General features: G+C 63.0%; 65 protein-coding genes. 32 read left to right on the top strand and 33 right to left on the bottom strand.

Annotated elements, in window-relative coordinates:
• Nucleotides 1–54 precede the first annotated feature (54 nt).
• The 6 genes from AArcSt11_RS17015 to bioD all read left to right on the top strand — a co-directional run bounded on the left by AArcSt11_RS17015 (nucleotide 55) and on the right by bioD (nucleotide 7,615).
• Complete coding sequence (locus AArcSt11_RS17015) at nucleotides 55–957, top strand: archaellin/type IV pilin N-terminal domain-containing protein (RefSeq protein ID WP_289622701.1); 903 nt, start codon at nucleotides 55–57, stop codon at nucleotides 955–957.
• A 176-nt stretch (nucleotides 958–1,133) separates the two neighbouring features.
• A complete protein-coding gene (locus AArcSt11_RS13330; protein WP_250597774.1) occupies nucleotides 1,134–3,242 on the top strand; it encodes a bacterio-opsin activator domain-containing protein in 2,109 nt (702 codons plus the stop codon).
• Nucleotides 3,243–3,318: 76 nt separating this feature from the next.
• Complete coding sequence (bioB, locus tag AArcSt11_RS13325; RefSeq protein ID WP_250597772.1) at nucleotides 3,319–4,431, top strand: biotin synthase BioB; 1,113 nt, start codon at nucleotides 3,319–3,321, stop codon at nucleotides 4,429–4,431.
• Nucleotides 4,432–4,443: 12 nt separating this feature from the next.
• A complete protein-coding gene (bioU, locus tag AArcSt11_RS13320) occupies nucleotides 4,444–5,523 on the top strand; it encodes a (S)-8-amino-7-oxononanoate synthase BioU (RefSeq protein ID WP_250597771.1) in 1,080 nt (359 codons plus the stop codon).
• 147 nt (nucleotides 5,524–5,670) lie between these two features.
• A complete protein-coding gene (locus AArcSt11_RS13315; protein ID WP_250597770.1) occupies nucleotides 5,671–6,933 on the top strand; it encodes an aminotransferase class I/II-fold pyridoxal phosphate-dependent enzyme in 1,263 nt (420 codons plus the stop codon).
• Between the two features lie 10 nt (nucleotides 6,934–6,943).
• Nucleotides 6,944–7,615 carry a dethiobiotin synthase gene (gene bioD, locus AArcSt11_RS13310; protein WP_250597769.1) on the top strand — a complete coding sequence of 224 codons (672 nt, stop codon included), beginning with the start codon at nucleotides 6,944–6,946 and terminating at the stop codon, nucleotides 7,613–7,615.
• Here the strand turns inward: bioD and AArcSt11_RS13305 are convergent, their stop codons facing one another.
• The 3 genes from AArcSt11_RS13305 to AArcSt11_RS13295 are packed head-to-tail and all read right to left on the bottom strand — an operon-like array spanning nucleotide 7,616 to nucleotide 10,797.
• On the bottom strand, nucleotides 7,616–9,088 hold the full coding sequence (locus AArcSt11_RS13305) for a replication factor C large subunit (RefSeq protein WP_250597768.1): 1,473 nt from the start codon (nucleotides 9,086–9,088) through the stop codon (nucleotides 7,616–7,618).
• A 42-nt stretch (nucleotides 9,089–9,130) separates the two neighbouring features.
• Entirely contained in the window at nucleotides 9,131–9,565 is a 435-nt protein-coding gene (locus tag AArcSt11_RS13300; protein WP_250597767.1) for a universal stress protein, read from the bottom strand.
• A 53-nt stretch (nucleotides 9,566–9,618) separates the two neighbouring features.
• Nucleotides 9,619–10,797, bottom strand: a complete 1,179-nt coding sequence (locus AArcSt11_RS13295; RefSeq protein WP_250597765.1) for a metal-dependent hydrolase family protein — start codon at nucleotides 10,795–10,797, stop codon at nucleotides 9,619–9,621.
• Between the two features lie 528 nt (nucleotides 10,798–11,325).
• On the opposite strand from AArcSt11_RS13295, the gene AArcSt11_RS13290 reads away from it, so the two are divergent.
• The 3 genes from AArcSt11_RS13290 (at nucleotide 11,326) to AArcSt11_RS13280 (ending at nucleotide 16,203) form a co-directional block, all read left to right on the top strand.
• Nucleotides 11,326–13,851 carry a methyl-accepting chemotaxis protein gene (locus AArcSt11_RS13290; RefSeq protein WP_250597763.1) on the top strand — a complete coding sequence of 842 codons (2,526 nt, stop codon included), beginning with the start codon at nucleotides 11,326–11,328 and terminating at the stop codon, nucleotides 13,849–13,851.
• Nucleotides 13,852–13,857: 6 nt separating this feature from the next.
• Nucleotides 13,858–15,471: an ABC transporter substrate-binding protein gene (locus AArcSt11_RS13285; RefSeq protein ID WP_250597761.1), complete on the top strand. Its 1,614-nt coding sequence runs from the start codon at nucleotides 13,858–13,860 to the stop codon at nucleotides 15,469–15,471.
• A 72-nt stretch (nucleotides 15,472–15,543) separates the two neighbouring features.
• Nucleotides 15,544–16,203, top strand: a complete 660-nt coding sequence (locus AArcSt11_RS13280) for a DUF7095 family protein (protein WP_250597759.1) — start codon at nucleotides 15,544–15,546, stop codon at nucleotides 16,201–16,203.
• On the opposite strand, the gene AArcSt11_RS13275 is transcribed toward AArcSt11_RS13280, so the two are convergent.
• The 14 genes from AArcSt11_RS13275 to AArcSt11_RS13215 all read right to left on the bottom strand — a co-directional run bounded on the left by AArcSt11_RS13275 (nucleotide 16,204) and on the right by AArcSt11_RS13215 (nucleotide 27,441).
• Nucleotides 16,204–18,324 (bottom strand): hypothetical protein, encoded by a 2,121-nt coding sequence (locus AArcSt11_RS13275; protein WP_250597757.1) that lies wholly within the window; start codon nucleotides 18,322–18,324, stop codon nucleotides 16,204–16,206.
• A 120-nt stretch (nucleotides 18,325–18,444) separates the two neighbouring features.
• A complete protein-coding gene (locus AArcSt11_RS13270; RefSeq protein WP_250597755.1) occupies nucleotides 18,445–19,245 on the bottom strand; it encodes a class I SAM-dependent methyltransferase in 801 nt (266 codons plus the stop codon).
• Nucleotides 19,246–19,312: 67 nt separating this feature from the next.
• Nucleotides 19,313–20,143: a hypothetical protein gene (locus AArcSt11_RS13265; RefSeq protein WP_250597753.1), complete on the bottom strand. Its 831-nt coding sequence runs from the start codon at nucleotides 20,141–20,143 to the stop codon at nucleotides 19,313–19,315.
• Nucleotides 20,144–20,404: 261 nt separating this feature from the next.
• Nucleotides 20,405–20,569, bottom strand: a complete 165-nt coding sequence (locus AArcSt11_RS13260) for a hypothetical protein (RefSeq protein ID WP_250597751.1) — start codon at nucleotides 20,567–20,569, stop codon at nucleotides 20,405–20,407.
• A complete protein-coding gene (locus AArcSt11_RS17110; protein WP_353617785.1) occupies nucleotides 20,512–20,685 on the bottom strand; it encodes a hypothetical protein in 174 nt (57 codons plus the stop codon). The genes AArcSt11_RS13260 and AArcSt11_RS17110 overlap by 58 nt, the downstream gene beginning before the upstream one ends.
• A 13-nt stretch (nucleotides 20,686–20,698) precedes the next feature.
• On the bottom strand, nucleotides 20,699–21,043 hold the full coding sequence (locus AArcSt11_RS13255; RefSeq protein ID WP_250597749.1) for a type II toxin-antitoxin system PemK/MazF family toxin: 345 nt from the start codon (nucleotides 21,041–21,043) through the stop codon (nucleotides 20,699–20,701).
• On the bottom strand, nucleotides 21,040–21,399 hold the full coding sequence (locus AArcSt11_RS13250; RefSeq protein WP_250597748.1) for a MarR family transcriptional regulator: 360 nt from the start codon (nucleotides 21,397–21,399) through the stop codon (nucleotides 21,040–21,042). Before AArcSt11_RS13250 ends, AArcSt11_RS13255 begins: the two co-directional genes overlap by 4 nt.
• Before the next feature lie 124 nt (nucleotides 21,400–21,523).
• Complete coding sequence (locus AArcSt11_RS13245; protein ID WP_250597746.1) at nucleotides 21,524–21,961, bottom strand: PIN domain-containing protein; 438 nt, start codon at nucleotides 21,959–21,961, stop codon at nucleotides 21,524–21,526.
• A complete protein-coding gene (locus AArcSt11_RS13240) occupies nucleotides 21,958–22,263 on the bottom strand; it encodes an AbrB/MazE/SpoVT family DNA-binding domain-containing protein (protein ID WP_250597744.1) in 306 nt (101 codons plus the stop codon). Before AArcSt11_RS13240 ends, AArcSt11_RS13245 begins: the two co-directional genes overlap by 4 nt.
• Before the next feature lie 127 nt (nucleotides 22,264–22,390).
• Nucleotides 22,391–22,819 carry a DUF8055 family protein gene (locus AArcSt11_RS13235; RefSeq protein WP_250597743.1) on the bottom strand — a complete coding sequence of 143 codons (429 nt, stop codon included), beginning with the start codon at nucleotides 22,817–22,819 and terminating at the stop codon, nucleotides 22,391–22,393.
• Nucleotides 22,819–24,480 carry an FAD-dependent monooxygenase gene (locus AArcSt11_RS13230; protein ID WP_250597742.1) on the bottom strand — a complete coding sequence of 554 codons (1,662 nt, stop codon included), beginning with the start codon at nucleotides 24,478–24,480 and terminating at the stop codon, nucleotides 22,819–22,821. Before AArcSt11_RS13230 ends, AArcSt11_RS13235 begins: the two co-directional genes overlap by 1 nt.
• Nucleotides 24,473–26,149, bottom strand: a complete 1,677-nt coding sequence (locus AArcSt11_RS13225; protein WP_250597741.1) for an electron transfer flavoprotein subunit alpha/FixB family protein — start codon at nucleotides 26,147–26,149, stop codon at nucleotides 24,473–24,475. Before AArcSt11_RS13225 ends, AArcSt11_RS13230 begins: the two co-directional genes overlap by 8 nt.
• Before the next feature lie 2 nt (nucleotides 26,150–26,151).
• On the bottom strand, nucleotides 26,152–27,024 hold the full coding sequence (locus tag AArcSt11_RS13220; protein WP_250597740.1) for an electron transfer flavoprotein subunit beta/FixA family protein: 873 nt from the start codon (nucleotides 27,022–27,024) through the stop codon (nucleotides 26,152–26,154).
• 81 nt (nucleotides 27,025–27,105) lie between these two features.
• The gene (locus AArcSt11_RS13215; RefSeq protein ID WP_250597739.1) at nucleotides 27,106–27,441 is read right to left on the bottom strand and encodes a 4Fe-4S dicluster domain-containing protein; all 336 of its coding nucleotides are present in this window, start codon (nucleotides 27,439–27,441) and stop codon (nucleotides 27,106–27,108) included.
• Between the two features lie 149 nt (nucleotides 27,442–27,590).
• Here AArcSt11_RS13215 and AArcSt11_RS13210 point away from each other — a divergent pair, with 149 nt between their 5' ends.
• Entirely contained in the window at nucleotides 27,591–27,764 is a 174-nt protein-coding gene (locus AArcSt11_RS13210) for a DUF8014 family protein (protein ID WP_250597737.1), read from the top strand.
• Here AArcSt11_RS13210 and AArcSt11_RS13205 read toward each other — a convergent pair whose 3' ends face one another.
• The gene (locus AArcSt11_RS13205) at nucleotides 27,765–28,619 is read right to left on the bottom strand and encodes a polymer-forming cytoskeletal protein (RefSeq protein WP_353617784.1); all 855 of its coding nucleotides are present in this window, start codon (nucleotides 28,617–28,619) and stop codon (nucleotides 27,765–27,767) included. It lies immediately after the preceding gene.
• A 54-nt stretch (nucleotides 28,620–28,673) separates the two neighbouring features.
• On the bottom strand, nucleotides 28,674–29,126 hold the full coding sequence (locus AArcSt11_RS13200) for an Ig-like domain-containing protein (protein ID WP_250597735.1): 453 nt from the start codon (nucleotides 29,124–29,126) through the stop codon (nucleotides 28,674–28,676).
• A gap of 114 nt (nucleotides 29,127–29,240) precedes the next feature.
• Here AArcSt11_RS13200 and AArcSt11_RS13195 point away from each other — a divergent pair, with 114 nt between their 5' ends.
• The 4 genes from AArcSt11_RS13195 (at nucleotide 29,241) to AArcSt11_RS13180 (ending at nucleotide 30,629) form a co-directional block, all read left to right on the top strand.
• Nucleotides 29,241–29,444, top strand: a complete 204-nt coding sequence (locus AArcSt11_RS13195; protein ID WP_250597732.1) for a DUF5800 family protein — start codon at nucleotides 29,241–29,243, stop codon at nucleotides 29,442–29,444.
• A 146-nt stretch (nucleotides 29,445–29,590) separates the two neighbouring features.
• Nucleotides 29,591–29,890, top strand: coding sequence for a HalOD1 output domain-containing protein (locus tag AArcSt11_RS13190; RefSeq protein WP_250597730.1), 300 nt, complete (start codon nucleotides 29,591–29,593; stop codon nucleotides 29,888–29,890).
• Between the two features lie 10 nt (nucleotides 29,891–29,900).
• Entirely contained in the window at nucleotides 29,901–30,083 is a 183-nt protein-coding gene (locus AArcSt11_RS13185) for a DUF7576 family protein (protein WP_250597728.1), read from the top strand.
• A 69-nt stretch (nucleotides 30,084–30,152) separates the two neighbouring features.
• Nucleotides 30,153–30,629, top strand: coding sequence for a HalOD1 output domain-containing protein (locus AArcSt11_RS13180; protein ID WP_250597726.1), 477 nt, complete (start codon nucleotides 30,153–30,155; stop codon nucleotides 30,627–30,629).
• On the opposite strand, the gene AArcSt11_RS13175 is transcribed toward AArcSt11_RS13180, so the two are convergent.
• The 3 genes from AArcSt11_RS13175 to AArcSt11_RS13165 form a co-directional block, all read right to left on the bottom strand.
• Nucleotides 30,614–31,135: a DUF7097 family protein gene (locus tag AArcSt11_RS13175; protein ID WP_250597724.1), complete on the bottom strand. Its 522-nt coding sequence runs from the start codon at nucleotides 31,133–31,135 to the stop codon at nucleotides 30,614–30,616. The genes AArcSt11_RS13180 and AArcSt11_RS13175 overlap by 16 nt on opposite strands.
• Nucleotides 31,136–31,169: 34 nt before the next feature.
• Nucleotides 31,170–31,823, bottom strand: a complete 654-nt coding sequence (locus AArcSt11_RS13170; RefSeq protein WP_250597722.1) for a DUF6517 family protein — start codon at nucleotides 31,821–31,823, stop codon at nucleotides 31,170–31,172.
• 69 nt (nucleotides 31,824–31,892) lie between these two features.
• Nucleotides 31,893–33,410: a glutamate-cysteine ligase family protein gene (locus AArcSt11_RS13165; protein WP_250597720.1), complete on the bottom strand. Its 1,518-nt coding sequence runs from the start codon at nucleotides 33,408–33,410 to the stop codon at nucleotides 31,893–31,895.
• A 180-nt stretch (nucleotides 33,411–33,590) separates the two neighbouring features.
• On the opposite strand from AArcSt11_RS13165, the gene AArcSt11_RS13160 reads away from it, so the two are divergent.
• The 5 genes from AArcSt11_RS13160 (at nucleotide 33,591) to AArcSt11_RS13140 (ending at nucleotide 36,660) form a co-directional block, all read left to right on the top strand.
• Nucleotides 33,591–34,418, top strand: a complete 828-nt coding sequence (locus AArcSt11_RS13160; RefSeq protein ID WP_353617783.1) for an aldo/keto reductase — start codon at nucleotides 33,591–33,593, stop codon at nucleotides 34,416–34,418.
• Nucleotides 34,419–34,494: 76 nt separating this feature from the next.
• Complete coding sequence (locus AArcSt11_RS13155) at nucleotides 34,495–35,235, top strand: hypothetical protein (RefSeq protein ID WP_250597718.1); 741 nt, start codon at nucleotides 34,495–34,497, stop codon at nucleotides 35,233–35,235.
• 45 nt (nucleotides 35,236–35,280) lie between these two features.
• Entirely contained in the window at nucleotides 35,281–35,478 is a 198-nt protein-coding gene (locus tag AArcSt11_RS13150; protein ID WP_250597716.1) for a DUF7333 family protein, read from the top strand.
• A 73-nt stretch (nucleotides 35,479–35,551) separates the two neighbouring features.
• A complete protein-coding gene (locus tag AArcSt11_RS13145) occupies nucleotides 35,552–35,938 on the top strand; it encodes a nascent polypeptide-associated complex protein (protein WP_250597714.1) in 387 nt (128 codons plus the stop codon).
• The gene (locus AArcSt11_RS13140) at nucleotides 35,935–36,660 is read left to right on the top strand and encodes a methyltransferase domain-containing protein (protein WP_250597712.1); all 726 of its coding nucleotides are present in this window, start codon (nucleotides 35,935–35,937) and stop codon (nucleotides 36,658–36,660) included. Before AArcSt11_RS13145 ends, AArcSt11_RS13140 begins: the two co-directional genes overlap by 4 nt.
• Here the strand turns inward: AArcSt11_RS13140 and AArcSt11_RS13135 are convergent.
• From AArcSt11_RS13135 to AArcSt11_RS13120, 4 genes are all read right to left on the bottom strand, one after another.
• Nucleotides 36,657–37,055 (bottom strand): PIN domain-containing protein, encoded by a 399-nt coding sequence (locus AArcSt11_RS13135; protein ID WP_250597710.1) that lies wholly within the window; start codon nucleotides 37,053–37,055, stop codon nucleotides 36,657–36,659. The two genes, AArcSt11_RS13140 and AArcSt11_RS13135, sit on opposite strands and share 4 nt — an antisense overlap.
• Complete coding sequence (locus tag AArcSt11_RS13130; RefSeq protein WP_250597708.1) at nucleotides 37,052–37,249, bottom strand: antitoxin VapB family protein; 198 nt, start codon at nucleotides 37,247–37,249, stop codon at nucleotides 37,052–37,054. The genes AArcSt11_RS13135 and AArcSt11_RS13130 overlap by 4 nt, the downstream gene beginning before the upstream one ends.
• Before the next feature lie 73 nt (nucleotides 37,250–37,322).
• Nucleotides 37,323–37,886 carry a DUF6517 family protein gene (locus AArcSt11_RS13125; RefSeq protein WP_250597706.1) on the bottom strand — a complete coding sequence of 188 codons (564 nt, stop codon included), beginning with the start codon at nucleotides 37,884–37,886 and terminating at the stop codon, nucleotides 37,323–37,325.
• A 249-nt stretch (nucleotides 37,887–38,135) separates the two neighbouring features.
• Entirely contained in the window at nucleotides 38,136–38,447 is a 312-nt protein-coding gene (locus AArcSt11_RS13120) for a transcription factor S (RefSeq protein WP_250597704.1), read from the bottom strand.
• Between the two features lie 112 nt (nucleotides 38,448–38,559).
• Between AArcSt11_RS13120 and AArcSt11_RS13115 the strand changes: the two genes are divergently transcribed.
• Genes AArcSt11_RS13115 through AArcSt11_RS17105 form a run of 3 tightly spaced genes read left to right on the top strand, consistent with a single transcriptional unit; the run spans nucleotide 38,560 to nucleotide 41,744 of the window.
• Complete coding sequence (locus AArcSt11_RS13115) at nucleotides 38,560–39,888, top strand: COG1361 family protein (RefSeq protein ID WP_250597703.1); 1,329 nt, start codon at nucleotides 38,560–38,562, stop codon at nucleotides 39,886–39,888.
• Nucleotides 39,875–40,582, top strand: a complete 708-nt coding sequence (locus AArcSt11_RS13110) for an ABC transporter ATP-binding protein (RefSeq protein WP_250597702.1) — start codon at nucleotides 39,875–39,877, stop codon at nucleotides 40,580–40,582. The genes AArcSt11_RS13115 and AArcSt11_RS13110 overlap by 14 nt, the downstream gene beginning before the upstream one ends.
• 37 nt (nucleotides 40,583–40,619) lie before the next feature.
• Nucleotides 40,620–41,744 carry an ABC transporter permease gene (locus tag AArcSt11_RS17105; protein ID WP_250597701.1) on the top strand — a complete coding sequence of 375 codons (1,125 nt, stop codon included), beginning with the start codon at nucleotides 40,620–40,622 and terminating at the stop codon, nucleotides 41,742–41,744.
• Here the strand turns inward: AArcSt11_RS17105 and AArcSt11_RS13100 are convergent.
• Complete coding sequence (locus tag AArcSt11_RS13100; RefSeq protein ID WP_250597700.1) at nucleotides 41,741–41,998, bottom strand: DUF5789 family protein; 258 nt, start codon at nucleotides 41,996–41,998, stop codon at nucleotides 41,741–41,743. The genes AArcSt11_RS17105 and AArcSt11_RS13100 overlap by 4 nt on opposite strands.
• Nucleotides 41,999–42,103: 105 nt before the next feature.
• Here AArcSt11_RS13100 and AArcSt11_RS13095 point away from each other — a divergent pair, with 105 nt between their 5' ends.
• Nucleotides 42,104–42,601, top strand: a complete 498-nt coding sequence (locus AArcSt11_RS13095; protein ID WP_250597699.1) for a DUF5797 family protein — start codon at nucleotides 42,104–42,106, stop codon at nucleotides 42,599–42,601.
• A 1-nt stretch (nucleotide 42,602) separates the two neighbouring features.
• Here the strand turns inward: AArcSt11_RS13095 and AArcSt11_RS13090 are convergent, their stop codons facing one another.
• A complete protein-coding gene (locus tag AArcSt11_RS13090) occupies nucleotides 42,603–42,902 on the bottom strand; it encodes an ArsR/SmtB family transcription factor (RefSeq protein ID WP_250597697.1) in 300 nt (99 codons plus the stop codon).
• Nucleotides 42,903–43,143: 241 nt separating this feature from the next.
• Between AArcSt11_RS13090 and AArcSt11_RS13085 the strand changes: the two genes are divergently transcribed.
• Entirely contained in the window at nucleotides 43,144–44,010 is an 867-nt protein-coding gene (locus AArcSt11_RS13085) for a DUF4397 domain-containing protein (RefSeq protein WP_250597695.1), read from the top strand.
• A gap of 76 nt (nucleotides 44,011–44,086) precedes the next feature.
• Here AArcSt11_RS13085 and AArcSt11_RS13080 read toward each other — a convergent pair whose 3' ends face one another.
• A complete protein-coding gene (locus AArcSt11_RS13080) occupies nucleotides 44,087–45,151 on the bottom strand; it encodes a DUF5787 family protein (RefSeq protein WP_353617781.1) in 1,065 nt (354 codons plus the stop codon).
• Between the two features lie 46 nt (nucleotides 45,152–45,197).
• Entirely contained in the window at nucleotides 45,198–45,689 is a 492-nt protein-coding gene (locus tag AArcSt11_RS13075) for a PUA domain-containing protein (RefSeq protein ID WP_250597693.1), read from the bottom strand.
• Between the two features lie 155 nt (nucleotides 45,690–45,844).
• Between AArcSt11_RS13075 and AArcSt11_RS13070 the strand changes: the two genes are divergently transcribed.
• The gene (locus AArcSt11_RS13070) at nucleotides 45,845–46,021 is read left to right on the top strand and encodes a hypothetical protein (protein ID WP_254714845.1); all 177 of its coding nucleotides are present in this window, start codon (nucleotides 45,845–45,847) and stop codon (nucleotides 46,019–46,021) included.
• Between the two features lie 29 nt (nucleotides 46,022–46,050).
• Here the strand turns inward: AArcSt11_RS13070 and AArcSt11_RS13065 are convergent, their stop codons facing one another.
• Together AArcSt11_RS13065 and AArcSt11_RS13060 are read right to left on the bottom strand one after the other, a co-directional pair.
• Nucleotides 46,051–46,548: a LabA-like NYN domain-containing protein gene (locus AArcSt11_RS13065; protein WP_250597691.1), complete on the bottom strand. Its 498-nt coding sequence runs from the start codon at nucleotides 46,546–46,548 to the stop codon at nucleotides 46,051–46,053.
• 49 nt (nucleotides 46,549–46,597) lie between these two features.
• On the bottom strand, nucleotides 46,598–47,419 hold the full coding sequence (locus tag AArcSt11_RS13060; protein WP_250597689.1) for a M48 family metalloprotease: 822 nt from the start codon (nucleotides 47,417–47,419) through the stop codon (nucleotides 46,598–46,600).
• A gap of 299 nt (nucleotides 47,420–47,718) precedes the next feature.
• On the opposite strand from AArcSt11_RS13060, the gene dapA reads away from it, so the two are divergent.
• From dapA to AArcSt11_RS13035, 5 genes are all read left to right on the top strand, one after another.
• On the top strand, nucleotides 47,719–48,636 hold the full coding sequence (gene dapA, locus AArcSt11_RS13055) for a 4-hydroxy-tetrahydrodipicolinate synthase (protein ID WP_250597686.1): 918 nt from the start codon (nucleotides 47,719–47,721) through the stop codon (nucleotides 48,634–48,636).
• Nucleotides 48,633–49,415 (top strand): 4-hydroxy-tetrahydrodipicolinate reductase, encoded by a 783-nt coding sequence (gene dapB, locus AArcSt11_RS13050; RefSeq protein WP_250597684.1) that lies wholly within the window; start codon nucleotides 48,633–48,635, stop codon nucleotides 49,413–49,415. The genes dapA and dapB overlap by 4 nt, the downstream gene beginning before the upstream one ends.
• Nucleotides 49,412–50,242: a 2,3,4,5-tetrahydropyridine-2,6-dicarboxylate N-succinyltransferase gene (locus AArcSt11_RS13045; protein ID WP_250597680.1), complete on the top strand. Its 831-nt coding sequence runs from the start codon at nucleotides 49,412–49,414 to the stop codon at nucleotides 50,240–50,242. Before dapB ends, AArcSt11_RS13045 begins: the two co-directional genes overlap by 4 nt.
• A 143-nt stretch (nucleotides 50,243–50,385) precedes the next feature.
• Nucleotides 50,386–50,751 (top strand): hypothetical protein, encoded by a 366-nt coding sequence (locus tag AArcSt11_RS13040; RefSeq protein WP_250597678.1) that lies wholly within the window; start codon nucleotides 50,386–50,388, stop codon nucleotides 50,749–50,751.
• Nucleotides 50,738–51,133, top strand: coding sequence for a PIN domain-containing protein (locus AArcSt11_RS13035; RefSeq protein ID WP_250597676.1), 396 nt, complete (start codon nucleotides 50,738–50,740; stop codon nucleotides 51,131–51,133). The genes AArcSt11_RS13040 and AArcSt11_RS13035 overlap by 14 nt, the downstream gene beginning before the upstream one ends.
• Before the next feature lie 23 nt (nucleotides 51,134–51,156).
• On the opposite strand, the gene AArcSt11_RS13030 is transcribed toward AArcSt11_RS13035, so the two are convergent.
• Nucleotides 51,157–51,636, bottom strand: a complete 480-nt coding sequence (locus AArcSt11_RS13030) for an RNA-binding protein (RefSeq protein WP_250597674.1) — start codon at nucleotides 51,634–51,636, stop codon at nucleotides 51,157–51,159.
• A gap of 89 nt (nucleotides 51,637–51,725) precedes the next feature.
• On the opposite strand from AArcSt11_RS13030, the gene AArcSt11_RS13025 reads away from it, so the two are divergent.
• Together AArcSt11_RS13025 and AArcSt11_RS13020 are read left to right on the top strand one after the other, a co-directional pair.
• Nucleotides 51,726–52,016, top strand: coding sequence for a DUF7562 family protein (locus AArcSt11_RS13025; protein WP_250597672.1), 291 nt, complete (start codon nucleotides 51,726–51,728; stop codon nucleotides 52,014–52,016).
• Between the two features lie 490 nt (nucleotides 52,017–52,506).
• Nucleotides 52,507–52,854 (top strand): hypothetical protein, encoded by a 348-nt coding sequence (locus AArcSt11_RS13020; RefSeq protein ID WP_250597670.1) that lies wholly within the window; start codon nucleotides 52,507–52,509, stop codon nucleotides 52,852–52,854.
• Nucleotides 52,855–53,066: the final 212 nt, after the last annotated feature.

Below are 53,066 nucleotides of genomic sequence, written 5' to 3'. Positions count from 1 at the left end.
AGGCCGCCCAACAGGTGGCCCCCGAAGGCGAACCCAACGCGAGGATACACACAAATGGAAATCAGTATACCCGAATTCACACGCGACAACGACCGGGGTCAGGTCGGTATCGAGACCCTGATCGTCTTCATCGCGATGATTCTTGTGGCAGCGATCGCAGCGAGCGTACTAATCAACACGGCAGGATTCCTGCAGAACCAGGCTAGCGAGACAAGTCAGGACTCCGAGGATCAGGTCTCCAACCAGGTGCTGATTATCAGCTCGATTGGGGAGATTGAGGCGGAGGGAGAAGCTGTGTTTGAGCTTGATCTCGATAACGACGAGTTTACTCTGACTGAACTCAATGCTGACGAGAGCGAGATTGATTTCGTTGTTGACCAACAAGATAATGAAGATCCTGTAAATTCGGTCAGTGAAAATGAGGATTTCAGTGGTCAATTAACAGACTTTAGTGCTCTGGATGGTGATGATGTCGTTATCACCTTCACTGATGAAAACGACGGAGAAACTACACTGACTCTGAACGCAGAAGATGGTGAAACCGACACCGGCTCGGTCGCCCTCGACGTCCGTGGCAACACGGTCAACGAAGTGAGCATGACGGTCATGCAGTCGCCGGGCGCGAACGAGATCGACCTCGCAGGAGCCTCGATCGAGTACATCGGCCCTGACGGTCAGCGACTCCTCAGCTACTCCGACGACCCTGAAGTCGGTGAATTCGGCGTCGAAGGCACGCAGGACCCCGAGAACACGGTTCCGGTGCTGACCGAGCGTGAGGATCGCTACACCGTGACGATCGAACTCGAAACGGACGACACCTCCGACCTGCGCTACCTCGAAGAGGGTGAGGACGCCACCGTGCGCATCAACACCCAGGCAGGCAGCGAGGCAGTCACGATCCTGAACGTCCCGCAGTCGATTAGCAGCTACGACCAGGGCGACGCGGTCGAACTGTAAGCGACACCACCCGGTTTCGGTGTCCATACACGCACGGCGCGTGGATCCGGCCGTCCGCTTTGGACGTGCCGTTTTCTGACGATCAGTCCGGTAGTGGCGACGCGGGAAGGTGTCGCCTCGATATCAAATAGTTATTTACGTAGCCTGTGGCAACTACGATTACTAAACTGGCATGTATGACTGATAGGATCCACGTGCTACATCTCGACGACAACGAGCAGTTCCTCGATGTCGTCTCTACCTTTCTGGAAGAGGACAACGACGATATCGACGTGACGACGGAGACGGCAGCCGACGCCGCAATCGAGACGCTGCAAAACGGCGCGGGCGTCGACTGCGTGCTCAGCGACTACCGGATGGGACCGACCGACGGTGTCGACTTTTTGCGGGAAGTCCGGGCGGTCGACGAGCGCCTGCCCTTCATTCTGTACACCGGGAAGGGTAGCGAGGAGGTCGCCAGCGAGGCGATCACGCAGGGCGTGACCGACTATCTGCAGAAGGAACACTCGGCGGACCAGTACGACCTGCTGGCCAACCGGATCCGGAACGCGGTGGGCCGCGCGCGAGCGCAGGAGGGCCTCGAAGAGCGAGAAAGCATGCTGACGGCGCTGCACGACGGGATGCGCTCGCTGATGCTGGCCGAGACGCGGGAGGATATCGCCGGACAGACCGTCGAGGTCGCGGTCGACGTGCTGGAGTTGCCCTGGATCGCGGTCTACCTGCTCGACGAGTCCGCGGGCGTGTTGCGCCCGGAGGCGTATATCTCGGATCTGGACGGCGTGACGGAAGAGCCGCCGACGTTTTCCGGCGGCGAGAGTCTGGCGTGGGATGCCTTCGTCGACGGCGAGACCAGACACCACGAGGACGTCAGCGAGATGGAGGGCCACGACGCCGAATCCCAGTTGACCAGCGAGCTGATCGTCCCGCTGGGCGACCACGGCGTGTTGCTGGCGGGGACCACCGGCGACGACCCACTGGAGGCGGTGACCGGCGAGTTCGTCGAGACGCTCGGAGCGAACGCGGAGGCGGCGCTGGATCGAGCCGAACGCGAGGCCGTGTTACGCGAACGCGACCGCAAACTCGAAGAGCAAAACAGCCAGCTCAAGCGGCTCAACCGGATCAACACGGTGATTCGGAACATCGATCAGGCGCTGGTGCAGGCCTCGACGCGCGAGGAGATCGAACAGGAGGTCTGTGACCGGCTGGTCAACGTCGACCTCTACGAGTTCGCGTGGATCGGCGGCTACAACGACATCAACGAGACGATCAGCCCGCGGGCGAAAGGCGGCAACGAGGGGAACTATCTGGCGAGCATCGATCTCGACAGCGAGTCCAACCCCGTCCAGAACGCGCTCCACGAGGGCGAGGTCGGCATTGTCCAGAACATCTTCGAAGACGAGAGCATGGGCAGCTGGCGCAAGCAGGCATTAAAAAGCGGCTTCCGATCGGTGGCGACGGTCCCGCTGACCTACGAGGGTGCGGTCTATGGACTCTTGCAGATCTACGCCAGCCAGCTGGACACCTTCGATGGGGATACCCGTAGCGTTCTCGCGGAGCTTGGCGAGACGATCGGCTACGCGATCAACGCCATCGACCGCAAGGAGGCGCTGCTGACCGACAGCGTCGTGCAGGTCGAGTTCCGGATTCCGAACTCCGAGGACTTCCTGTACACCCTCTCGAAACGGACTGGCAGCAACGTGGATCTGCGAACGATCCTGCCCCAGTCCGACGGCTCGTATCTGATCTTCTTCTCGATCACCGATGCCGAAGTCGAGGACGTCCTCGAGTCCGCCGAGGAGTCGATGTCGGTCACCGAGGCGAAACTCATCAGCGAACGCAACGACGCGGCGCTGTTCGAGTGCCGGACCACGGATACGAATATCGCGACGACGGTCGCGGACCACGGCGGTGTCCCGCGATCGGTCACTGCCGATCCGAACGGCGGCCGAGTCGTCGTCGACCTGCCACAGACTGCGGACGTGCGATCCTTCGCCGAACGGCTCACAGGAGAGTATCCCTCCGTCGAGTTCGTCGCTCGCAGGGAGCGGACCAGCGATACCGGCACCAGACGCTCGTTCCGCGAGCGCCTCGACGACCACCTGACCGACCGCCAGCGAGAAGTGCTCGAGGCGGCCTACTTCAGCGGGTACTTCGAGTGGCCTCGCGAAAAGAACGGCGAACAGATTGCCGAGGCGCTCGGCGTCGCCCCGCCGACGTTCAACCAGCACCTTCGCGCCGGAGAGCGAAAGCTGTTCGAGACACTCTTCGAACCGGACTCCGTCTAGTATATCTCCCCGTCCAGCCGCTGCCAACCTGCTACGCACCGAACCGTTTAACATGTTGTAAACTGAGTTCGAAGACATGGTTTACGAGACGGGCAATCAGACGGTCGACGAGGCGGTCCGGCGCGTCCTCCGAGGGGAGCGCCTCGACCGGACGGACGGGCTGGCGCTGATCGCCCAGCCGGTCGCGGATCTCGCCCCTGCTGCGGACTACATCAGGTCCCAGCTGGGTGACGATACCGTCGACGCGTGTAGCATCGTCAATGCGAAAGCGGGCGACTGTGCCGAGGACTGTGGCTTTTGTGCCCAGTCAGTTCACTTCGATACTGGGATCGACACCTACGGGTTTCTCGGCCCCGAGAAGGTTCTCGAAGCGGCAAAGCGCGCCGAGCGGGACGGCGCGCAGCGCTTCGGTATCGTCGTCGCCGAAAAAGGTGTCAGCAAAGAGCACCGCCCGGAAGAGTGGGAGGAGGTACTCGAAGCGATCCGACTCGTCCGCGACGAGACCGATGTCGAGGTCGACGCGAGCCTCGGGATCCTCACCGACGAAGAGGCCGAGATTCTCGCCGACGAGGGGCTGAACCACTACAACCACAACATCGAGACGTCGCCGAACTACTTCCCCGAAATTGTCGACACTCACAGCTTCGAGGACCGGGTCGAGACGCTCGAAGTCGCCAAAGACGCCGGGATGGATCTCTGTGCTGGCGTCATCCTTGGGATGGGGGAGACGCCGACCGACCGCGTCGACGCAGCGATCGCCCTGCAGGAGATCGGCATCTCCTCGCTTCCGGTGAACGTGTTAAATCCCGTCGCGGGGACGCCGATGGCCGAGCGACTCGGCGATTCCGCCGACATCTCCACCGCGGAGATCGTGAAGACCGTCGCCATGTACCGACTGTTACATCCCGAGGCTCGCGTTCGACTCACCGGCGGACGAGAGGTCAACCTTGACGAGGACGAACAGCATCTTCCCTTCGAGGCCGGAGCCGACGGCATACTGACCGGAGATTATCTGACGACCGGCGGCCAGTCGCCCGGCGAGGATATCGAAGTGATGGAGCGGGCGGGACTACGCCCAAATATGGACACAAACGAGTTCAATCCCGCGGCGGTCAAATCCCGGGCCGACGACAGCACCGAGACGGAGACCGCAGCAGGCACCGCGACCAGCAACGCAACCGACGACTGAGACTTCAGAACCATGAACGAGATCAGCTTTGCAGTTCTTGGCACTGGCGGTATCGGCCGACGGACGCTTGAGGTCAGTCAGTACAGGGACGGATTGATACCCGTTGCGGTGTGCGACCGCGGGGGAATCGCGGTCGATCACGACGGACTCGACGTCGGGGAACTGCTCGACGCGACGGAGGGGAACGTGGCGAGCGGCCCCGATGAGGTGGATGATGACCAGGATACCGTGACGGACGGCGGGGTGTCAACAGATGCGGGCGGCGTCAAACAGACTGGCGAGGGCGCGGGCGTCGTCGCGTCCGAGCAGGGCAGACCGACCGAGACACCGATCGACGACATCATCGCGAAGAGCGATCGGATCGACGCGGTGCTGATCGCCCTGCCGAACCTCGAACACGACTTCATCCCCCGCGTCGCGGATCGGTTCGCCGAGGCGGGATATGAGGGAGTCCTGATCGACGTGCTAAAACGCTCGCGGGTGATCGGACTCCTTGACGAGCGCGCAGAGACGCTGGAGGACGCCGGAATCACCTTCGTCTGTGGGGCGGGTGCAACGCCCGGCTTCCTGACTGGCGCGGCCGCCCTCGCAGCTCAGTCGTTCGTCGAAGTCGACGAGGTCGAGATCTGGTGGGGCGTCGGACTGCGCTCGGGCTATGAGGACAATCGCGGGACGGTCCGCGAGGACATCGCCCACCTCGACGGCTACGACATCGAGACGGCACGTGCCCTCTCGGACGAGGAAATCGAAGCCATCGTCGCCGAGCACGGTGGTGTCATCGAGTTCAACGACATGGAACACGCCGACGATGTCCTGCTTGAACGGGCCGGGGTCTGCGATGTCGAGGACGTCACTGTCGGCGGCGTGCTGGATGTCCGCACCGACGAGAAGCCGACGACGACTACCGTCAGCGTGACCGGGACTACGTTCGACGGCGAGAGGGGGACGAACACGTTTCGTCTCGACGACGACACGTCGATGGCCGCGAACGTCAACGGTCCGGCCCTTGGCTACCTGAAGACGGGAGTCCGCCGAAATCGAGCCGGTGAGTACGGCGTGTTCGGTCCGGCCGAGTTGATGCCGAGATTCTGAGGATCCCGGTCGAAGTAAGAAAAGCTATACTCTCCCAGCAGTAGGACCAAACCAGTTGCAGTTATTCGAGTGTAGTAGTCGGTACCCTCGAACGGACACGGGAAGCCGATATCGCCGCAGACAGACGACAAAGACGGCGACGAGACAATGAGTGAGGACTTCAGAGCGGGAGACGACAGCACGGGATCGTCACGGGGTGACGGCTCGACGGCGAGCCACGGGTTCGACCTGTCGGCCGATCTGGCCGCACGCGAACGGGAGAACCTGCGACGACGGCTCTCGCCGGCGAACCGGGTTGCAGAGTACGCACAGTTCGCACCCCCGTCGGGTAGTGCCTTGCCCGTCGTCGATGGAGAGGAGCGACTCGTTCTCGCCGCCAACAACTACCTTGGCCTGACCCAGGATGAGCGCGTCCAGGACGCTGCCGTCGCCGCCACTGAGGTCGTCGGCACGGGTGCAGGCGCGAGCCGACTCGTCACTGGTGATACGCTGGTCCACCGGGACCTCGAGGAGCGGATCGCCGAGACGAAAGCCACCGATCGCGCGCTGGCGTTCTCGTCGGGCTACGCCGCGAACATCGGGACGATCACCGCGCTCGCCCCGGACGTCGTCTTTTCGGACGCGTACAACCACGCAAGCATCGTTGACGCGTGTCGGCTTTCGGGGGCCGACACGGTCGTCTACGACCACTGCGACGTCGCCGACCTCGCGGCCAGAATGGAGAGTCGCTCGGGGACTGTCGACGACGAGTCGTGGCTTGTCGTCACTGACTCCGTGTTCAGTATGGACGGCGACGTCGCGCCGCTGGCTGACATCTGTGACGTCGCCGAACAGTACGGGGCGTGGATGATGGTTGACGAGGCTCATGCCACTGGACTCTACGAAGACGGTGGCGGTATCGTCCAGCGCGAAGGCCTCTCCGATCGGGTGGGAATTCAGATGGGGACGCTCTCGAAGGCGCTGGCCAGTCAGGGAGGCTACGTTGCGGGCAGCGACGATCTGATCGAGTATCTGATCAACCACGCCCGCTCGTTCGTGTTCTCGACGGGGCTGGCCCCGCCGTCGGCCGCGGCGGCCGCCGAAGCGCTCCACGTTGCCCGGACTGGCGACTGTCGCGGTCGGCTCTGGCGAAACGTCGAGTACCTCCGAGAGGAGCTGGCGGACATGGGCTATCACGTCCCCGGCGAGACCCAGATCATCCCGGTTCGCGTCGATGACCGCGAGGCCGCGCTCGCGCTCAGCGATGAGCTCTACGAGCGCGGCGTCGTCGCCCCGGCGATCAGACCGCCAACCGTCCCCGATGGGACGAGCCGGATCCGCGTCGCACCGATGGCGACCCACTCGGCATCCGATCTGGCCGCCTGTCTGGACGCGTTTCGCGACGCAGGCCGGGAGGTTGATCTGCTGTGACCGTCCAGCAATGAGCCGGGCGCTGTTCGTCGTCGGTACCGACACCGGCGTCGGCAAGACCGTCGTCACCGCCGGGATCACCGGCTGGCTCCGTGAGCGCGGCGTCGCGGCAAGGGCTATCAAACCCGCCCAGACCGGCTATCCGCCGGACGACGACGCGGCGTTCGTGGCCGAAGTCTGTGGCACGGACGACGCGTCGACCTGTCTTCGACGGCTCGAACCGCCGCTTGCGCCGCGGGTCGCCGCCGAGCGCGAGGGCGTCGATCTGTCCTACGAGGAGCTACTCGATGGCTGTCAGGAACTCCTGAACGACGACGACGTCGAGACCGGAATCGTCGAGGGGATCGGCGGCCTTCGTGTTCCGCTGGCGGGCGACCGTGAGGTGATCGATCTCGTCGCCGATCTGGGGCTGCCGGCGCTCGTTGTCTCGCGGTCCGGGCTGGGCACGCTGAACCACACTGCCCTGACCGTCGCGGCGCTGGAGCGGCGTGACGTCGAGGTGCGTGGGGTCGTCCTCAACGAGTACACCGCCGAGGACGTCGCCGAGCGGACGAATCCGGACGAAGTCGAGCGCATGACCGGACACCCGGTCGGGACGCTCCCGCCGCTGGAAACGATCGACTCTGACAGTGTAATCGATGGTGTCGGAGCGGCAATAGACGTCGAGTCGCTGGTCGCGTAGTTACATGAAATCCGTCAGTCCGGCCTGCCCGTCGTCGGACTCCTCCTCGGGCGCGTCGTCCGTCTCGGTCGCATCCTCCGTTTCGGCACCTGCGTTTTCTTCAGTGTCGACATCGGTTTCGCTCTCCGTCCCCTCGCTGGTCTCGTCCTCGATGTCCCGCGTCGCCCCCTCGAACGCGCCGCCGGAGTGCTCGACCGCCTCCTGCTCGCGCAGTTCCTGGGCGTCCTCGACGATCGATTGAACCTTGTTGGTCGTCTTGCCGCTCCCGGTCACGAACGAGACCTGCTTCTCGTCGAGATCGTAGACGGCGGCCATCCGAACAGTCAACTCGCGGTTCTTGCAGTGATGAGTGAGCTCGGCGAGGAAGGGGAGAACGTGTCGCCGGGCCGTCCCGATGCTCGTCCCGCTTTCTTCTGCGATCTTGACGGCGATGCTGTCTCTCGTCTCTCTCGACCCGCGAGAGCGACCGAGCTTCGACCAGTAGCTTGGAGGCCCATAGCGCGTCCAGCCGCCTTTCTGCTCGTTTCGGGCTGCTGCGACGCCCGCAGTCATATTGTCTCCCGCGTAGCGCCAGTAGGAGTAGTCCTGGGTCGCGCGCACGCGCCCGAGCCAGCGATCCGCGTTGGCGAGGTAGCCGTACGCATCGGCGAGCTCGCGGCCCGCGTAGTCTTTGGGCATGTTGTCCTCGATCCAGTTTATCATGTCGTCGGGCGTCTCGTCGACGTCGTAGGACGCTTCGAGCGCGGCCTGCGGGTCGAGCTTCTTGATCACGTCGTCGAGGAAATCGAAGATATCAGTCGTCGTATCCCGCTGGCCGGTCACCACGTCGTCGACGGTCAGCCGGTCGGCCCGTTCGGCGACGGCCTGCAGGTCGTTGATCGCCGATCGAAGGTCGCCACTGGTCTGTTTGGCGATCGCTTCGAGCGCTTCGTCCTCGTACTCGACGCCCTCCTTCCGACAGACGTCCCGGAGTACAGGGATGATCGAGCGCTTCGAGACGTCCCGGAACTCGATCTCCTGGCAGGCGTTTCGCAGCCCCTGGGACATGTCGTAGAACTCGTTGGCGATCAGGATCATTGGCTGGTCGGCATCCTTGACGACGCCGGTGACGGCCGCGGAACCACCGTAATCGGCGTTGCCGTGGAAGTTATCGGCCTCGTCCATTACGACCAGCCGTCTGCCCGAACTGCCCTGCGTGAGCGTCCCCGACTGGGCCGCCTCGCCCGCGATCTTGTCGATCACGTCGGCCTGTCGCTGGTCGCTCGCATTCAGTTCGATCACCGGCCAGCCCTTGTCGGTCGCCAGCGCGTGGGCCGCCGAGGTCTTCCCGATGCCCGGACTGCCGTAGACGATGACCGCCTCGCGGTGTTGCTCCCACGAATCGGCCCACTCTTTTAGCGCGTCGCGGGCCTTGTCGTTCCCCCGGACCTCCGCCAGCGTCGACGGGCGGTATTTCTCGGTCCAATCGCTCATTATCGGAGTGTGGGGCGACCGGCGTTTATTCGTTGCGGAGTGTCAGTCATCGTCCTCCCCAACCACCAGCACCGGCGCGACCCGCGACCGGACGATGCTGTCGGTCGTACTCCCGAGGAGTGCGCGCTTGAACGCTGAGCGGCCCTGCGTTCCGAGCAGAATCAGGTCGACATCGTGTTCGGCCGCGTAGTTCTCGATCGCCTCCTGTGGGACGCCTTCGAGGATCTCCGTCGTCGTCTCGACCCCCGCCGTCTCCGCACGCTCTTCGACAGCTGCCAGCGTTTCGCGGCCCTCCTTGCGAAGGTTCCCAGCGACTGTCTCGGGATCGACGATCGCGTTGTCGTAGGCCGTTCTGGTCTCGACGACGTAGACGACGTGAAGCGTCGCATCGTAGCGCTCGGCGTGGTCGATGGCGTGGTCGGCCGCCGCCGCGGCGTCGTCGCTGCCGTCGGTCGCGAGGAGGATCTCGTCGTACATGGATGGTAGTATGCGATCGAGGGTAACAGTACTACCGGGTCGGGGGTACCGATCTATGGGCCGAGTTCGGATAGTGGCGTCCCGGCGACGACCTCGCCGCCCTTGAGCACCGTCTCGATATCGTCGAGGGCGGCGATGTCCGCGGTCGGATCGTCCTCGACCACGAGCAGGTCGGCGTGATAGCCGGGAGCAATCTTCCCGGTGTCGTCCAGTCCAATCGTTTCCGCGGCAGTACCGGTCATCGCCGTGATCGCCTCCACGGGAGCCATGCCGTTCCGAGCCATGAACTGGATCTCGACGAGGTTCGAGCCGTGGTGGTTAAACGGTGTCCCGGCGTCGGTCCCACCGGCGATCCGGACGCCCGCCTCGACGGCGCGACGGAACGATTCTCGATGGATCTCGTACACCTCGTTCGACTGGGCGAGCGTCTCGGCGGTCGCGCGGTCGCCGTTGTGCAGGATGCGATGGGGCGCGGTGAGCGTCGGGACGAGCGTGACGTCCTCGTCGAGCATCGCCTCGATCGCGGCGTCGTCGAGGAAGGTCCCGTGTTCGACGGTATCGACGCCAGCCTCGGCGGCAACCCGGATGCCTTCCGCGCCGTGGGCGTGCGTGGCGACGTGAACGCCACGCCGGTGGGCCTCGTCGACCAGGGCGTGGATCTCCTCGCGGGTAAAGGCGAGCGTTCCGGGATCAGTGCCGGGCGTCGTGACGCCGCCGGTTGCCATGAACTTGATGAACTGCGCGCCCTGCTTGCGCTGCTCGCGCACGGCGCGGCGACATTCTTCGGGGCCGTCGACCTCCTGGCCGAGGTGGTGGCCGTGGCCTCCGGTGATCGTGATCGACGCGCAGTTTGCGATGGTTCGTGGACCCGGCACGTCGCCGCCCTCGATGGCACGGGCGAGGGCGATGTCCAGGCCGCGCGCACCCATCGAGCGCACGCCCGTAACGCCACTTTCGAGCGTTCGCCGCGCGTTCGCAATCTCCGTGAACAGCAGTTCGGCATCGGTTTTGTCGGTGACGTCCTCGATGCTCGCTTCGCCCGACAGAGAAAAGTGAACGTGGCTATCGACGATACCGGGAACGAGCGTGTACTCGTCGAGGTCGACCACCTCCTCGTCCGCCCGCGCAGTCGAAACGTCGCTGGTGGCGGTGATCCGCCCATCGTTGAACTGGACCGGTCCGTCGAAGACGCCGCCGTCACCGTCGACGACGCGGGCACCCCGAAGAATCATGCTCGAAGGGTGGGGTGTGGACCCTAATGAATCTGATCGTTGCCAGTCTCCGCGATCAGTCCGTCTGTGCGGAAAATCCAGCCTTCGTGATTTTCAGTCAACTCCCACCGACCCTTCGAAGCGAGGTGTTTCCCAGAAGACTGGCGCACACTCTCAGCATTCTGGAGCTGCCGATACGAGCGTGACGGACTCTTCATTAAATAGAATATATAATTATCGTTAATGATATTTACTGCTGCTAACCAGTTTATCTGGAAACTGTTCGTAGTGTTACTATTACGATCTAGAGTACCTATTTTCTGGATGCAGAACTACCTGTCATTCCCGTGAGAACGTTCCAGTAAATCGCAGTACAGTGGTCGGATATTCTGCAGTAGCGCACTCAAACTGACGGAGCGAGCACCTGCTACATTTGGAAATTTACTCAAAAAGTAGTTTCATAAACAATCATTATTTTTACCGTCACTATCGAATTAGCACACCAGATGAAGTCAAAAAGTATAATAGTAAACGGATATGTCCACGGCTATGGGAGAACCTGATGATAAATCAGTAAACAAACAGAACCCCGGTCTCGGGAGGCGACTCGTCCCGGGGTTCATCCGTCGAAGCTTCGTCCGGAAGTTCGTCGCAACGCTGTTGATCGTCCTGCTGGTCGTCGGTGGCGTCAGCGTCGTGGCGTACGCACAGACATCAGCTCAGCTATCCGACGATGTCGAATCCGAGTACACTGGCGTCGCCGATCGGCACGCCGAAAGCCTCGAAGACTGGCAGTCCGAGCGCTCCGCAAACGTCAGGAGCACCGCCGAGTTGAACCAGTTCCAGACGGGTGGGAGCGAGGACGTTTCCCAGTTTCTGACCAGTGAGGTCGATCGGCTCCCCGAGGATATCAGGGCGATGCACTTCGTCGACCTCGACGAGCGTGAGATCATCAACAGCAGCGAAAACGCCCGTGAAGGCACCCAGGTGAACATCGTCGAAGCGCCGTGGGCGTGGGAGGACCGCGAGCTCGAAGACGACGAGGTCTACGTCTCCGACGTCGAGGAGATTCAGGGTGCACCGACCGTCTCGTACGTGAGTCCAGTCCCGAACGACGACACCAACGAGGTACTGGTGATTACGACGAACCTCGGGACGGTGACAGAAGGGTTCGACAGCGATGATGACGACGGCTTCACACAGGTCGTCAACCGTGACGGTAACATCGTCGCCGGAGAGCAAGAACAGACCCAGCTCGAAGCGAACCTCGGCGAGTTCCCCGCATACTCGCCACTTGGTGCGGACTCGGCGATCGTCGACCGTGGTTTCGACGGTGAGACCGGCTTCCTCGACCGTACCGAAAAGGAGGGTCTCGATCGTGACTACGTGACGGCGTTCGCCCCGGTCGGCGACGAGGACGTCGACCTCGTCGTGGCCGTTCACGTCCCGAGCGATCAGGCGTTTGCTCTTCAGTCCGACATCCTGTCGAGCCTGCTCTTGCTGATGGGAACGATGTTCGTCGGACTCGCCGCGATCGCCGTCACCTTCGGACGGGGGACAGTTCGCTCGATCAATCAGTTGAGCACGAAAGCCGAGGCGCTAAAACAGGGGAACCTCGACGAGGAGTTCGAAGTGAGCCGAGCCGACGAGATCGGCGATCTGTTCCGGGCCTTTGGCAGCATGCGCGATGCCTTGCGCGAACAGATCCGCGAGGCACAGGGGGCTCGCGAGACGGCAGAAGCCGAACGCGAGCGCGTCGAGCAGATCAACGACGATCTGGAGAAAGCGGCCGAGGAGTACTGTGCCGTCATGGGCACTGCCGCGGACGGCGATCTCTCCGTTCGGGCCGACGTCGAGACCGACAACGCACAGATGCGCGGTATCGGCGAGGACTTCAACGCCATGCTCGACGAGATAGAGGCCACGGTCGCCGGGCTCAAACAGTTCGCGATGGAGGTCGCGACCGCCAGCGAGGAGGTCACGGCATCCAGCGAGGAGGTTCGCAGTGCAAGCGAGCAGGTAACCGAATCGATCCAGGAGATTTCCGACGGTGCGGATCGACAGAACGACGCCCTGCAGCGGGCGAACGTCCAGCTGAACGACCTCTCGACTGCTGTCGAGGACATCTCGACGACATCGACTGAAGTCGCCGAGATCGCACAACGGACCGCCGAAACCGGCCGTGCGGGGCAGTCGGCCGCACAGACGGCGATCGAGGGCATGAGCCGGATCGAGGCCGAGAGCGAGGATACCGTCGACGCGATGGAGCGGCTGCAAGACGAGATCGCACAGATCGACGAGCTGCTGGAGTTCATCACCGAGATTGCCAACCAGACCAACATGCTCGCGCTCAACGCCAACATCGAGGCGTCCCGCTCGGCGGGCGAGGGCAGCACTGATGGCTTCGGCGTCGTCGCCGAGGAGGTCAAAGAGCTGGCGTCCGAGACCAAAGACGCCGCCGAGGACATCGAAGAACGTCTCGACCGCGTCAAAGCCGAGACCGATCGAACTGCCGAGGAGGTCCAGACGACACGTGAACAGATCTCACACCAGACCGATTCGGTCAAGGAGGCTGCGGACGCGCTCGAAGAGATCGCCGAGTACGCGACCGAAACGAACGAGGGCGTCCAGACGATCGACAGCGCAACCAGAGAGCAGGCGAGCGCGACCCAGGAGGTCGTCGCCGTCATCGACGAGACGGCCACGATCAGCGAAGAGACCAGCGCGGAGTCCGAGAACGTCGCGGCTGCCGCCGAACAGCAAACGACCGCACTCACCGAGATGTCCCGCTCGGCTGGCGATCTCTCGATGCGCGCATCACAGCTTTCCACCGCGCTCGACCGGTTCGTCACTGGCGAGGACGTCGAGACGAACGAACTGGAGACGGACACCGAGCGGGCCCTCACGGATGGTGAGCCGACGACCGACACACCGGACGCCAGGATAGATGACGACCCAGAGATGGGACTGACCGAAGACGACCGGGCGACCGGAGAGCAGCGACCCGACCCGACCGACGACACGGACGAAGACATGTTCGCGTTCGTCGAGGACGCCGCACAGAGCGAGGACTGATAGTTTATGAGACACGAACAATCCATCTCACGACGAAACGCGCTGAAACTGATCGGTGCCTCCAGTGTCGCCGGTCTCGCCGGCTGTCTGGATGGCTTCGGGAACGGATCGGACGAGGAGACGGCCGCGAGCGGGTACCCCGCGGCCGACGACGGGGCGAAAGTCTGGGGGAAGATCCTCAACGACCACGCCGACGGCCGGGATCGATACGACCCGGATGTCGACGGCGACGTCCTTTTCGACCCGGATACTGTTCCCGACACCGGCGACGGAGCGGATATCGACTGGCAGCAGTTCGCGGACGACGACATCACGCTGACCTTCGGTATGGGCCTTCACCCGTACTCGACGGTCACGCAACCGGTGATTCCGGCTTTCGAGGAGCTGACGGGGATTGAGGTCGAGTACGAGATCTTCCCGGAAGACCAGTACTGGCTCGAAGCCCGGGACGACCTACAGAACAGACGCGAGTACGACGGGATGATGACCGGCCTCTGGCAGGCCGGGGAGTTCCACGCGAACGGCTGGGTGCGCGACCTCAACGAGTTCATCGAGGACGACGACCTGACCGACCGTGACTGGCTCGCGATGGACGATTTCCTCGACGATACGATCGAGCTCATGTCGTTCCCCGGCCCCGACGGCGAGGCCCAGCTCACCGGCTTTCCAAACGGAATCGAGGCCTACGGCGCGGTCGGCTGTGACGTCCCCACCTTCGAGGCGATCGACGACATCGCCGACGATCCGGGCGAGGAGATCTCGACGTTCGAGGATCTCGAACGCACAGCCGAGATCATTCACGACTCGGACGTGGTGACACAGTACGACGACGCTCCCCGTGCGGGGATCACTTCTCGAACTAGCACGACGACGCTTTCCAGTGCCAACTGGGCAACGATGTTCAAAACCCACGGTGGCAACTGGATCGATCGCGACCGACGGGAAGCGGCCCTTGCCGATCCCGGCGGCGGCGTCGAGTCGCTGGAACTCTTTGGCCGCCTGATGCGGGATTACGGTCCCGAGGATCCGGGCCAGAAGAACTGGTACCGCGCGAACAACGCACTCGCCGCGGGCGAGACGGCGATGATCTACACGACCCCCTCGACGTCCGGTGCGATCACCGAAGAGCAGATCGAGCGCACACACTGGATCCCGCCGCTTCCGGCACCCGACGGTAGCGATCCCGAAGTTGCCACCTGGGTCTGGGCGACCGGAATTAGCCAGTACTCGGACAATCCGGAGGCAGCGTGGCTGTTCATCCAGTGGGCAAACTCCCGTCTCGGCAATTACATGCTCTCCGCCCGCCAGTGGGAGGGCCACGGCCCACGTGCCGGCACTGCACGGCTGAACTACCTCGACGAAGTGGTCGGCATCGACGAGAGCCATCCCGGCATCACCCGGAGCTTCCTCGATGCACACATCGAGGGGATGAACAACGTCCCGACAGACCCGCCTGCGATCCCGGTTGACACCCCACAGAACATGCCGATCATGACCGAGGCAGCGGTAGCGATGAACAGCGTCGTTCGAGATATCAACGACGCCAAGACGGCGCTCGACGAAGCCGCGCCAACGATTTCCGAGTACGCACAGGAGATCCCGGACAGATACGTCCAGTAGGGGCAGCCATCCGGTCACGTCGGCGAGGCCCCACCGAATCCGTTTTGCGCCCGGGGCTGTTACGTCGAGCAAATGGAGCGCAGCGTTGCCCTCGACCGTGCCGAGGAGATCATCGACACCGTCGAGCAAGAGCGGATGCCGGTCCCGGTTCGTGAGGTCTGGGTGTACGGTGATGTCGCGCTCGGCCTCGACCCGATCGACCGTCTCGACGTCTACGTCACCAAGGACATCCTGCTGGAGGACGAACCGGACAGGGCCGCCGAGTTTGCCGACTCCCACGGTATCGAGGGTGTCGGCCGAACGGTCCGGGCTGACTGGGCCGACAGGCATCCCGAGTACCTGCGAGCGAACACGAACGGCCACGCCGCGCCGGAGCAGTGTCTCGCCGCCCATCTGCTCGACGACGACGAGCCGATCCATCTCGAAGTCTGCAACGCGAGCTTCGAGGATAACGTCACCCAGCGCCTGCAGGGCGCGAAGGCTCGTGGCGCGTGGGAACAGCTCCTCGACCCCCGAGGTGCCTGTCTCTGGGTCGGCGACGGTGCGGGGAAGGGGCGGCGAAGCAAGGACGCCCTGGCGAAACTCAGAGACGGCGAACTCCCGTTCCCCACGCTGCCCGAGGCGCTGACGATGATCGGGCTGGACGACGACGAGGCCGAAGAAGCCGCTGAAGCCGTCCAGGCCTGGCGAACCGAACAGGAGGGCACGACGGTTCGCGGCGACGTCGTATAGCTACTCCTCGTCGTCCTCTTTGCCGGTCACTTTGTCCATCGTCTCCTTGAACAGCGCGTTGATCTCGTCGTCTTCCTTTTGTTCCTCGTCAAGGAGACTCTCGGGGTCGGGAGAGACGCCCTCGAACACCTCCTCGTCGTCACCCTCTTCAGCATCACCCGCAGCATCGTCCAGTGCATCCTCCGGGGGATGGTCGTTCGTTGCTGGCTCCGCCCGCTCGGCCGGACCCGTCGAGGGCTCACCTGAACCGTCGTCTCTCTGCTGGTCGGGGTCAGGAGCCGAGCTGTCGGAGAGTTCGTCGTCGTTGAGGTCGTCCTGGAGCTCACGCACCGCTTCGTCTATCGGGGATTCATCCCTCCGGCCATCAGAGTCAGTCGATCCCTCCGCCACCTCGGCACTGTCGTCACCCATGCCGGAGCCAGCTACTGGTGGCTGCTCGCTGGCTCCGTCACCGGTTCCAGCTCCACCGCCACTCGTTCCATCGTCAGCACCGCTCTCGTCCTCGCCGAAACCGGGTAACTCGAAGCCGCCGTCCTCGTCGCTGTCTGCGGTAGTCCGGTCGCTTTCGCCGTTTTCGGTTGGTAGCTCGAAGCCGTCGTCCACGTCATCGGCGTCGACCGCCTCCTCGTCGGGCGATCCGATTTCCGACCCCTGATCGGCCACTGATCCAGTGTCGGCCTCGTCGTTTCCGGCCTGCTGGTTTCCTGCTCCCTGGTCGTCGGCCTGTTTGCTCTCGGCATCCTCGCCCGTGTCCTCGAATTCGAACTCGGCAGCCGCTGGCTCCGTATCACGCGTCTGCTCGTCGCCGTCCGACTCTCCATCGCCATCGGCAGTAGATATCGAGGTCGCCGCTGGTTCGGTCGCCGATTCGCTATCATCGGCATTCTTGCCGTGGTCGCGTTCCGCAGCCGGCTCCTCCGCTACCGTATCTGCCGATGCCCCGTCCGAGAGGGTCTCCTCGCTCTCCGCAGTTTCGGGAGACGATTCGAGCTTTTTTGTCTCGTCATCGTCGACGCGTTCGCCCTCCTCGACGCGTTCGTCTTCCAGTTCCGATGGCTCAGTCTGTTCCGCGGACTCACCAGCGTCCTCATCGGCTGTGGGATCAGCTGGCACGTGATCGGTTGGTTCGCCGTCCGGTGGATCGCTCTCGGCCGGAGCAGCTGAGACACCGGATTGCGCCGGATCTGCGGCGTCGGACACGGATGACTGATCGGCACGTGTCTCCTCGACATCCGGCTCCCCGGATGCATCGGCAGTCGCACCTCCGGGGGTGGTTTCGGACGCCGATTTTGACGCGTGGTCGGTCTCTCTATCCCCGGACTCGCCGTCTCCCTCCGCTGCTGTCTCGGTCGCCGCTCCACTCGAATCGGACTCCGGTCCGTCCGCGCTCGCTGGCAGGACCGGCCCGGTCAGTCCACCAGCACCGCTGAGACTCGACGCCAGCTGCCAGTACACCATTGCGGCATCACTATCCGGATCATAGCGGAGTAGCGACTGGCCAGCCCCCGCGGCTGCCCGTACCGCATCGTCCTCGGGAACCACGGCAAGTACGTCGGTCCTGAGCCGTTCGGTCACGTCGACGATATCGACTGCCTGCACCGAGGGAACTCGCGAGAGGACGGTCCCGCGGATCCGACAGCCGTGATACCGCACTACGGTCGCCGCCTCCGCCGTCTCGGACAGATCGTCTTCGGCCGATCCCGAGACGAGGATCGCCTCGTCGGCCAGTTCGAGCCCCATCGCGATGTCGACACCGCCGCCGTGGCCGAGATCGAGCAGGACCAATTCGTAGCGCTCGCGTAGCGTTGTCGCCGCACGGACGAGTCGGTGGGTCCGGACGTCAGTCGGTGCGGGAGCCTCGCTTCCCGAAGGGAGGTAGTCAACGCCGTGCGGTCCCGTCACCATCGCCTCGTCGATCGTGGCATCCCCCCTGAGCACCGATCGGACGCCGTCGTCGCTCTGCACGTCGATGATCTCTTCGATGCCGTCGCTATCGAACGCCGCATCGACGACTGCGACGCGTGTCGCCGTCTCGGCCATCGAAACCCCTACCGATACTGCGGCCGTCGTCGTTCCGATTCGGTCGCGCCCCCCCAGAAACGCGAACACTGTCCCTGTCATTGACATGACTATCGGAAGCATCCACCGTGAATGTTACCCCGCTCGGGAGCCCCACATGAATCACGCCGCGGCTTCGTATATGAATGCAGGGACGTTACAAGACTCCGTGAACTTCCGGGGCTACTCGACGACACCGGTCGTGACGAAAAAAGGAACGACCTCGCGGCGTCTGTACTCGCCGGTCTGCATCTGCTCGATTACCGCCCGCCCCATCTCGCGCCACGCACTCCGGAGGCGGTCGTAGCCCTCGTCGGTCAGTCCCCCGACCTGCATCTCGGTGCGGTCGGCCGCCAGTCCGTCACCGGTCGCTTTGCGCTTTGCGGCGTCGAGATCGCGCTGGGAGTACGGCGCGGCGACGATCCGTTCGTGATCGTAACGGTCTGTCGTGACGTCGTCCAGTCCCGCTTGCTCGAACAGCGCGGCAGTCGGGCTCCCACCGAGCGTGACATCGGTCCCGACGCCGTCGAGGTAGGCCGCTCTCGCACGGGCGGCGAGTTCCGCCTCGGCCTCGACGCTCGACTCGACCGTTACCGCGGCGTTGTCCGGTTCGACCGCCGCGACGCGCTTGCTCGCTACGCGCGCGAACTCCTCGATCGCGGCGGCGGGGTCGGGGAGGTTGATCAGCAGCGCCTGACAGATGACCAGATCGACCGCATCATCGGGGATGGGCAGGCGAGTCGCGTCCCCGGCGACCGGAGTGACGTGCTCGCGGGCGGCATCGAGCAGGTCCGTGTCGGCGTCCACGGCTAGCACCTCGACGCCGCTTTCCTCGGCGAGCACGCGGGAGAGTTCGCCCGTTCCACAGCCGACGTCGAGGATCGAGTCACAGTCCTGCAGGTCAAGGGCCGCAAGCGCCTGCCGTGAGTCGTCCCACATCCCTGCGCGGGTGTCCCGCAGGTACGACTCGGAGAACTCTCGCACGGGTAGCACTGGACCGGGCAGGCTAAAAAACGGGACGATCCGGGTCTATGCTGTTCGGTGGGCCAGCTCAGAGTCGGCGTTCTGCGAAGTCCCGCACGGCATCGAGCGTGCCCTCGCTCAGTTCGGTCGTGTGTCGCCACTCCTCGGCGATCCCATCGTGGCGGTAAAACCGGTCATGATCCCCACAACCAGTACCGTGCCAGGTGGTCTCGCTGCCCGGTTCCGCGGCCCCGGCGTAGGCAGTCGCAAATGGGGTCACTTCCCGCACTCCCGCGTCGACCTGCGTCACGCTGCCGAGATCGTGATCGCAAGATCCTTCGACCACTCCACTCACTGCCTCGTCGTCGACCAGCGTGTGCAACACCTCGTGGATCGCGATATTTCGCGTCACGTCCCGCCCGTCCCAGCGTTCGGTCGCGCCGAGATTGGCGATGGTTACCGTCCCGTCACCGCCACGTGTGACATCCGCCCTGGCCGTACCGTAGCCCAGATCCGGATTGAACGGTTCGCGGGCGAGCAGCAGATGGGCCGTGTTGGCACTCCGGGCGTCGCGCTCTTCGAGCAGGTCGCCGAACGCCGTCAGCAGGTCGGAGCCGTCGAGGCCGGTCGGCGGATCGACCCCCGGTTCGGCATCGAGGCTCCAGTCGGCGTCGTCGACCGTCTGGGACTCGCGCTCGATGTGTGCCGTGAGCCGCTCCAGCGCGACGCCGACTGCCGCGTACGCCTCCAGCGCCGGTCGGTCCCAGCCGTTCCAGCGGTCGCCAGTCGCCGCCGGGATCACGCGAACGCGTAGCGTGGCGGTAGTGGGTGCGGTCGCGGTGCCGACGGCGAGTGCGGACGCCGAGGTGCCCACCGCCGCGAGTATCGCCCGTCGGCATGTGACCGGGGACCTGGTCATCGGTATCCTCTCGGCGGGCCGATCATATCAATGTGGGCGTCGGCTGGAGCGGCACAATTTCTACACATTGTAGAAATTGTGCTAAAGAAAATACTTGATGTTGTATGACTGCACCACAATGTTTGAACATTCTATTTTATATGGAGTCCAACTGATCGAGTGAGCTCACTCCTCGATCCGCAAAAATCATCTGCTGACTCGCGCAGGCCGACTTCGCCGTCCGTTTCGGATACGGAACGTTAGTTGCGTTCATTTCGCTGGTCAGGCCGTGTTCACGTACGTTTTCGTGACCACGACGGTCCCTGCGAGCAGCAGGCCGATTGCTGCCCAGTAGCCAAGGTGTGCCCTCGCTTCGGTCGCGATAAGTATCATGCCGACGCCAAGAACCGACAGCTGCAAGCCGGCGATCGTCGATCTTCCTGGCACCCCATCTTCCGCTGATATCCTGTTACCTGATACAGGTTTGATCGCTTTGGCGAATCATCTTCTCGCCACTTCGCATCTACAATCCAAGCTGTCTCTCCGCGGGCCCGCAGAAACATATCCGGCCGCAATTCAAGATTCTTCGTTCGGTGGTTCGAGGTAGGTTTCGAGAGCGTCGACAACGGTCCGGACGAACGACTCATGCAGGCGACCCTGTCGCCGGACGATCGCGGCGTGCTTTGGCGACGCAACGGCCCACGGTGAGGCGTAGCTCTGCCGAGGCATTCCGCCTTCGACCCAGTCGGCGTCCTCGAGGGGAATCCCTTCGTCGTGGGGTGTCGTCGTCAGCGTGACCGTCATGTATTCCTCGTCGCCGAACGGATGGCTGTCATTGTTCAGGATCAGCCACGGCCGCGGATTTTCACCCGACTTGAACGGATCCGGGCCCCAGACGACATCGCCGCGCTGGTAACTCATTCAGTGTCCTCGTCGTCGACAGCGTGCTCCAGCCACTCGTCCATGTCCTCCTCACCGTAGCGCTCATTTGCGGCACGCGTGCTCTCGACCATACTCGTATACGCGGCCACGTCGTCGGCTTCACCGAGGGCCCAGTAGTTGCCTTTGTGGCGAACGAGTCCGCGCTCCTCAAGGCGCGAGAGGACGACGCTGATGCTCCCGGCCTTCACGTCGGTCGCATCGCGAATCTCACTTTGAGTAAACGCCTGGTCGGGGTGGCCAGCGAGGAACCGCATCACGCGGTCGGCATTCGTCTCCCCACCGTTCTGCAGTCGGTCTTCAGGAGAGGATTCGAACATCTCGATGTCGATGGGCATATGTATTTCTTTGTCAGCGGATGTATTAGGTGTATCGACGTATTTCTGAATAATACTGCTGGGGGTCATCGGACGAGAAACCGCGGTGCGACTGCTCAATTATATGCTCCTCGACGGACCAGGGTTAGACATCGTCCTCGCGAAATCGAACGACATCGACATCGATCGGAAGGGTCTCGAAGTCATCATCAGCACCGGCGATGAGTGTCGCATTCCTCTCGTGGGCGAGTGCAACGCCATGAGCGTCCGCAAACGAAATGTGACCATCCGCTTTCACCTCGGCGGCAAGTCGCCAGTCAGCTCGTTCGATTTGAATCCCCCACCGTTCGAGCGAACGGAGATCGCGATCGGCAGTGCGAAGTGAGTCTGTCGTGGGGTTGTCGTCAATTCCCTCGAAGCGAGCAATGAGATAGAGTACTTCGCCAGCGTTGGTCTCTGCCAGCAGCCCTTCGAAAGTCTCGTCACGAACGTCTCGAAGATACTCTTCGACGACGCTCCGACCTGGCTCGTCGTAGAGGTATGCGATGATCGCTTCGGTATCAAAGACGTACCGGTTACTCATTCATCTTCCGAGTCAGCCGGTCGGAATCGGTTAGTACGGGCCTCTTCGCGCCGGTGTTCCTCGTGTTTCAGTTCGCGAACCCGGTCGATCACGTCGCCACGCTCGCGGTCGGTGTCAGCGTGAATCCCGCCTAACTCTTCGAGTGATGGGACTGGTTCGACGATGATCCGCTCGTCTTCCTCGTAAATGAACACCTCACCAGGGGTGTCGATCCCGAACTTCTCCCGGAGCGTCTTCGGGATCGTCGCCTGTCCCTTCTGCGAGACACGTACGACCTCTGGGTCTCGGGTACTACTCGACATACTATGTTTTACTACCTTCTCTGAGTACTACTACCTATCGGTGAGCTCCCAGCCGATGGCACTGTCTAGAAACACTACTTCGACCTTGCAGTGCCTAGTGGATTGATATCGAAGTCATGTGTCGCGTTCAGTCGCCTGTGTTCGATGGCTGCGTGACGCCCGTATCGAGATCCTCGTTCGTCTCACCGTACTCCCGCGATGGAACCTTCGTCGCCATCATGACGGCGTCGTGCAGGTTGTGCGTATCGATGACGAGTTCGGCCAGCGTCCGGATCTGAAAGCCGCGTTCGAGACGCCGCCCGTAACACCGGGCGTACAGCTGGAGCCAGTCATCGAGTGCGCGGTGGAGCAGATCCCACTCGTGCTCGGAAAACCGGGCGAAGTCCCCGCCGCTCCGTCCGTCGATGTACAGGGAGACGAGTTCGCCGACGCCCTCCTGCAGGAACTGCTGGGCGCGCTCCGGCGCGGGCGTCGTCTCGGGCGGGTCGAAGCCCTGCCGCTCCTGTCGGGCGCGCTCGGCCAGCCGCTCGATTCGCTCGTGATGCTCCGAGGCCATCAGCCCTCCTTGTACTCGACGCCCTTGCCGCCGCTGGGGTGTTCCCACTTCGTGTCGGCGACGATGGCACAGGTGCCACACTCGACGCAGGGCTGGGTGTCGAGGCTGACGACGCGCTGGGTGTCGCCGTTGGTCTTGATCTCCTCCTCGCGGTAGCAGCCACCGCCAAAGTCCTTCGCGCTCACGGGACAGGCCGTCACGGCGGTCCCGCTGGCCTCGAATGTGCTGTCGATCAGCTCGATGTGAGGATCGCCGACGTTGTAGGTCAGATCGCCGATCCGGTCGTCCAGTTCGGGCGGCTCGACCTCGTGCTCGGCGTCGACCGGGGTTCCCAGCTCCTCGCCGAGGATCGTCGGCACCGTCACGTAGGACGTGCGGGTGTCGGGGATCATCCCAAGCACGAACGGGGAGTTGAACAGGCGCTCGGCAGTGCCATCGAACGCGCGCAGACCCGCCCGCCCGATCGACGAGTTCAGTAGCTTGTTGCCGACCGAGGTGACGAAGTCGCTTTCGGACAGCCCGCTGGTCAGTTCGTAGCGAGTTGGCCGGAGCTTGTCCATCACGCCCTCGTTTTCGAGTTTTTGCTCGTAGAGTTCTCCCGCCTGCGAGGTGTCGCCGCGAGTCCGCGCCTCGGCGAAGGCTTCTGCGGCAAGTCCACCGGCGGAGACGGCGTGGTTCATCCCCTTGATGATCGGCCCCTGTGCCTGCATCTGTCCGGCGGCATCGCCGACCAGCAGGAGCCGCCCGCGGTGTGGCGAGGGATGGGCGACCTTCTTCGAGTCGGGCACGAGTTTCGCCGAATACTCGCGTTCCTCGTACTCACCCTGCAGATACTGGTCGAGGACAGGGTGGGTGAGCAGGCTGTTCAGTAGTTCATGCGGCTCGGCTTCCTTCGCGGCGAGCGAGTCCAGATGGAAGACGGTCCCGATCGACAGCGAGTCCTCGTTGGTGTAGAGGAAGCCACCGCCGCGGACACCGTCGAACAGGTCGCCCGAGAACAGGTGGGCCGCTCCCTCGTCCTCCTCGATGTCGAAGCGTTCGTTGATGACGTCGGGCTCCATGTCGACGACCGCTTTGACGCCCTGGAACCACTCATCGGGCTCGTCCCAGTCCATCAGCCCCGCATCCCGGGCGAGCTCGGAGTTGACGCCGTCGGCGGCGATGATCACGTCCGCGGTGATCGGGTCGAGTTCGTCGAAGGTAACGCCGACGATCTGGCCGTTCTCCCGGAGGAGACCGTTTGCCCGGACGTCCGTCAGGAGGCCGCCACCGGTCTCACGGGTCCGCTCGTGGACGCGCTCGGCGAGCCACGAATCCATCTTCCGCCTGAGGACCGAATCGCACCACGCGGTGTCGTGCTCGTGGACGTCGGCCAGATCGAACGTCTTGACCCTGTTCCCGGCGATGTTGTGGATGTAGTTCTCGTCGACTGGCCGTTCGGACGCTGCCTCGCGAAAGTCGGGAAACAGGCCATCCATCGTGTACGGCGCGGATTCTTCGGCGTAGATCAGCCCGCCCGAGACGTTCTTCGAGCCAGCCTCGACGCCGCGTTCTAATACGAGCGTCTCGACGTCCTGCCGGGCAAGCGCGGCCGCCGCTGCGGCACCACCCGGTCCCGCGCCGACGACGATCGCCTCGTAGTGTTCGTACTCGTCAGTCATCGGTCTCACCTCCATCGGTCGCGACCGCCGCCTCGACGATCGCATCGCTCGGGTCGCCACTCTCTAGCGCCTCGATCAGGTTCGGGAGTACCTCGAAGAGGTCGCCCTGAATGTAGTAGTCCGACCAGTCCCGGATGTCGGCGTCCGCATCCGTGTTGATCGCGACGATGGTATCGGACTCGTCACAGCCGACCTTGTGCTGGATCGCGCCGGAGACGCCCGCAGCGATGTAGAGCTCCGGCTGGACCTCCTGGCCGCTCTCGCCGATCTGCCGGTCCTCGCCGGTGTACTCCTCGACGTGGCCGTCGAACTGGAACGAGGAAGTGATGATCCCCCGCGTCAGGCCAAAGGCGGCGTCCTCGAACGCGTCGGTCAACTCGAGGCCGAGTTCGATCCCCTTGGTGGGGTCACGGTCGATCCCGCGGCCGACACAGACGACGACCTGGTGGTCCGTGAGGTCGACGCCGCTTTCGAGCAGATCGTACTCCTCGATGTCGACGAGCAGCCAGTCCTCGTCGAGTTCGAGGTCGTGTTCGATCACCTGTCCTTCGCGCTCGTAATCGGGATCGGGCAGCTCGAACTTGCCGGGAATCACCGACGCGCCCTGCGGGTGGAACTCCCGCCGGGGCGAGTCCAGGCAGAGGATCGTCGAGTACTCGAAGCCCGAAAAGTCCGGGCGGGGCATGTGAAGGACGCGCTCGAACTGTTTCTTCCCGCCCTCGCCGCCGGTCTTTGCGGGGTTGCTGATGACCACATCGTCGATGTAGAGGTCCGAACAGTCACTGGCCAGCCCCGAGTCGAGTTCGGCCTGGACCAGCGCCGAAAGATCCCGACCGTTGTGCGTCGCCGGGAAGACGACGTAGCGTGGCTCGTCGTAGTCGCGCCACTCCTCCTCGTGGCGGTCCTCGCGGACGTAGGGATGGCCCGCACCGCGGGCCATATCGCAGTAGATCTCGGTATAGGGTTTGTGCCTGAACCGATCGAGTTCGGGATCGTCGTAGTACAGCGCCACGTCCGCGCCGTATGAGATCGTCTCCTCGGCAAGCTCCTCGACGTCCGAGCCGATCACGACCGCGACGACGTTCTCGTCTTCCTGGTACTCCTCGTTGTACTCGTCCATCAGCTCGCGGGCCTTCCCGAGCAGTTCCTTCGAGACGTCGAGGAGTTCACCCCCCTGCGTCTCACAGTAAACCCACATATCCCGATACTCGCCGCCGTCGAGCGATCGGACGTGGGCTTTGTCCGCGGTCGGGTGATCGAGGTGTGGATGTGCCTCTTCGGGCGGTTCGATCTCGATCTCGATATCGGTCTCCTCGCTGCCCAGTACCGAGTCGAGTTGCTGGCCGATCAGCCGAAGGACCGTGTCACGGTTTTCGCCTGCCTCCTCGGTCTCCTGCAGCTCTTCGAGCCGGTCGGGATCGTCGATATCGCGGATCAGATTCGCGGCATCTGCCGTGCTCATCTCGGTGATGTCGGCGTCCTCGTCGCCATTCTCCTCGTCCTCGCCCAACGCCTCGATCCGGCTCTCGATGAGCGTCTTGACCGGGACGCGATCCTCGCCATCGGCTTCGAGGTCGAGCATTGCCTCCAGCTCCTCGAGATCTTCGACGTCCTTGATTTTCGGCCCGAGTTCGGAGATATCGTACTCGGTTGGATCTATCTCGACCATGGTCAGTCACCCCCCGCCTCCGCACGGCCCGCAGCGTGTGGCCCCAGTTCGTCGAGCAGTTCGCCCATCGACTCCTCGTCTGCGGGATCGATCTCCGTCGCCTCGCGTTCGGATGGCGCTTTCGGGATCGGATCGACGCCCTGAACGACCGTCGGCGAGCCGTCGAGCCCGATGTAGTCCGGGTCGAGGTTGAGCGCTTCGTGATCCCAGACGGTCAGATGGTCCTCGAAGTTCTCGGCCCGCGCTTTCGTTTCCTCCCGCAGATCCCGGTGCTTCAGCCGGTGTTCCGCCCGCCGATACACCGGCTCGAACTCGGGATCGGTGACGATCACTGCAGGCATCGGCGCTTCGACCGTTTCGATCTCCTCGATATCGCCCTCGACGAGTCGTTTTGCCCGCACGACACCCTCCTCGGGATACGCTTCGAGGGAGATGACGTGCGTGATCATCGGCCAGTCGAGTCCCCAGCAGGTCTGTGGGCCGGTGTGGCCCGTCTCCCCGTCAGCGGTCTTGAATCCGGCGAAGACCAGATCGGGCGTCTCGTCGAGCTGTTCGATCCCCACGGACACTGTGATCGCCGTCGCCCAGGTGTCGGCCGCCGCCATCTCCCGATCGGAGAGCAAGTAGAGTTCGTCGGCGTACACCGACTCCATCCCCTCTCTGAGGATGTCCTTGTAACCCGGCGGCCCCATACTCATCAGCGCCGAAGTCCCGCCGTTCCTGATCTTGGTCTGTAACGCCGCTTTCAGTGCGAACTCGTCGTTCGGGTTCATCACCGTCGGCGTGTCTCCGCGTTCGAGATGTCCGTCTTCGTCGAACGACACCGCGCCTTCACTGAAATCCGGTACTCCTTTGGTAAGTGTTAGTGTGAACATTGGTATCTTGTAACGTGTATTGTGAGTAGTCAGGGCCTGTGACGTGTTGTGACTGACGTCGGGCCGCACGCACTGTCCGTTTTACGTGCGCCCTGCACGGCCGGAGTCGACATCGATCGCGTCGACCGGACAGACGTCTACACAGAGCATGCAGTCGATACACTGCTCTTCGTGTGCCGGTTCGGCCTTGATCTCGCTCTCGGGATGTCCCGGCGTATCGACCCACTCGAAGACGTCGACCGGACAGTCCTCCAGACACGCACCGTCAGCCAGACAGATGTCGAAATCGACGGCGACGTGTGTGCCGTGGATGCCGAGTTGCTCGGGCGGGTCGACCGGCCCCCAGACGGTGACGCCGTGCTCGTTCTCCTCCTCGTGGATCTCCCGGTTCTGTTCGAAGTTTGCATCGATGGCCATTGCTAACTAGTATGCAGATGTGGCGGTTACTTAAATCTTAGATAGAAAACCACCATATTTCGGGTGGATGTACCTCGGAGGATAGACAGGTGGCTCCGGGAGGGTATCCACCCGAACGTTTGTGCATGTAGCGACCGTCAATGGATCCGATGGCCCCTCCCGACGAGTGTACCGAAGACGACTGTGAGCGTCCCGGCGCGGTGGTGCTTCACATCCCGTGGGCCGACAACAGAGTCGTCTGTTCGGCCCACGCGCGGGTGCTGGCCCGGCAGGACGGCGTCGTGGCTGATCCGCTCGATGAGGCCGCCGAGAACTGGCGCTGATCACTCCTGCTCGCGGGAGACGTCCTGCTTCAACTCTACCTGCCCGCTCGCTCGCATCGAGCCGTCGACGGTCGCGCCGGATTCGAGTTCGAGATCGCCACAGGAGACGTCCCCGAGCACTCGCGCGTCGTCGGCGATGGCGACGGTTCCGTTGCGCGTCGTCACGTCGCCGTGGATCCGGGTTCCCGAGCCGATCAGGATGTCGTCGCGCGCTCTGAGGCTGCCGAAGATATTGTTGTCCTCACCGACAACAATCGACTCCGCGCGGACGTTTCCGTGGAGCCGACAGCCGTCGCCGATCCGTGCAGGCGTCGAGACCCGCCAGGCGTCGTCGCTGACGGTCGCATTCCTCGGGATCAACAGCGGTTCCTGTTCGGGATCCTCGCTCTCGGCGAACTGCCCGAACAGCTCTTCAGCCGCCTCCTCCTCGCCGATCCGCAGGAGCTGTGAGAGATAAATAAAGAGGAAGACGATCGTCGGCATCGGGTTCCGAATGACGATCCAGCCGTTTGCCTCGAACCCCTCCTCGATATCCACGTCGTCACCGATGTCGAGGTCGCCGCTGACCATCAACTGGCCGCCGACGTGGACGCGCTCGCCGAGATAGGCGTCCCGGCCGACCAGAACGTTTCCGGCGACGTCACACCACATGTCGAGTCGACAGTCCGCCTCGGCCTCGATATCGCCGCCGAACTCGACACCTTCACCGGCGAGGACGTTCCGGCCGCGGACGCCAAACTCGATCGTGCTCCGCCCGCCGATCACCACATCCCCGTCGGTCACCAGGTCGTGTTCTTCGACTGTCGTCCCGTCGGGAATCGACAGCTCGTCAAGCGGGTTCGATCGCAGCGACACACGCCCTCCTTTCCACCGCCGGATAATAAACCCCGCGCGGGCGTCCGACAGGCGTCAGACGCTCGCCGCCGGAGCGTCCTCCGCAACCGACTCCTCGTCACAGGGCCAGGTCAGATACTCGGAGTGTAGCGTTGACGATCCGAGGTAGAACTCCAGATACAGACAGTCCTCCTCCTCGGTGATCAGGTCTGATGCGGTCGTAGACGACTCGTACCCGTCGACCTCGACGACCACTTCGTACGCACCGGGACCGGACACTGGTTGCTCGAAAACTATCGCACCCTCTCCCGGCTCGTCCCCGCGGAGCCGTTCGGTCGTCTCGAATGCGGTCCCGTCCCCGTCCTCGATCCGTGCCGAGAACTCCTGCCCCTCGTGTCGGTGGTTCGCCAGCTCGAGGTACTCGATCTGGGGCTCCGGGGGTGCCGGGTCGTCGGTACAGCCCGCGAGCAGCCCGGTAGCGGACCCGGCCGCCGCCACGAGCAGCGATCGTCTGTCGATGGAGGGCATCATCCGATCTTCTTTCCAGCTCATCATAACGATTGTGCCAGGCCGGGTGGTTGGCCCATCCCTCGACAGTCGCTATGCGTGGCACCTTTTACTCGGCGGCTCCGAGCCGTTCATATGACTACACTTGCGTTCGACGAACACGGCGTCGACGTCGTCTACGAAGGAACCGAGTTCCGACTGGACAAGGAACTGATCGAAGACGCGACACAGAAAGGCTACTATGACGTGACCGACCACGAGGTGCTCCAGATGGTCGCCTCCAACCCGAACCTGCAGGGCGAGCCGCGCCGGATCGGCGACATCGTGGACTGGGAGTAGACGCGCCCAGCGATTCGGTTCTGTTGTCCCGAGAAACCTGTCCGACTGGCACCAGATGTCCTATTTATGTAGGGCATCGTGGAGCAGTAACGTACGTAGGTTAGGTGGTATCGTTATCCCGCTCTCGGCGAACATACAGACGAGCAATGAGTACCCCAGATGTGACAATTGATCCAGGAGGGGGTAGCCTTTCGGACGGCCACAGACCGAGCGACCGGATCGTCACAGCCCTTGCAGAGGAGAAAGGCGTAGACGTACTGGACGTAGATCCACTGTTCGACACGATCGATCTCGATGCCGTTGACGATCTTCTCGGAGGCGGATCGGGAACAGCTGACTCGTCAGTACGGCTCTCGTTCGTCGTGCAGGGCTGTCGAGTCGTCGCCAGTGGGGACGGTAGCGTAACGGTCCGGTCGCTGGAGGGATCCACGGGGAACGGTCGATGACGAGGAGACAGTGACCGACAACGAACACACCGCGACGACCGAGGGGGACTCCGAGTCTACCGAACTGTGTGCGCAGTGTGGGGCCAGTATCGACACATCGGAATGGCATCCGGTCGTCGCCGACGACGGCGCAGACGGCGAGTTTCAGCTGTATCCGTTCTGTGACGAGACCTGTCGCGAGGAGTGGGAATAAACTTCGACTGAAACCACTGCCTCTTTATCTGAGTACAGTGGAGTTCGGGTAGAAGACGTACAGACAGCTATGAACGGGGATTCCGGGGGCAGGAACGACATGGGGATGGACAGGGACGTAGAATACGTCGCGGTAAGCGACGACGAATCGGACGCCGGGACGCTGTTCGATCCGGACGCCGAGGACGCCTGGATCGAGTCTGACACCCTGGTCTCACTGGTCGACGACGAAGCGTCGGGAACGCGTTTTGACGCCGAGACCGGCACGTACCACATCGAGTACGACTGGCGCACGGCGATGCCGATGAGCATGATCGTCGTCATGGTCGTGTCCGATCTCGAGGGGACCGACCCGATGGAGTTGACGCCGCTGTACGATTCGCTGGATCCGGAACTGCTGGATACGCTGTTTAGCCCGCGATCGGACGGGACGCTCGCGGTCGGCGAAGTGACGTTCACGTTTGAGGGGTACGAGATCCACGTCTACCGGCACGGACACATCAGCGTTCGGCCGCCGGAAGCGCTGGAGACTCAGGAGTCGTCGTAGCGGTTCGCGGCCGACTCGAAGGAGAGTTCATTTTGCTCGCGGCTCCGCCGACCTTCCGCCGCGGCGAGTGCTTCCGCGTCCGGCGACACGTCGTCGGTGATCCGCGCCCACGAGTCGTGGACTTTCGCGTGACACCACCGACAGAGATAGACGGTGATTTCGTGACGTAGCTCCTCGCCGTCACCCGCATAGGAGAGATGATGTTCTTCCAGGAGCGGCCGCTCATCCTCGTGGGCGACCCGGCGCTCTTCGAGCCCACAGCGTTGACACTCGCGGTCGTGGTTTCGAGAGCGAAAGTGTGGACAGTCAGTCCAGTCCCAGTTGTCGCCCGCAGCGACCGGACACGCGAACTCGTCGGCCCGTCGTTCGCGCGCGAACTCAGGGTCTTGCTCGGCATACTCGAAGGCGTACCGGCAGCGCCCGTCGTCAGTGACGTGATCGCAGACGTCGACGTGGTCGTAGGGGTCGTCGACGCCGACCGACGTTCCCGAGGGCGTCTTTTCCATACCGTCGTTCGGGAGCGAACACTGTTGAACTTTCCTACCCTTCGTGTTCGATCTCCTGCATCAGGGTGTAACTGTTCGTGCGCTCCTGACCCAGCGCGGCGGGGTGTGCGCCGACTGCGATGATCAGATCGTCGCCGCTGGTGACGGTCGCCACATGGATGTAGATATCGACCTCCTCGCCCTCGAACTCGGCGGTCGTCTCGAACGTGCTGACGGTCACTTCGTCACCGAGCACGACCTCCTCGCGCTCGTCGATCTTGTCTGCGTCGCCCAGTCCGTCGTAGTCATCGCCCAGCTCGTTCTGGAACTCCTCGAGGAGCTCGTCGTGAGAGAGCTGTGCGATCGGGTTGAGCGACTGGCCCAGTATTTCGGCGTTCGGCGTCGACACGACCGCAAACGTTGCAGCCTGTTCCGTCTCGCTCTGAACGGTCAGATCCTTCTCGTAGGTGTTGATCCAGTTGGTGACGATCAGCCGTCGTTCGATCCCGCCCGCCTCGACCTCCTCATCGATCGTCAACTCCTCCGTGTCGATATGTTCGAAGTCGGTTTCGTCGAGTCCGTCCTCGCTGACCGACGCCTCCGAGGCCGTAAACTCGACCGTATCCCCGGTGATTAGATCCATACAACCCGCAAGCGATGCCATCCCGACCGCAGCTCCCGCCAGTACGGCGCGTCGTCCCAGTTCCATGAGGGACACAAGCCGGTCAGTAAATAAATCCTTTCCGGCAACAAAACGCACGTATCCCGCAGAATACGGCTACTCCCAGTCCGCAACCGGTGTTTCGGATCGACTCTGCTCCCGGTAGGCTCGCTGCATCGCCCGAACTGCGTCCTCGAAGCCCGCGTCCAGTTCCGAACGGACCCGATCTAGTTTCCACGTGCTCGGCGTGACTCCGTGCGCCCACCGGTCTTCGAACGGTTCGATGTAATGGGTGATCATATCTGACGAGACGCCCTGCACGTCGAGCCCCGTCCGGACGAGGTCGAACAGTTCCTCGTAGATATCGTCGTTCGCCTCGGTGTACTCGCCATCGGCAGTGATCCACGCCAGATCGCCCTCCAGTCCGTCCTCGGCCGCGGCGTAGAAGCTCCGTTCGGCGGCCTCGTGATCGAGCTCTATTAGCGGGTGATCGGTGGCGACGATGCCCCGGAGCAGTCCGGCGACAAGCACCTGCAGGCCGACGTTGCCGCGGATCGTCGGCTGGGCAGGCAGTGGCCGATACTCGATCCGCACTGACCGGCTATCACCCTCACCGACAGGCTGGCCGCCGACAACAGAGCGGACCCAGCGCCAGTAGGTCCCGCGTTTGTGATCGAACTCCCAGAGGCGCTCGTCGATCGTCTTCCGCTCACCGTCTGCGACCCACTCGCGAAGGAACGGCGCACAGGTCGGATCGTCGAGCAGGTACGAAATTGTATCGTGGGTCGTTTCGATGTCTTCGGGGACGCGCACCTTGTTCCAGACGGCGTTAATCGACTGCTCGAACGCCGCGATCCGAAGTTCGTGATGCGTTTCTTCAAGCAGGCGCTCGGGATCGTCGACATCATAGAGATCGACAGGCAGTAGCGGCGAGTTCGTCGAAAGCGCCAGTACGGGGCCGAGCGTCCGGATCGCGGCGTTGTAGTAGGCAGGGAGCGCGTCGGCGTCGGGAATCTGGAGATGTGGCTGGATCGAACTGGTCAACGACTCACAGAGGATCGACGGGAAGGTGACCTCCGCACCGGGGACCGACAGGGAGACGCTCCCGTTGCCCTGTGCCAGAATCTCGTTATCGAGCGCCCAGTAGCGCGGCGACGCGGTCATATTCTGGGCGATCGTCACCCCCTCGTCGTCCTCGACATCGCCGAGGTACGACTGCGTCCCCTCCGACGGCGGGACCGCCCACATCGCGTCGAGGACGATCTCGGTGTCTGCATCGTCTGCCGCGGCACGAGAGGCGTCGAGATTTTCCCTGAGCTGTGCGACTTGCGCGGCGATCCCGTCCTCGTCGAAGCGTGTCGGTTCCGTGTGAAGCTCGGCGTTGTGGAGTCCAAGCTCCCGATCACAGGGCGCTTCGAACACCGGATCGGGGAGCCGGGCGAGACCGCTATCGTCGACCGCGTAGGTCTCGATCTCGATACCGAGCGCAAAGCTCGGGTTGTCCAGTTCACCGTCCGACAGCAGCTCCGCGACCGTCTCGGCCTGCTCCTCGACGCGCTCGTCAAAGATCGCCTCGGTCTCGTCCGAGAGCGACCGGCGGACGAGCTCCGTCCCGGTGTCCGTGGTGTCTGCCATTATCGCCGAGTGGTACGCCTGAACCATAGCACTTCGGCATCGACGCTCGGCCTCCGGCTGCAAGAGCGGTTCCGGAGCGCATACGGAGACCCGCAGTATATGGGCAAATCCTCCGACTCGATCGGAATATCCCGATCGGATTTCCAAACGCATTTTTGTCGTGTTCACCAACGATGTGGTATGACGAAACCGACCAGCGACGACTGTCCGCGCGTGAACGGGATGCCGATGCTCGGGCTCGGGACGTGGAAAAACGAGGATCCGGACCAGTGTGCCGAAAGCGTCCGGACCGCGCTGGAGACTGGGTATCGCCACATCGATACCGCCGATCTCTATGGGAACGAGGCGGCTGTCGGCGATGGCATCCGGCAGGCCGATGTCGACCGTGAGGACGTCTTTCTCGCCACGAAGCTCTGGACCGACGATCTGGGGTACGAGGACGCAATCGCATCGGCCGAAGAGCGTCTGGACACACTCGGCGTCGACTATCTCGACCTGCTGTACATTCACTGGCCCGCAAAGAGTTACGACCCCGAGGAGACGTTCCGCGCGTTCGAGGAGCTGTACGACCGGGGACTGATCGAGAACGTCGGGATCAGCAACTTCGAGCCCGAGGGGATGGAGACAGCTGTCGAACACTGTGACGTGCCGATTCTCGCCAACCAGGTAGAGTGTCACCCGTTCCTCCCTCAGGAGGACGTCCGGTCGATGGCTGACGAACTGGACATCGAAGTCGTCGCATACTCGCCGCTGGCTCGCGGTGCCGTCTTTGATTCGGACGTGCTGACCGACATCGCTGACGCTCACGACGCCAGCGCGGCACAGGTCAGCCTCGCGTGGCTGCTCGAAAACGGCGTCACGCCGATCCCGAAAGCGACGAGCCGAGAGCACATCGAGGACAACTGGAACGCGCTCGCGCTGGAGCTGAGCGACGAGGAGATCGACCGGATCGACGCCATCGAAGCGGTCGACAGGAAGGTCGATCCTGATTTCGGCCCCTGGAACTGATTCTCTGGACTCACCCGAAAACTGATTCGTTGGGCCGCCGGAACGTTGAAAACGGATCGCTTACACTGTATACTGTATGAGTACGCGGTCGTCCGGGAGCGGCGGGGTCGTCGACGGAATCAGGGTCGATCTTCGACGCCTCCACGAAAGCTGGATGGAACTCGTTTTCCCCCGCCAGCGGGGGAGTGGTCACTCCGTCATGGGGAAGTGGACGCCGAACACCACGAGCGGCTGGATCGCCTACCGGCTCTGGTCGGCAGTCGGCATCCCGGTCGTCGCCGTCCTGTACCCGCTTGCGCTCTTTGGCCTCATGTTCCGGTTTTACGCGACCCGCGTCGACCGGGTCGCGGCGGGTCTCGGCGTCGCCGGAGTCGTCGTCCTCGCGGCGCTGGTCTGGGGCGTCCTGACGGTTGCCGCCCATCAGGTGTTCAGTTTCGACGGCTTTCTGGCGGTGCTTGCGGCCGCCATCGTCGCCACGATAGCTGCCGGGCTCGCAGTCGTCTTCTCGCAGGTCGGCGGCCGCCTCGTCTCGGTCGTCTTCGCGTATCCGTCCGCGATGACCGCGCTTTTCCTCCCGCCCGTGGTCGCCGCGCTGGTCTCGCCGACGCTGGGCGAGATAATCCTCTCCGGGAGCGACTCGCTGGCGATCTGGCTGCTCGACACCGTTTTGACGGTGGGCGGACTCAGCGAGTGGCTCTCCGAACAGTACACCCTCGCCGGTGCGGCGTATCTCGGAATGTGGTTCGGCATCGCCGTCCCGCTGGGCTGGCTGATCGGCTCGCTGGTGACGCTGGCCGGGCTCGTCCGGCCGACCTGACTGGCTCTCGGTACGTTTAGGAGCCCCCGGTCCTGACCCTCGTGTATGGAGTTCGACCTGACCAAGACCCTTGTGGCATTCCTCGCGGTCAACCTGCTTGGCGTCGGCGCGCTAATGAGCGCACCGATGGGAATGACCGAGAGCACGATCCTGACGATGGTACTGCCCTCGATGCTCGTCTTCGGCGCGATCACGCTCGCGATCGGCGTCAAGTTCGGCGAGTACCGCGCGAGTGGGGCCTGACAGCTCGCTCTGTTGTATCGCCCTCACGTCCGATCCCGTCAATTATTTCCCCGCGTAGGGCCACCCTCGGAGTATGTTCGGAGGAGGTGGCGGTGGCATGGACCCCCGCAAAATGAAGCAGATGATGGAACAGATGGGCGTCAACATGGAGGATCTCGACGCCGAAAAAGTGATTATTCAGACGCCGGATGCCGATCTCGTCTTCACCGACGCCGAGGTGAACAAGATCGACGCGCGCGGGCAGGAAACCTACCAGATCGTCGGCTCGCCCGACGAACAGGCACCCGGCAGTGCTGGCGGCTCGGCCCCCGCGGTCGAGAGCGGCGGTGATGCAGGTGGCGTCCCCGACGAGGACGTCGAAATTGTCGCGATGCGAACCGGCGCAAGCGAGGATGACGCCCGAGAGGCCCTCGAAGCCAACGACGGCGATCTCGCCGCCGCAGTCGACCAGCTAGAGTGACAGTTCTCGTCGTTCGCGGCAGCAGACAGTTCCTCGTGGAACCGGGCGAGGAACAGGGCACCGACCTCGGCGTACTGGAAGTCCCCGAGGACGTCGAGCCGGGAGACACCCTGACGACGCATCTCGACGAGGAGTTTCAGGTCCGGCGACTGCGCGGTCCCGACCTGTTCAACCACATGGAGCGCACCGGCGCGCCGATGATGCCCCGCGATATCGGGCTGATCATCGGCCACGTCGGTGTGGGTCGAGGCGACCGCGTCCTCGATGCCGGAACCGGAACTGGTGTCCTCGCCTCGTATCTCGCTCGTGCGGGCGCGGACGTGCTGACGTTCGAGCGCGACCCCGAGTTCGCGGAGGTTGCCCGCGGGAATATGGAACTGGCCGACGTGAGCGAGTCAGTCGACGTCCGGGCTGGCGACGTGACCGACTACGTCGCGGACTGCGAGGAGCGCTTCGACGTCATCACGCTCGATACGGAGGATGCCGCCACGGTCGTCGAGGAGGCTCCCGACCTGCTCGCACAGGGTGGCTACCTCGCCGTCTACTCGCCGTTCGTCGAGAACACCCGTGAGGCCTGTCGCGCCGCACGGGAGGTCGGTCTCTCGGATGTCGTCACACAGGAGACGATCCAGCGCGAGATGGACTTCGACGACCGTGGTTCCCGCCCATCGACTGCGGGCGTCGGCCACACTGGCTATCTGACGTTCGCGCGGAACGTCTAGTCTCGTTTTCGCAGATTCGTCACATCCAGTTTGGATTCCAGAGCCTCCACCTGAAAATCGGCGTCTGCAACGATCAGATGGTCGCTAGTGGATCGTGCAGTAGCGGCGATAAGTAGGTCTCGCACCCCCATTCGCTGCCCGTCATCGAGCAACTCGTCCTGTAGTTTCGCCGCTTCGATAGCGACTGTCTCACTCACGTCGATCGACCGAATACCGTCGAATCGCTGTCGCTCCGCGTCAACATCGGTTCGTCCGCTTCCCAGCGATCCATCAAGGACTTCGTAGACACAGAGTGTAGACGTGAGATACGGTCCCGGCTGCTCTTCGACGAACTCGACCGTTTCCTCGCGCCCTTCAAGCATGTCGATGATGACTGACGAATCGAGAAACGTCATCGACGGAAACTCTCCCGGGAGCGATCGATTGCACGCCGCGCGTGATCTGCAGTTTCAGCATCCCACGATCCTATATCGACCGGTTCTTCTTCACCTGCCAGTCTGGCCAGTAGTTCGTCGAAGCTCTCGTTTTCACGTTTCAGGCGGGTGAGTTTCTCTTTTGTCTCGTCGGAAACACGGATCGAGGTGCTCATATGTATACATAGCGCATACATTATTTAAGTACTTTCGCCGGGACACTGGGTTCGTTCTGGACCGACACCACGATCATCCTACATCCCGAATCAGATCGAGCACCTCCTCGCGCCACTCGCCGGGAGTCGCGTCGACGTCCTCGACCGATCTGGGGTGTGCACCGCCCGAGATCCGAAACCCCTCCCCAAGCCAGACGGCGAGCCACCCCTCGATCCTCATCGACTCGCCCTCGGCGTCGAACCGTCCGCGATAGCCCAGCAGCGTCGCCCGGTCGCCGGTCTCGACGCGCATGCGCTGGCGGGTCGTCTGCTCGACATCCCCGATCCCTCTGGCTTCGAGATCCTCCGCGAAGGCCTGCTTTGCCTCCCTGACGACGGTCGACCGGATCATCGGTCCCATCCCCGGACCCAGGGGCGGCGAAAAGGAGAGCCGCGTCGCGAAGAAAAACCGGAGCGTCGTGTCGCCGACTGCCGGGCGCAACCGCTCGCGCAGGTCGGCGTCCTCGTACACCAGGGTCCGGCCAGTTACGGTAAGCGTCGGCAGCCGAAACCGCATTTCGGTGGTGTCCTCGATGCGCTCCCAGCCCTCGGCATCAAGACGCTCCTCCGGGACGGCGGGCGGCGGCGGCTCTGCCATCGGGCGTAGTACGCTCGCGGGCTACTTCAGGATTGGCGCGGGCGAGAGCGACTTTTGCCCCGTCCCGGCCGGGGCATCGAAAGGGGCCGACCGCTCGGCGGCTCCGCCGACGCAAGACTCGCAGGACGGAGTCCGAGGATCGCAGCGAGGCAGCGCCGTCGAGCGGGAGGGGGCTTTCGGGGATAGATGTGAAGCTAGCGGGGGACGATCAACTACGGCTTCCGAACCGCGTGAGAGAACCGACTCCAGCTAGTGGTCGTCTTCGCGCCACTTGTGCTCGCAGTCGGTACAGATGAAAAAGCGAGTTTCGGACTCGTCGGCCGCGCGGATCTGTTGCATGTACCAGTGGGCACGATCGTTGTCACATTCGGGACACTGCGCCGACGTGGTCGGCAGGCCGCTGTCGCCGTCGCCGGTTTCGATCACTTCGCTGACCTCCTGATCGTCGGTGAGCACGTAGTTCGCGTCGGGGTTTTTCGGCTGTTTGTTGCCACAGCTCCCACAGACCCACAGTTCGTCGTTGGCTTTCATCATCGAGCCGCACTCGTCGCAAAACTCCATTGGTACACACGACTACTCCCGTGGGGAGTGATAAGCCCGGCGTTTGGCCGGTTGACCTGCGAAACCGTTCCCCTCCGACACCCATTTACTTGTCGGCTCCTGAGCAGAAATTATGACGCGTCCCCGAACAGCGCTTGCAGTTTTTACCCTTCTCGTGCTGATCGTCGGGAGTCTGGGCCTTGCGGCTGCAGTCCCCGATGCACGCCTGATCGTCGACGACGTCGAGGTATCTCCCGAGACCCCCGCGCCGGACGAGACGACCACGGTCGATCTGACCGTCTCGAACTCCGCCGGGAGCGGTGAGCCCGTCACTGTCGACGAGGCCCGCCTCCACGACGACGAGCGAACGTACGCGACCGCCGAGAACGTCAGTGCACTGTCGCCCGGCGATACGGTCACGATACCCCTCGATACCGCGTTCGACGAGGCTGGCGTCCACGAGCTGACGGCGACCGTAAACGGGACCTACACGACGACCGACGAGGACGGCGACGAGATCGAGGAGTCGGTAACGATCACGTACCCGGTCACCGTCGTGGTCGGTGGGGTCGACGCGGGCGGCATCGAGGACGACGTACAGGTCGACGCGCAGGCAGTCGATGCGAGTGACATCGAAACCGAGGACGACGAGGACGCCGCAGCAGGTGTCGATCTGAACGTCGGCGACCTCGGTGGCGCGTTCGGCGATGCAGGGATCGAGGATGGCGACGCAGCGGCGGACGACGAGGACCAAGCAGCCAATCGAAGTAGCGATCGGCTGCTCCGGATCGAGGTGACGAACTTCGGCACGGCGACTGCTCGGTCAGTCGTCGTCGAACCCGCGGCCAACGAGACGTCCCTTCCGCGAATCCCGGCGTCCGATCTCGCCCCCGGCGAACAGGAGACCGTCTTCCTCGATCTCGACCGGGTCGAGCAGGCGGGAACGATCGACGTGACGGCGCGGTACACGCTCGGAACCGACCGACTCGCGAGCGCGACTGCCTACGAGTACACGCCCGAGCGCACCCCCACAGCGACGCTTGATTTCACTGACCTCGATATCGTCGCCGATGGCGAGGATGTAGCGATTTCGGGGAACGTCGCAAACGTCGGCACGGCCGACGCGAACGGCGCTGTCGTCGCCGTCGAGCCTGCGGACGGCGTCGAGCCGACCTACCCACAGCGAAACTATTTTGTCGGGGCCGTGCCGGAAAGTGACTTCGTCGGGTTCGATCTGACCGCGACCGTCGACGAGGACGTGACCGAGGTGCCGATCACGGTGACGTATCTGGACGACGGTGTCGAGCAAGAACACACCGTCGAGCTCGACTACACGCCGCGCGAGCAGTCGGGTGGCGATGACGGCAGGACGGTCTGGCCCTTCGCACTCGCTGGGGGCATCAGCCTGCTGGCACTGGGCGGCGGTGGGCTGGTCTGGAGGAAGCGCAATGGACGCGACTGAGAGGGCGACCACGGCGTCCGATCCGCCGGCGTCCGATCCGGCGCTGGAACTCGATACCGTCCGGAAGGTCTACGAGAGCGGCGCGGAAACTGTTGTGGCGCTTGACGACGTCGATCTCCGCGTCGAGCGCGGCGAGTTCGTCACCATCATGGGACCAAGCGGGAGCGGGAAATCGACCATGCTCAACGTGCTCGGGTTGCTCGACGAGCCGACGTCCGGGACGGTCCGAATCGACGGCAGGCTCACCGGCGATCTCTCGGATGACCGTCGGACGACGATGCGAAAGGAGCTGCTCGGCTTCGTCTTCCAGGACTTTTACCTGTTACCGACGCTGACCGCTGTCGAGAACGTCACGCTACCGACTATTTTCGGGGACGGCCCCCCGCGGCGCGAGCGCGCGGTCGACCTGCTCGAACGGGTCGGTCTGGGCGGGCGGCTCGATCACACCCCGACGGAGCTCAGCGGGGGCCAGCAACAGCGCGTTGCAATCGCACGAGCGCTGATCAACGAACCGCGGATTCTGCTGGCCGACGAGCCGACCGGCAACCTCGACCGGGACACGAGCGAGCAGGTGCTGGACGAGCTGTCCGGGATCACCGAACAGGGCGTCAGCGTGATCGCCGTGACCCACGACGAACTGGTGACCGAGTACACCGATCGAACCGTCGAGTTGTTCGACGGGCGAATCCGATGACTGGGACGTGCTGGCGGCTACAGCGAGGTGACCTGCTGTGGTGAAGTTCCCGGCCGTCTTCGTCGCACGTCGGAATCTCTCGCGCAACCGGTTCCGATCGATTCTCGCGGGGCTCGGGATCCTCATCGCAGTCGTCGCCATCGCCGCGCTGGGCATCTTCGGAAACGTGCTCTCGCTCGGCGCTGCGGACGCGCTGGGCGATATCGGTAACGAGGTCGTCATCACACCGAACGCCGACGAGGGGTTCGACGAACTCACCGAGCGACAGGTCCAGTCGATCGAACGCGTCACCGACGACGTGACCGTCGCCCCGATCAGAACGGAGACGGGGCTGGTCACCCGGGGGACGGAATCGACAGCGTCGACGCTGTACGGGATCGACGACCCCGCCGCGATCTACGAGGCCGACGAAGGGCGGTTGCCGGACCGGCACACACAGGGGGCGATCCTCGGCAGTAGCGTCGCCGAGCAGCTGGACGCGGGCGAGGGCAACGTCGTTACCATCGACGACACGACCTACCGGGTGATCGCGGTACTCGAACCGGTCGAGTCTTTCGGTCCACTCTCGGCGGACGACGCCGTCCTGTTGCCCGAAAACGCGATTGGGGGCAGCGGTTACGAGCAGGTGATCCTGCGCGGCGAGGAGACCGGAGCGACGGCTGCGGCGGCCGACGCCGTGAGGGCTGAACTCAACGCCCGCGAGGAGCGAATCGATGTCTTCGAGCTATCGGAGATCACCGACGAGATCGACGAGTTCTTCTCCCTGCTGCAGAGCTTCCTGCTCGGAATCGGCTCGATCTCGCTGGTGATCGCGGGCGTGAGCATCCTGAACGTGATGTTGATGAGCACTGTCGAGCGCCGCGAGGAAATCGGAGTCATGCGCGCGGTCGGCGTCAAAAAAGACGAGGTACTCCGGATGATGTTGATCGAGGCGGGACTGCTGGGCCTGTTCGGCGCGTTCGGTGGCGTCGTCGTGTCGGTGCTGCTTGCCGCGGGGCTGTATCTAACGACGCCCGTTGAGCTGTGGATCCTGCTCGACCCGGCGAATTTCTTCTATCTCGCACTGGCCTTTGCCTTCGGGATCGGGGTCAGCTTACTGAGCGGGCTCTATCCGGCCTGGAAGGCGGCGAGCGAGCGACCGGTCGACGCCCTGCGGGATTAGCCGTCGCCCTCGGACTGAAACGGCTCGCCGACTGCCCCTCTTGGGAGCGTGTTGTGAATGTCCGTCATCAACCCGCCCGACGACCGGTACTGTTCGTCGGGCAGGTCAGCAACGAGCTCGCCGAGGTTTTCTTCGCCATCTGCGAGGCGAAGCGTTACGTCGTCGAATTCGGCCGCTGCCGCCGCCGGTGTGATCGGATAGTCGAGTTCGCCAAACAGTGCATCGAGATGACTGAGTCGGACTTCACGTCCCATACCGGTAGTACGTGAGACACAGACATACGTGGATGTGGTGGCTTCGGTGACACGTCTGCAGGGATCCAGAACTGGCAAGTACCACGGTGTCGATAGCACGACTCAATGACGCTTTCGGAGGAGGCTCGCGACCGCCTCGCAGATGTCGTAGAGTTACAGCCGACGAAAAACAGCGAGCTACAGGAGCGGTGGGGGGTAGAGAGCGGGAGCGAGGTCCATAGCTACCTCGAGTCGGAGCTTGGCGACTACTATTATCGGGACGACAACAGCCTGATCCGCGCGACGAGTGAGGCAAACGACCTCGTCGACGTCGAACCGGGGATCGAGTCGGACGAAGACGACGTGCCGAGTCTGGTTCGCGTCCCCGAACTGCAGGCACAGGTTCTCGGCGTGCTCGCCGGGCCGGATGAGCGCTCACAGAGCGTCGTTTCCGTGCTCCACGCGCTACGGGATGCCCACGATATCGATCCCGACACGGAGGACGTTCGCTCGGCACTCCAGAGTCTGCGTCGCAAAGGTGTCGTCGAGGTCGTGTACCGTAGCGTGCCGACGTTCCGCCTGAGCGTCGATCGGGACGAGCTGGACGTCGAACGGTCGGACTGAGCTACACCGTGTCGGGTGTCTCCACTTCGCTTCGCTGTCTCTCGATCTCCTCGATTGTCCCCCAGTGCTCTCTGGCGGACTCGCTCGGCTCGTAAACTGCCCCGTACTCGTCGTCGGTCTTCGAGACGACACCGTGTTGCATGAGCACGTCCAGGTGGTGTCTGACCGTCGTGTAATCGAGGTCGAGCGCCTTCGCGAGCTGGTTCGCGTTTCTCGGCCTGTGGTCGAGAGCTCGGACGAGCCGAAGGCGGTTCGGCCCCCCGCGACTCCTGCCGAAGACGTACCAGAGATCGGCGTTCATCTGGCTCCAACGTACTGATGGAGGCGATATAAGTACACACCAGGTACTTGCTCGGGCGTCTGGCCGCTGTACTCGTAAGCACGGATTTGTATACACAAGGAGGCCATACCGGAGAGAATTTGGAGAGATCAGGGCCAGAGTTCGGAAATCGTTGATCCGTGTGATTTCCCTACCTGTATACGTCGTTATGAAACCAGACAGACAGAGGCGGACGATTCTGAAAGCGACGGGTGGTGCGATAGTGTTCGGAACCCTTGCAGGCTGTACCGACGCGGCGGACGATCCGGAAGAGGAAGATCCCGAAGCGGATCCCGAAGAAGAAGAGGACCCAGAGGAAGAAGAGGAGGAAGAAGAGGAAGAGGAGGAAGAGGAAGAGGAGGAAGAGGAAGAAGAAGAAGACGAGATGGCTATGCTTCGCGTGGCCCACCTCTCGCCCGACGCCCCGAACGTCGATGTCTACGTCGACGACGAACCGACGCTCGAAGACGTCCCGTTCCGGGCGGTCAGCGACTACCTCGAACTGGAGCCCGATACGTACAACATCCGGATCACGGCGGCCGGTGACGAGGAGACCGAAGTGTTCAACGAGGACGTCGAGCTGCCTGCAGGAGCGTTCACCGCAGCAGCCATCGGCGAACTCGACGAGGAGGGAACCCAGGAGTTCGCGGTCGAGACCTACGAGGACGACCTCGAAGATCCGGGAGAGGACGCCCGTGTCCGGGCAGTCCACGCGTCACCCGATGCTCCGGCAGTCGACATCGCAGCCAACGGCGATGTCCTGCTCGAAGACGTCGACTTCGGTGAAGCCGGAGCCGTCGAAGTACCCGCAGGCGAGTACACGCTCGAAATCCGGGCGGCAGGCGAAGAGGAGGCTGTCGCGGAGTTCCCGGTCGAAACCGAGTCCGGGTTGGTCTACTCCGCGTTTGCAGTGGGCTACCTCGAACCGGAAGCGGCACCGGTCGACGAGGAGTTCGATCTCCTTCTCACTGTCGACAACGAGGACATGGACGACGAGATGAACGGTGAGGAAGACGACGAGATGAACGGCGAAGAGGAGAACGGTGAGGAAGACGACGAGATGAACGGCGAAGAGGAGAACGGTGAATGAAACGAAGTGTGAATACAACGCTTACCGACGTTTGCCGCCAGTAAACGGCAATCACTGGCCCCTCGCGCTGAGCGCATCACGATTTTTTGGTCCCACGAAGCCGAGCACGCCGAGCGGCGAGCAACCGCTCCACCGTCTTCCCCGGCCCTCCGTCGATCGGCCAACTGTGCTGCCGCCATGCTGGCGGTTCCGGCTCGAAGGCTGGACAGGATCCGGAACACTCGCTTGCGGTCTGGACGCGACAGTGCGAGCCACACCAGGGGAGCACCTGCCCGTCGCGTTCACGCGGGCCAAACCACCGACAGTCCGATCGCATTGTGTCGATGAACGCCCGCCAGCCGCGTTCGTAGGCTCGTTCTGCGATCCGATACCGGAGCGTCGCTTTTCGATCGGGCGAGACGTACTCGAACGTCGCCGCCGACTGGTCGAATGAGGAGTGCCCACCGCCACGGTCCGTGATCCGCGTTCCCGGTGCCGCCGGTTCGAGCGCCTGAGCGTGCCAGGCGACCGACGCCGAGAGCGCTGTGGGATCGACTTCCAGTACGCCCGCCTCCACTGGGAGGTCCTCAAACAGGACAGGTGAGACTGCGGCGTCGGTTGCACGGGTCGCCACCCACGCCTCGTCGGCCAGCCCCAGCGCGACATCCCGTTCGAGTTGGGGCTGTAACGCGCTCGCCGCGCTCGCGTCCAGATCCGGCTTGTTCTCGATGGCGACGATTCGGTCGACCCACTCCGGATAGCGATACTGTCGCCTGATCTCGATCCGGTTGCCCGACTTTCGGACGTCCAGAATCCCCCGGTCGTCGGCCTCGTGGATCGTCTCGCGGACGTACCGCCACGGGTAGTCGGGCTCCGGAAGCGCATCACGGTAGAAGGTCCACTCCTCGGGCGCGGAGCGGAGGACGTAGCGCAGGTCGTCGTCCAGCCGTTCGGTCCCGAAGGTCGCACGCTGTTCGAGCGCCGCGGCGGTCGTCTCGACAACAATGGTGTCCCAGCGTCGCCGTTTCGTCCCCAACTGCCGCGCGACCAGTGCGATCGTGTCGTCCTCAAGCGTCCCGATCGGCGGCCACTCGCGTTCCGCCCAGTAACAGACCCGAAGCTCGAAGGCGAACTCGGAGTCGTACTGGATGCGCTCGCTCACGATCAAACGAACGCGCGCCGACCGTCAAAACCGTTCCGTCCGCTCGCTACGACTCCTCGGTGGCTCCCTCACGGACCTTTACCGCCATCCCGGTCTCGAAATCACACATGGCGTCGGCCGATAGCTCGGCGCGACCGACAGCGAGCAGGTCACCGTTCTCGTGGACGACCAGCGCCTCGTCGCCCGGGCGGAGGTCGCCGTCCACCCGGTCGACGAATTTCGCGAAGACGTTCTTGCCGTCACGCACGAACGGTTCGCTCTCGTCGCCGACGACCACGCGATTCCGTGGGTCGGCTAGCGCGAGGAGCCGTTTCCCCCCCTCGATACCGAGCGTGTACCGCCCGTCGACGTTCAACGAGACGATCCGATCCGACTCGCCGATCACCTGCTGTGGCCTGCCCGAGCTGCTGCGTTTGATCGTGAACCGTCCGTCTTCGGGAAACAGTGCTGGCCCTGCCCCGCCACCGAACTGGTAGCCGGCGACAGTCCGGAGATGCTCGCCGTCCTCGCCGAGTCCGGTATCCGCGTCGTCGCTCATTGTCGAGTCAAGGGCGTCGGCGCGTGAAAGCGCTTCGACATTCCACAGCGGGACGGAACTGCCATCCGCAGATTATGTGGGTAGTTACCAATACACAAACTGTCGGCCAAAAGGGGAAACCTATAAACTAGAAGCCCACACTGGCTGGTATACAAATGGATACTACGAAAGTTGCGGCAGGTGCGGTTCTCATTGCGATCAGCAGCATTATTCTTCTCGCAACCGGATCGCTCGACTCCGGAGTTCCCGCGATCCTCGCAGGTGTGGCCGCGATCGCGATGGCGGCTGGGTCCCTGCTCGTCGGGACGTCCGGCGAAGGACGAGCGGTCTAGACGGCCGGACAGTTCTCCACGTTCGCTGACTAGAGCAGAAACGTCTCTGTCCGCTCGCTCAGATTGACAAAGGAGTCAGCAGCCTCTTTTAGCTCCTCGGCAGTCGAGGACTCGAATCCCATCACTTCGACGCGAACGCCCTCGTGACGCATGTGCGAGCAGAGTCGCGAGAAGTCGCCGTCGCCAGTACAGAGCACGATCGTATCGACGTGCTCGGCGAGTGTCACCGCGTCGAGGCTCATCCCGACGTCCCAGTCGGCCTTCTTCGAGCCGTCACTGAACGTTTTGATGTCTTTGATCTTCGTCTCGAAGCCAATGTCAGTGAGTGCGTCGAAGAAGCTCTCTTCCTCGGGCGAGTCGGCGCGAATGACGTACGCGATGGCGCGTGTTAGCTCGCGGTCCTGGACGCTCTTTTCGAGCAGCGAGGAGTAATCGATATTGTTACTGTAGAGGCTCTGTGCGCTATGATAGAGGTTCTGCGCGTCGACGAGAACGGCGACGCGCTGACCCGGATGGATCTCGCTCATGCCGGTTCTTGTGCGGGCCAGTACATAAAGAACGGGAGTCGGTTGGCGTCTACCGGCGGTTTCGCAGCCGCGAGATCCGCTCTTCGGTCGAGGGATGCGTCGAGAGCAGCTTCTTTGCGGCGCCACCCGAGATACAGAGTGCGGCGACGGAATCGTCCATTTCGGCGTCGGTGCGTTCTGCGCTCCGCTGGATCTTTTCGAGCGCTCGCGCGAGCGGTTCACCGTTACCGATCGCGTCCGCGGCGTCGGCGTCGGCGACGTACTCGCGGTACCGCGAGATGGCCATGACGAAGACCATCACGAGCATCTGTGTGATCATCCCCACGACGAAGGCGAGCACGTAGTTCGCAATGGATCGCTCGCCGGTGAAGAGGACGACCCACTGGGCGGCGATCCCGACGATCGCGGCGATCGACTGCCCGATAGTCATCGTTACGACGTCGCGGTTGCGGATGTGTGCCAGCTCGTGGGCGATCACGCCATTGAGCTCCTCGCGGTCGAGTACCTGCATCAGTTCGGTCGAGATCACGACCGTTCCCTTCCCCTTGCGGCCGGTCGCGAAGGCGTTGGGTGTGCCCATACTCGCGACCATCAGCCGGGGCTTTTTGATCCCCATATCGCGCGAGAGCGACTCCACCGTCTGGTGAATCTGGGGATACTCCTCTTCGGACATATCTTCGGCTCCGACACTTCGCAACGCCATTTTCGTTCCCAGCAGGTACTGGACCCCGATGAACGCGACCGTCAGAATTCCGACTAGCCAGAGCGGCAAGCCGAACGCGACGACTGCGACGAGTGCAGCCAGCGAGAAGAACGCAAACAGGATGGTGCTGACGATCGCCATCCGGATCTTGAGACCTATGTGTCGCATACCTGCGGATAGCTGTCGACGACCTATAAGTCGTATGGCAGCGACGCACTGTGACAACATCCGACATACTATCCGGGCCGCAAACACAACGAATAAGTTTCGGCACTCGGACACTCTCTACTGTGTACGGACTCGTTCGACGACTCGGCTCGTCCGCGCGGACATCGAGCGAGTACGCCGTCGCCTTTCTGAAAAAACACGGTCGATAGCGGCTCCCGGCGAGCGTAGCAAGCTCGTCGCGGGCCGGTCCTCGACCGCGGATGGATCGATTGATACCGACCGATCACAATATACCAGACATGACACCGAACCCTTTCCACGGCGTTCTGCCAGCGATGGTGACGCCGTTCAACGACGACGAGAGCATCGATCACGACCAACTGCGAGCGGACGCCCAGCGACTTGAAACCGCTGGCGTCGACGGGCTGGTCCCCGTCGGCTCCACGGGCGAAAGTGCGACCCTGAGCCACGACGAGCACGTCGAGGTCGTCGAGACGGTCGTCGACGCCGTCGAGGACGTACCGGTCATCGCGGGCACCGGGAGCAACAACACCCGCGAGGCGCTGGAGCTGTCCGAACGCGCCGCGGATGCTGGCGCTGACGGTCTCCTCCTTATTTCGCCGTACTACAACAGGCCGGAACAGCAGGGCCTCATCGAGCACTATCGGGCGGTCGCCGACGCGGTCGACCTGCCACAGCTCCTGTACAACGTCCCCTCTCGGACGGGCCAGAACGTCGAGGCTGACACGGTCGTCGAACTCGCAGCCCATGAGAATATCGCGGGCCTGAAGGCGGCAAGCGGCGACCTCAACCAGATCTCGGAGATTATCGAGCGCACGCGCGAGGAGGAGTTCACCGTCGTCTCTGGCGACGACGGCCTGACCCTTCCGATGCTCTCGATCGGGGCCAGCGGGGCGGTCAGCGTCGTCGCGAACGTCGAACCCGAGCGCACCTGCGCGATGGTCGGTGCAGCCCTTTCCGGTGACTACGAACGAGCGCGGGCGCTCCATCACGAACTCGCACCGCTGACACGCGCACTCTTTACCGAAACGAACCCGATCCCGGTCGCCGAGGCGATGCACATTCGCGGACACGCGAAGCCGATCGTTCGCTCGCCGCTGACACGGCTTTCGGAAGAGCACCGCGATGAACTCGCCGCGATCCTGACGGAGCTGGACGGCGAAGCAGCAGCCGACCTCGCGGAGGCCGACCGATGAGCGAGGGAACCGGCGAACCGACGCCAATCGCGGTCAACGGCGCTGCCGGTCGGATGGGCCAGACGGTCATCGAGACGGCAGCGGCCCGAGACGATCTGGAGGTCGTCGTGGGGATCGATGTCGCCGACGCGGCAGAAATCGACGGCGTACCGGTTGTCGATCCGGATGACGCCGCCACGGCGTTCGCGGAGTACGAACCGGACGCGATAATCGACTTTACCGTCCCCGATGCGACACTGGGCATCGTCGACTCCTGCGTCGAGCACGGCGTCGCACTCGTCGTCGGGACAACCGGCTTTGACGAGGACGGGCTGGCCGACCTGCGAGCGACCAGCGAGTCGGTCCCCGTGCTCAAAGCAACGAACTTCTCGCGGGGGATTCAGGTGCTCCTCAGAACCGTCAGCGAGGCCGTCGACGCGCTGGAGGGCTACGACCTCGAACTGATGGAGACCCATCACAACCAGAAGATAGACGCGCCCTCTGGCACCGCGAAGACGATCCTCGACACCGTTCAGGAAGAACGGGACGTCGAACCGGTCTACGGGCGCGAGGGCCACGCCCCCCGCGAGGATGACGAAATCGGCGTCCTCGTTCGACGTGCGGGCGACATCCGCGGCGAGCACGAACTCGTGCTGGCGGGCAACGACGAGGTGCTCTCGCTCTCCCATCGCGCCGAGGATCGGGGCGTCTTCGCGGCAGGGGCGCTCGACGCCGCGGCGTGGGTCGCCGGTCGAAATCCTGACTGGTATACCTTCGGAGCGGTAATCGACGAGTCATGAGTCTGCAGACAGACGTCGAAGACCTCTGGCAGCGAAAACAGGACGGACTGACGGCTGACGACGCGAGCGCGGAAGACCTGACCGTACTCGACGAGTTCCTCGCCGCGCTAGAAGCGGGCGACGTTCGGGCCGCTGAGAAGCAGGGTGAGGAGTGGATTGCCAACGAGTGGGTCAAGCAGGGCATCCTGCTCAATTTCGGCCTTCGCCACACCGCCGAACGGGAGTACGGCGGCGTCACCTATCACGACGTCCTGCCGCTGCGCAAGACTGACGACCTAAACGATCGCGGCACGCGGAACACGCCTGACGGAACGACGATCCGCCGCGGCGCATATCTCGGCGAGGACTGCATCATGATGTCGCCGAGTTTCGTCAACATCGGCGCGCACGTCGGCGACGGGACGCTGATCGACTCCGCCGACACCGTCGGCTCCTGTGCCCAGATCGGCGAGAACGTCAAACTCGGTGCGAACACGCTAATCGGCGGCGTGCTCGAACCCGTCGAGGACGCCCCGGTGATTGTTGAGGACGGCGTTTCGCTCGGCGCTGGCTGTCGCGTCACCAGCGGCTTTGTCGTCGGCGAGAACAGCGTCGTCGGCGAGAACACACTCCTGACGCCACGCATTCCGGTCTACGATCTCGTCGAGGAGGAGGTGCTCTACGGTGAACTCCCTGCGAACCGTCGTGCGTTCCAGCGCTTCGTCGAATCCTCGGTGAGCGAGCACGAGATGATAGACGGCGGCGCGTTCAAGCCCGCGGTCGTCGCGACCCACATCGAGGAGGAGACGCTCGAAGCGACCGAGCGCGAGGACGCGCTGCGGGAGTAACGGGCCCCATTTTTACAGTCTACCGATCAGACCCCGATAGCCACGGGGTCGCACTCCCGCCACCGTTTCCGACGTTGGATGTTCATGTTTCCAGAACCGCTGACGTGCGAGTGTTTATATACGATACGGACAGAAATCCACCCATGAGCGATCCGGGTCATGACGATGGAGGACGGTTCACCCGCCATACGTCGGACGAGGAGCTCTTGCGGGCGTTCGAGCGGACGGACGACCCTGTACTGACTGCCAGCGAGATCGCAGCCGACCTGCCGATCGGATCGCGGGCGGTCCGGGAGCGGCTGAAAGGGCTCCGAGATGATGGATACGTGGCGGGAAAAGAAGTCGGTGCGCGGACGATCGTATGGTGGCGGCTGGCGACCGCTGGCTCCGACGCGCCGTGGCGTGACGGGTTCGGTGCCTTTGCCGATAGCGACCTCGACGGTGAAATCGAGGCGCTCGAACGGGAAGTCGACGCGGAGTTCGAGGCAGATCAGGATGAGCTATTTTGACACGAGTTTTCTGATCGACTATCTGCAAGAAGCGCAGTACGCACTCGAACATCTCGATCGGAACCCGACCATGGCTCGAACCGCGGGCGTTCCAGCGCCAGCACTGTACGAACTCTACGTCGGCGTCGCACGCCAGCGCGGCATCGACGCGATCTCGGACGCGATCGATGCGCTCTCGTGGACGACAACGGTGCCGCTAACAGAGGAGGCGACAATTGAAGCGGCGGCGATCGAACGAGAGCTCGCGGACAACGGCCAGAAGATCGGTTCGTTCGATACGCTGATCGCAGGTGTCGCCCGGTCGGACGATGTTGCGCTGGTGACGGCTGACACCGGGTTCGAACACGTCCCGGATCTCGTCGTCCACAACCCGAGACAGTAGTGGGTATCCGGCGGCCGCTCGATTCAGACGACGAACTCGTAGAGATCGTCGCCAACGTGGTGGACCGACTCGACGACTTTCCCCTGATCGCCGGCCATCTCCGACCCTTCGACCAGGGCGCGACCAATAGCGAGCACCTTGCCGTGGTTTTCCTCGGCGATCGCGACCAGATCGTCGGTTTCGATGTCGTCGTCGGCCTCGACGATCCCGGGCCGCATCACGTCCGCGCCGTCGCTGACGAAAGAGATCGCACCGCTGTCGACCGTGACGACGTGTGTCTCGGGCTCGAAGCGGTTTGCACCCCGGACCGTGAGGAATGGCTCGTCGTCAACGTACAGCACCGAGGGTTCGCCGTCGACCAGCACGAGATCGAACTTCGAGTCGGCCAGTTCGACGAGCTCGTACGTATCGCCATCGATCTCCACGCCCAGTCCCTCGGCGACGGCGCGTTCCAGTTCTGACACCCCGTCGCTACGCAGGTGATGCCGGGAGTTGATTTCCATACTCCACACCAACGCCGGAGCGCGCATAAACGCCCCGGATGCTGATGGATCCGGCAAACGCTAAGTATGCGTCGCGCTAACGTAGAGCCATGTGGGGTTCCCGGAAGACAAAACAGGAGTCAGTCACCTGCATCGCCTGTGGCTGTTCGCTGCCGCGGTCGGAGGCGCGCGAATACGACAAGTACGGCGATCGGTGGGAGCGCGCGGGAAAGGAGTTCGAACACCTCTGTAAAGCCTGTGACCACGATCTCTGTCACCAGCCGCGTGACGAACTCGAAGGCCTGCTCGTGGAGATCGACGCCGGGAGCCACAGTCAGGCGGAGTTCCTCTCGTGGTACAGCGCTCTGGTCGAGGAACGCTACGGCACAATCGAGGAGTAGGAACCGGGCGCTCTTCTCAGCACCACCGCGCCAGCCGAGTGGGCGTGCCGTGGGGCGTCACATTGTTGTGGTAGTCACATTGTATACAATGTAACATTGTAACATCGCAGCAAGCATCGGGTCGTGGGCAACGAGTCTCACCGCTCCGCTGGCGACTGCGGTGGCGCGCGCTGGCGAGTGTGCTCGATCGAGTTCGAGTAACTCTCGCCGACGGTAAAAAGGATAAATTTTATTATTTTCTAGCTCATACATATTAGGCGTGTCTTTCCCTCCAACTCGTCGGAAGCTCCTCGGAAGTGTTGGTATCGCTCTGACCGCTGGCTGTCTTAGTGATGATGACGATGATGATCAGACTGGTGAAAACAGGGATGAGCGCGACGACTCAGATACGAATAGTACCAATCATAATGACTCCGACGAATGTGATCTCACACCTCGATCCGGACAGGGCCGGTCAGAACCAATCGAAACGGCGGTGACAGTAGACGATGTGGATGACATCGAAAAAGAATGCGCTAGCGCCGCTGCTGACGCCGCTATCGATCACCTGGACGACAGCCTCGACGTGGACCTCTCAGATCCGGACTCGTACTGGATCAGTTCAGTACTCCGACAAACCGCCGACGGATACAGAATCGAGATCCACATTATCGCAGCAAATAGCGGTGGGGACGATGGATCCTATTTATATTGTCCACCTGAGCAATTCGAGTTCGAGTCTGCCATTGAAGCGTTGCCCAGTAGAGTGAACGTCACACTCAATGTTAATGACGAAGAAAACGGGTACGAGTGTTCACACGAAGTCTGGGCAATACAAGAAGAACGCCATTACGATTAAGAGTGTAGTTCTCGGCGTGAGTCAATCCTTGAAAAGAGTTGATGGTTGAGATCAGATACTTTTTTGAGATGGTGGACAATGTCTCTGCCCATCGTATTTTGAGGATGTCGTGTGAGTATGATTTTCCATCCACATCAATAGCAGCATAGAACAGTCTGAGCGTGTCATAGAATCAATCACAGGGTCTTGAGCTTCGTCCGTCCGGGATTGTG

Origin of the sequence: Natranaeroarchaeum aerophilus, from assembly GCF_023638055.1 — an archaeon.
Lineage (GTDB): Archaea > Halobacteriota > Halobacteria > Halobacteriales > Natronoarchaeaceae > Natranaeroarchaeum > Natranaeroarchaeum aerophilum.
Note: the sequence above shows the minus strand (reverse complement) of the source record. Positions and strands in the feature narration are given on the sequence as shown.

Bases quoted from the DNA above. Each gene is read 5' to 3' on its own strand.
- AArcSt11_RS13070 (WP_254714845.1), top strand. From the start codon at position 45,845: ATGGATACTACGAAAGTTGCGGCAGGTGCGGTTCTCATTGCGATCAGC.
- AArcSt11_RS13280 (WP_250597759.1), top strand. From the start codon at position 15,544: ATGGAGCGCAGCGTTGCCCTCGACCGTGCCGAGGAGATCATCGACACC.
- AArcSt11_RS13160 (WP_353617783.1), top strand. From the start codon at position 33,591: ATGACGAAACCGACCAGCGACGACTGTCCGCGCGTGAACGGGATGCCG.
- AArcSt11_RS13200 (WP_250597735.1), bottom strand. From the start codon at position 29,126: ATGCCCTCCATCGACAGACGATCGCTGCTCGTGGCGGCGGCCGGGTCC.
- AArcSt11_RS13225 (WP_250597741.1), bottom strand. From the start codon at position 26,149: ATGGTCGAGATAGATCCAACCGAGTACGATATCTCCGAACTCGGGCCG.
- AArcSt11_RS13215 (WP_250597739.1), bottom strand. From the start codon at position 27,441: ATGGCCATCGATGCAAACTTCGAACAGAACCGGGAGATCCACGAGGAG.
- AArcSt11_RS13195 (WP_250597732.1), top strand. From the start codon at position 29,241: ATGACTACACTTGCGTTCGACGAACACGGCGTCGACGTCGTCTACGAA.
- AArcSt11_RS13285 (WP_250597761.1), top strand. From the start codon at position 13,858: ATGAGACACGAACAATCCATCTCACGACGAAACGCGCTGAAACTGATC.
- AArcSt11_RS13115 (WP_250597703.1), top strand. From the start codon at position 38,560: ATGACGCGTCCCCGAACAGCGCTTGCAGTTTTTACCCTTCTCGTGCTG.
- AArcSt11_RS13150 (WP_250597716.1), top strand. From the start codon at position 35,281: ATGGAGTTCGACCTGACCAAGACCCTTGTGGCATTCCTCGCGGTCAAC.
- AArcSt11_RS13290 (WP_250597763.1), top strand. From the start codon at position 11,326: ATGGGAGAACCTGATGATAAATCAGTAAACAAACAGAACCCCGGTCTC.
- AArcSt11_RS13210 (WP_250597737.1), top strand. From the start codon at position 27,591: ATGGCCCCTCCCGACGAGTGTACCGAAGACGACTGTGAGCGTCCCGGC.
- AArcSt11_RS13025 (WP_250597672.1), top strand. From the start codon at position 51,726: ATGTGGGGTTCCCGGAAGACAAAACAGGAGTCAGTCACCTGCATCGCC.
- AArcSt11_RS13135 (WP_250597710.1), bottom strand. From the start codon at position 37,055: ATGACGTTTCTCGATTCGTCAGTCATCATCGACATGCTTGAAGGGCGC.
- AArcSt11_RS13330 (WP_250597774.1), top strand. From the start codon at position 1,134: ATGACTGATAGGATCCACGTGCTACATCTCGACGACAACGAGCAGTTC.
- dapB (WP_250597684.1), top strand. From the start codon at position 48,633: ATGAGCGAGGGAACCGGCGAACCGACGCCAATCGCGGTCAACGGCGCT.
- AArcSt11_RS13175 (WP_250597724.1), bottom strand. From the start codon at position 31,135: ATGGAAAAGACGCCCTCGGGAACGTCGGTCGGCGTCGACGACCCCTAC.
- AArcSt11_RS13190 (WP_250597730.1), top strand. From the start codon at position 29,591: ATGAGTACCCCAGATGTGACAATTGATCCAGGAGGGGGTAGCCTTTCG.
- AArcSt11_RS13145 (WP_250597714.1), top strand. From the start codon at position 35,552: ATGTTCGGAGGAGGTGGCGGTGGCATGGACCCCCGCAAAATGAAGCAG.
- AArcSt11_RS13155 (WP_250597718.1), top strand. From the start codon at position 34,495: ATGAGTACGCGGTCGTCCGGGAGCGGCGGGGTCGTCGACGGAATCAGG.
- AArcSt11_RS13045 (WP_250597680.1), top strand. From the start codon at position 49,412: ATGAGTCTGCAGACAGACGTCGAAGACCTCTGGCAGCGAAAACAGGAC.
- AArcSt11_RS13265 (WP_250597753.1), bottom strand. From the start codon at position 20,143: ATGACCAGGTCCCCGGTCACATGCCGACGGGCGATACTCGCGGCGGTG.
- AArcSt11_RS13220 (WP_250597740.1), bottom strand. From the start codon at position 27,024: ATGTTCACACTAACACTTACCAAAGGAGTACCGGATTTCAGTGAAGGC.
- AArcSt11_RS13235 (WP_250597743.1), bottom strand. From the start codon at position 22,819: ATGGCCTCGGAGCATCACGAGCGAATCGAGCGGCTGGCCGAGCGCGCC.
- bioD (WP_250597769.1), top strand. From the start codon at position 6,944: ATGAGCCGGGCGCTGTTCGTCGTCGGTACCGACACCGGCGTCGGCAAG.
- AArcSt11_RS13090 (WP_250597697.1), bottom strand. From the start codon at position 42,902: ATGAACGCCGATCTCTGGTACGTCTTCGGCAGGAGTCGCGGGGGGCCG.
- AArcSt11_RS13165 (WP_250597720.1), bottom strand. From the start codon at position 33,410: ATGGCAGACACCACGGACACCGGGACGGAGCTCGTCCGCCGGTCGCTC.
- AArcSt11_RS13130 (WP_250597708.1), bottom strand. From the start codon at position 37,249: ATGAGCACCTCGATCCGTGTTTCCGACGAGACAAAAGAGAAACTCACC.
- AArcSt11_RS13300 (WP_250597767.1), bottom strand. From the start codon at position 9,565: ATGTACGACGAGATCCTCCTCGCGACCGACGGCAGCGACGACGCCGCG.
- dapA (WP_250597686.1), top strand. From the start codon at position 47,719: ATGACACCGAACCCTTTCCACGGCGTTCTGCCAGCGATGGTGACGCCG.
- AArcSt11_RS17015 (WP_289622701.1), top strand. From the start codon at position 55: ATGGAAATCAGTATACCCGAATTCACACGCGACAACGACCGGGGTCAG.
- AArcSt11_RS13065 (WP_250597691.1), bottom strand. From the start codon at position 46,548: ATGAGCGAGATCCATCCGGGTCAGCGCGTCGCCGTTCTCGTCGACGCG.
- AArcSt11_RS13100 (WP_250597700.1), bottom strand. From the start codon at position 41,998: ATGGGACGTGAAGTCCGACTCAGTCATCTCGATGCACTGTTTGGCGAA.
- AArcSt11_RS13035 (WP_250597676.1), top strand. From the start codon at position 50,738: ATGAGCTATTTTGACACGAGTTTTCTGATCGACTATCTGCAAGAAGCG.
- AArcSt11_RS13030 (WP_250597674.1), bottom strand. From the start codon at position 51,636: ATGGAAATCAACTCCCGGCATCACCTGCGTAGCGACGGGGTGTCAGAA.
- bioB (WP_250597772.1), top strand. From the start codon at position 3,319: ATGGTTTACGAGACGGGCAATCAGACGGTCGACGAGGCGGTCCGGCGC.
- AArcSt11_RS13075 (WP_250597693.1), bottom strand. From the start codon at position 45,689: ATGAGCGACGACGCGGATACCGGACTCGGCGAGGACGGCGAGCATCTC.
- AArcSt11_RS13250 (WP_250597748.1), bottom strand. From the start codon at position 21,399: ATGCCCATCGACATCGAGATGTTCGAATCCTCTCCTGAAGACCGACTG.
- AArcSt11_RS13120 (WP_250597704.1), bottom strand. From the start codon at position 38,447: ATGGAGTTTTGCGACGAGTGCGGCTCGATGATGAAAGCCAACGACGAA.
- AArcSt11_RS13295 (WP_250597765.1), bottom strand. From the start codon at position 10,797: ATGATTCTTCGGGGTGCCCGCGTCGTCGACGGTGACGGCGGCGTCTTC.
- AArcSt11_RS13125 (WP_250597706.1), bottom strand. From the start codon at position 37,886: ATGGCAGAGCCGCCGCCGCCCGCCGTCCCGGAGGAGCGTCTTGATGCC.
- AArcSt11_RS13245 (WP_250597746.1), bottom strand. From the start codon at position 21,961: ATGAGTAACCGGTACGTCTTTGATACCGAAGCGATCATCGCATACCTC.
- AArcSt11_RS13315 (WP_250597770.1), top strand. From the start codon at position 5,671: ATGAGTGAGGACTTCAGAGCGGGAGACGACAGCACGGGATCGTCACGG.
- AArcSt11_RS13275 (WP_250597757.1), bottom strand. From the start codon at position 18,324: ATGACAGGGACAGTGTTCGCGTTTCTGGGGGGGCGCGACCGAATCGGA.
- AArcSt11_RS13110 (WP_250597702.1), top strand. From the start codon at position 39,875: ATGGACGCGACTGAGAGGGCGACCACGGCGTCCGATCCGCCGGCGTCC.
- bioU (WP_250597771.1), top strand. From the start codon at position 4,444: ATGAACGAGATCAGCTTTGCAGTTCTTGGCACTGGCGGTATCGGCCGA.
- AArcSt11_RS13095 (WP_250597699.1), top strand. From the start codon at position 42,104: ATGACGCTTTCGGAGGAGGCTCGCGACCGCCTCGCAGATGTCGTAGAG.
- AArcSt11_RS17110 (WP_353617785.1), bottom strand. From the start codon at position 20,685: ATGTTTCTGCGGGCCCGCGGAGAGACAGCTTGGATTGTAGATGCGAAG.
- AArcSt11_RS13170 (WP_250597722.1), bottom strand. From the start codon at position 31,823: ATGGAACTGGGACGACGCGCCGTACTGGCGGGAGCTGCGGTCGGGATG.
- AArcSt11_RS13060 (WP_250597689.1), bottom strand. From the start codon at position 47,419: ATGCGACACATAGGTCTCAAGATCCGGATGGCGATCGTCAGCACCATC.
- AArcSt11_RS13255 (WP_250597749.1), bottom strand. From the start codon at position 21,043: ATGAGTTACCAGCGCGGCGATGTCGTCTGGGGCCCGGATCCGTTCAAG.
- AArcSt11_RS13180 (WP_250597726.1), top strand. From the start codon at position 30,153: ATGAACGGGGATTCCGGGGGCAGGAACGACATGGGGATGGACAGGGAC.
- AArcSt11_RS13305 (WP_250597768.1), bottom strand. From the start codon at position 9,088: ATGAGCGATTGGACCGAGAAATACCGCCCGTCGACGCTGGCGGAGGTC.
- AArcSt11_RS13240 (WP_250597744.1), bottom strand. From the start codon at position 22,263: ATGTCGAGTAGTACCCGAGACCCAGAGGTCGTACGTGTCTCGCAGAAG.
- AArcSt11_RS13230 (WP_250597742.1), bottom strand. From the start codon at position 24,480: ATGACTGACGAGTACGAACACTACGAGGCGATCGTCGTCGGCGCGGGA.
- AArcSt11_RS13040 (WP_250597678.1), top strand. From the start codon at position 50,386: ATGAGCGATCCGGGTCATGACGATGGAGGACGGTTCACCCGCCATACG.